Annotated in this window: 50 protein-coding genes and 1 riboswitch (1 of these 51 only partly in view); of the genes, 20 read left to right on the forward strand and 30 right to left on the reverse strand. The window is 59.7% G+C overall.

Annotation, left to right across the window (positions count from 1 at the left end; translation table 11 throughout):
* Positions 1-241: 241 nt before the first annotated feature.
* Positions 242-2,431 (reverse strand): ExeM/NucH family extracellular endonuclease, encoded by a 2,190-nt coding sequence (locus NOM06_RS02650; RefSeq protein WP_255909798.1) that lies wholly within the window; start codon positions 2,429-2,431, stop codon positions 242-244.
* A gap of 293 nt (positions 2,432-2,724) precedes the next feature.
* Positions 2,725-2,807, forward strand: a riboswitch (cyclic di-GMP riboswitch).
* Between the two features lie 115 nt (positions 2,808-2,922).
* Here NOM06_RS02650 and NOM06_RS02655 point away from each other — a divergent pair.
* Positions 2,923-5,952, forward strand: a complete 3,030-nt coding sequence (locus tag NOM06_RS02655) for a glycosyl hydrolase family 18 protein (RefSeq protein WP_370688898.1) — start codon at positions 2,923-2,925, stop codon at positions 5,950-5,952.
* A 139-nt stretch (positions 5,953-6,091) separates the two neighbouring features.
* The gene (locus NOM06_RS02660) at positions 6,092-7,036 is read left to right on the forward strand and encodes a chemotaxis protein CheV (protein WP_005335238.1); all 945 of its coding nucleotides are present in this window, start codon (positions 6,092-6,094) and stop codon (positions 7,034-7,036) included.
* A gap of 182 nt (positions 7,037-7,218) precedes the next feature.
* On the opposite strand, the gene NOM06_RS02665 is transcribed toward NOM06_RS02660, so the two are convergent.
* Positions 7,219-7,830 (reverse strand): arylesterase, encoded by a 612-nt coding sequence (locus tag NOM06_RS02665; RefSeq protein ID WP_255909800.1) that lies wholly within the window; start codon positions 7,828-7,830, stop codon positions 7,219-7,221.
* 56 nt (positions 7,831-7,886) lie between these two features.
* Here NOM06_RS02665 and NOM06_RS02670 point away from each other — a divergent pair, with 56 nt between their 5' ends.
* Entirely contained in the window at positions 7,887-8,582 is a 696-nt protein-coding gene (locus NOM06_RS02670) for an ABC transporter ATP-binding protein (RefSeq protein ID WP_255909802.1), read from the forward strand.
* 36 nt (positions 8,583-8,618) lie between these two features.
* Positions 8,619-11,066 carry an ABC transporter permease gene (locus tag NOM06_RS02675; protein ID WP_255909932.1) on the forward strand — a complete coding sequence of 816 codons (2,448 nt, stop codon included), beginning with the start codon at positions 8,619-8,621 and terminating at the stop codon, positions 11,064-11,066.
* 127 nt (positions 11,067-11,193) lie between these two features.
* Here NOM06_RS02675 and NOM06_RS02680 read toward each other — a convergent pair whose 3' ends face one another.
* Positions 11,194-12,099, reverse strand: a complete 906-nt coding sequence (locus NOM06_RS02680) for a TIGR01777 family oxidoreductase (protein ID WP_255909804.1) — start codon at positions 12,097-12,099, stop codon at positions 11,194-11,196.
* A 253-nt stretch (positions 12,100-12,352) separates the two neighbouring features.
* Here NOM06_RS02680 and NOM06_RS02685 point away from each other — a divergent pair, with 253 nt between their 5' ends.
* Entirely contained in the window at positions 12,353-13,882 is a 1,530-nt protein-coding gene (locus tag NOM06_RS02685; RefSeq protein ID WP_255909806.1) for an EAL domain-containing protein, read from the forward strand.
* A 71-nt stretch (positions 13,883-13,953) separates the two neighbouring features.
* Here NOM06_RS02685 and NOM06_RS02690 read toward each other — a convergent pair whose 3' ends face one another.
* Together NOM06_RS02690 and NOM06_RS02695 are read right to left on the reverse strand one after the other, a co-directional pair.
* On the reverse strand, positions 13,954-15,135 hold the full coding sequence (locus NOM06_RS02690) for a PLP-dependent aminotransferase family protein (RefSeq protein WP_101529569.1): 1,182 nt from the start codon (positions 15,133-15,135) through the stop codon (positions 13,954-13,956).
* Positions 15,136-15,346: 211 nt separating this feature from the next.
* Entirely contained in the window at positions 15,347-16,414 is a 1,068-nt protein-coding gene (locus NOM06_RS02695) for a M28 family metallopeptidase (RefSeq protein WP_255909808.1), read from the reverse strand.
* A gap of 274 nt (positions 16,415-16,688) precedes the next feature.
* On the opposite strand from NOM06_RS02695, the gene trmB reads away from it, so the two are divergent.
* The 6 genes from trmB (at position 16,689) to NOM06_RS02725 (ending at position 21,131) form a co-directional block, all read left to right on the forward strand.
* A complete protein-coding gene (gene trmB / locus NOM06_RS02700; protein ID WP_005335228.1) occupies positions 16,689-17,402 on the forward strand; it encodes a tRNA (guanosine(46)-N7)-methyltransferase TrmB in 714 nt (237 codons plus the stop codon).
* A gap of 48 nt (positions 17,403-17,450) precedes the next feature.
* A complete protein-coding gene (locus tag NOM06_RS02705; RefSeq protein WP_005348158.1) occupies positions 17,451-17,783 on the forward strand; it encodes a YggL family protein in 333 nt (110 codons plus the stop codon).
* A gap of 122 nt (positions 17,784-17,905) precedes the next feature.
* Positions 17,906-18,826, forward strand: coding sequence for a glutaminase B (gene glsB, locus NOM06_RS02710; protein ID WP_005348151.1), 921 nt, complete (start codon positions 17,906-17,908; stop codon positions 18,824-18,826).
* 29 nt (positions 18,827-18,855) lie between these two features.
* Complete coding sequence (locus NOM06_RS02715; RefSeq protein WP_058057126.1) at positions 18,856-20,151, forward strand: sulfurtransferase; 1,296 nt, start codon at positions 18,856-18,858, stop codon at positions 20,149-20,151.
* A gap of 201 nt (positions 20,152-20,352) precedes the next feature.
* Positions 20,353-20,562, forward strand: coding sequence for a YgdI/YgdR family lipoprotein (locus NOM06_RS02720; protein ID WP_005335219.1), 210 nt, complete (start codon positions 20,353-20,355; stop codon positions 20,560-20,562).
* Positions 20,563-20,729: 167 nt separating this feature from the next.
* Entirely contained in the window at positions 20,730-21,131 is a 402-nt protein-coding gene (locus NOM06_RS02725) for a DUF2541 family protein (RefSeq protein WP_005335217.1), read from the forward strand.
* A gap of 83 nt (positions 21,132-21,214) precedes the next feature.
* Here the strand turns inward: NOM06_RS02725 and mog are convergent, their stop codons facing one another.
* The gene (gene mog, locus NOM06_RS02730; RefSeq protein WP_255909810.1) at positions 21,215-21,745 is read right to left on the reverse strand and encodes a molybdopterin adenylyltransferase; all 531 of its coding nucleotides are present in this window, start codon (positions 21,743-21,745) and stop codon (positions 21,215-21,217) included.
* Positions 21,746-22,138: 393 nt separating this feature from the next.
* Here mog and NOM06_RS02735 point away from each other — a divergent pair, with 393 nt between their 5' ends.
* The 4 genes from NOM06_RS02735 to folA all read left to right on the forward strand — a co-directional run bounded on the left by NOM06_RS02735 (position 22,139) and on the right by folA (position 24,487).
* On the forward strand, positions 22,139-22,474 hold the full coding sequence (locus NOM06_RS02735; protein ID WP_005348142.1) for a DUF3135 domain-containing protein: 336 nt from the start codon (positions 22,139-22,141) through the stop codon (positions 22,472-22,474).
* 235 nt (positions 22,475-22,709) lie between these two features.
* Positions 22,710-23,507: a threonine/serine exporter family protein gene (locus tag NOM06_RS02740; RefSeq protein ID WP_005348133.1), complete on the forward strand. Its 798-nt coding sequence runs from the start codon at positions 22,710-22,712 to the stop codon at positions 23,505-23,507.
* Positions 23,504-23,971 carry a threonine/serine exporter family protein gene (locus tag NOM06_RS02745; protein WP_026035076.1) on the forward strand — a complete coding sequence of 156 codons (468 nt, stop codon included), beginning with the start codon at positions 23,504-23,506 and terminating at the stop codon, positions 23,969-23,971. The genes NOM06_RS02740 and NOM06_RS02745 overlap by 4 nt, the downstream gene beginning before the upstream one ends.
* 24 nt (positions 23,972-23,995) lie before the next feature.
* Positions 23,996-24,487, forward strand: coding sequence for a type 3 dihydrofolate reductase (gene folA / locus NOM06_RS02750; RefSeq protein WP_255909812.1), 492 nt, complete (start codon positions 23,996-23,998; stop codon positions 24,485-24,487).
* 78 nt (positions 24,488-24,565) lie between these two features.
* Here folA and NOM06_RS02755 read toward each other — a convergent pair whose 3' ends face one another.
* The 5 genes from NOM06_RS02755 to prfB form a co-directional block, all read right to left on the reverse strand.
* The gene (locus NOM06_RS02755; RefSeq protein WP_005335204.1) at positions 24,566-25,360 is read right to left on the reverse strand and encodes a phosphoadenylyl-sulfate reductase; all 795 of its coding nucleotides are present in this window, start codon (positions 25,358-25,360) and stop codon (positions 24,566-24,568) included.
* The gene (gene cysI, locus NOM06_RS02760) at positions 25,350-27,074 is read right to left on the reverse strand and encodes an assimilatory sulfite reductase (NADPH) hemoprotein subunit (protein WP_255909814.1); all 1,725 of its coding nucleotides are present in this window, start codon (positions 27,072-27,074) and stop codon (positions 25,350-25,352) included. The genes NOM06_RS02755 and cysI overlap by 11 nt, the downstream gene beginning before the upstream one ends.
* Positions 27,074-28,864 (reverse strand): assimilatory sulfite reductase (NADPH) flavoprotein subunit, encoded by a 1,791-nt coding sequence (locus NOM06_RS02765; protein WP_255909816.1) that lies wholly within the window; start codon positions 28,862-28,864, stop codon positions 27,074-27,076. Before NOM06_RS02765 ends, cysI begins: the two co-directional genes overlap by 1 nt.
* Positions 28,865-29,063: 199 nt before the next feature.
* Positions 29,064-30,599 (reverse strand): lysine--tRNA ligase, encoded by a 1,536-nt coding sequence (lysS, locus tag NOM06_RS02770; protein ID WP_255909818.1) that lies wholly within the window; start codon positions 30,597-30,599, stop codon positions 29,064-29,066.
* Between the two features lie 16 nt (positions 30,600-30,615).
* A protein-coding gene (gene prfB, locus NOM06_RS02775; RefSeq protein ID WP_100645262.1) for a peptide chain release factor 2 occupies positions 30,616-31,714 on the reverse strand; the annotation gives its coding sequence in 2 pieces (ribosomal slippage) (positions 30,616-31,638 and positions 31,640-31,714; 1,098 coding nt in all).
* A gap of 256 nt (positions 31,715-31,970) precedes the next feature.
* On the opposite strand from prfB, the gene NOM06_RS02780 reads away from it, so the two are divergent.
* Complete coding sequence (locus NOM06_RS02780) at positions 31,971-33,842, forward strand: methyl-accepting chemotaxis protein (protein WP_139460595.1); 1,872 nt, start codon at positions 31,971-31,973, stop codon at positions 33,840-33,842.
* A 240-nt stretch (positions 33,843-34,082) separates the two neighbouring features.
* Here NOM06_RS02780 and gltS read toward each other — a convergent pair whose 3' ends face one another.
* Entirely contained in the window at positions 34,083-35,282 is a 1,200-nt protein-coding gene (gene gltS, locus NOM06_RS02785) for a sodium/glutamate symporter (protein WP_110302620.1), read from the reverse strand.
* Positions 35,283-35,728: 446 nt separating this feature from the next.
* Here gltS and ansA point away from each other — a divergent pair, with 446 nt between their 5' ends.
* On the forward strand, positions 35,729-36,736 hold the full coding sequence (gene ansA, locus NOM06_RS02790) for an asparaginase (RefSeq protein WP_005354141.1): 1,008 nt from the start codon (positions 35,729-35,731) through the stop codon (positions 36,734-36,736).
* Positions 36,737-36,999: 263 nt separating this feature from the next.
* Here ansA and NOM06_RS02795 read toward each other — a convergent pair whose 3' ends face one another.
* Together NOM06_RS02795 and NOM06_RS02800 are read right to left on the reverse strand one after the other, a co-directional pair.
* A complete protein-coding gene (locus NOM06_RS02795) occupies positions 37,000-37,293 on the reverse strand; it encodes a YeaC family protein (protein ID WP_005335194.1) in 294 nt (97 codons plus the stop codon).
* Between the two features lie 87 nt (positions 37,294-37,380).
* Complete coding sequence (locus tag NOM06_RS02800) at positions 37,381-38,814, reverse strand: glyceraldehyde-3-phosphate dehydrogenase (RefSeq protein WP_255909820.1); 1,434 nt, start codon at positions 38,812-38,814, stop codon at positions 37,381-37,383.
* A gap of 211 nt (positions 38,815-39,025) precedes the next feature.
* Here NOM06_RS02800 and NOM06_RS02805 point away from each other — a divergent pair, with 211 nt between their 5' ends.
* Both NOM06_RS02805 and NOM06_RS02810 read left to right on the forward strand, forming a co-directional pair.
* Complete coding sequence (locus tag NOM06_RS02805; RefSeq protein ID WP_005335192.1) at positions 39,026-39,826, forward strand: DUF2989 domain-containing protein; 801 nt, start codon at positions 39,026-39,028, stop codon at positions 39,824-39,826.
* Positions 39,827-39,833: 7 nt separating this feature from the next.
* Positions 39,834-40,397 (forward strand): NUDIX domain-containing protein, encoded by a 564-nt coding sequence (locus tag NOM06_RS02810; RefSeq protein WP_069554127.1) that lies wholly within the window; start codon positions 39,834-39,836, stop codon positions 40,395-40,397.
* A gap of 105 nt (positions 40,398-40,502) precedes the next feature.
* Here NOM06_RS02810 and lipA read toward each other — a convergent pair whose 3' ends face one another.
* From lipA to leuS, 14 genes are all read right to left on the reverse strand, one after another.
* Complete coding sequence (gene lipA, locus NOM06_RS02815; RefSeq protein ID WP_005335190.1) at positions 40,503-41,468, reverse strand: lipoyl synthase; 966 nt, start codon at positions 41,466-41,468, stop codon at positions 40,503-40,505.
* 85 nt (positions 41,469-41,553) lie between these two features.
* Positions 41,554-42,231 carry a lipoyl(octanoyl) transferase LipB gene (gene lipB / locus NOM06_RS02820; RefSeq protein ID WP_255909822.1) on the reverse strand — a complete coding sequence of 226 codons (678 nt, stop codon included), beginning with the start codon at positions 42,229-42,231 and terminating at the stop codon, positions 41,554-41,556.
* 62 nt (positions 42,232-42,293) lie between these two features.
* Positions 42,294-42,557, reverse strand: coding sequence for a DUF493 family protein YbeD (gene ybeD / locus NOM06_RS02825; RefSeq protein WP_005335178.1), 264 nt, complete (start codon positions 42,555-42,557; stop codon positions 42,294-42,296).
* 292 nt (positions 42,558-42,849) lie between these two features.
* Positions 42,850-44,046, reverse strand: a complete 1,197-nt coding sequence (locus tag NOM06_RS02830) for a D-alanyl-D-alanine carboxypeptidase family protein (RefSeq protein ID WP_005335176.1) — start codon at positions 44,044-44,046, stop codon at positions 42,850-42,852.
* Positions 44,047-44,232: 186 nt separating this feature from the next.
* On the reverse strand, positions 44,233-45,213 hold the full coding sequence (locus tag NOM06_RS02835; RefSeq protein ID WP_255909824.1) for a septal ring lytic transglycosylase RlpA family protein: 981 nt from the start codon (positions 45,211-45,213) through the stop codon (positions 44,233-44,235).
* Entirely contained in the window at positions 45,155-46,153 is a 999-nt protein-coding gene (mltB, locus tag NOM06_RS02840; protein WP_201994425.1) for a lytic murein transglycosylase B, read from the reverse strand. Before mltB ends, NOM06_RS02835 begins: the two co-directional genes overlap by 59 nt.
* Positions 46,153-47,256, reverse strand: a complete 1,104-nt coding sequence (rodA, locus tag NOM06_RS02845; RefSeq protein WP_005335170.1) for a rod shape-determining protein RodA — start codon at positions 47,254-47,256, stop codon at positions 46,153-46,155. Before rodA ends, mltB begins: the two co-directional genes overlap by 1 nt.
* On the reverse strand, positions 47,249-49,171 hold the full coding sequence (mrdA, locus tag NOM06_RS02850) for a penicillin-binding protein 2 (protein WP_255909826.1): 1,923 nt from the start codon (positions 49,169-49,171) through the stop codon (positions 47,249-47,251). Before mrdA ends, rodA begins: the two co-directional genes overlap by 8 nt.
* 103 nt (positions 49,172-49,274) lie before the next feature.
* Positions 49,275-49,742: a 23S rRNA (pseudouridine(1915)-N(3))-methyltransferase RlmH gene (gene rlmH, locus NOM06_RS02855; RefSeq protein WP_005335166.1), complete on the reverse strand. Its 468-nt coding sequence runs from the start codon at positions 49,740-49,742 to the stop codon at positions 49,275-49,277.
* 19 nt (positions 49,743-49,761) lie between these two features.
* Positions 49,762-50,103 (reverse strand): ribosome silencing factor, encoded by a 342-nt coding sequence (rsfS, locus tag NOM06_RS02860; protein ID WP_005335165.1) that lies wholly within the window; start codon positions 50,101-50,103, stop codon positions 49,762-49,764.
* A 103-nt stretch (positions 50,104-50,206) separates the two neighbouring features.
* On the reverse strand, positions 50,207-50,857 hold the full coding sequence (nadD, locus tag NOM06_RS02865; protein ID WP_064335654.1) for a nicotinate-nucleotide adenylyltransferase: 651 nt from the start codon (positions 50,855-50,857) through the stop codon (positions 50,207-50,209).
* Positions 50,851-51,888 carry a DNA polymerase III subunit delta gene (gene holA / locus NOM06_RS02870; RefSeq protein WP_064335655.1) on the reverse strand — a complete coding sequence of 346 codons (1,038 nt, stop codon included), beginning with the start codon at positions 51,886-51,888 and terminating at the stop codon, positions 50,851-50,853. The genes nadD and holA overlap by 7 nt, the downstream gene beginning before the upstream one ends.
* Positions 51,888-52,370: an LPS assembly lipoprotein LptE gene (lptE, locus tag NOM06_RS02875; RefSeq protein ID WP_005335160.1), complete on the reverse strand. Its 483-nt coding sequence runs from the start codon at positions 52,368-52,370 to the stop codon at positions 51,888-51,890. The genes holA and lptE overlap by 1 nt, the downstream gene beginning before the upstream one ends.
* A gap of 113 nt (positions 52,371-52,483) precedes the next feature.
* Positions 52,484-55,060, reverse strand: a complete 2,577-nt coding sequence (leuS, locus tag NOM06_RS02880) for a leucine--tRNA ligase (RefSeq protein WP_255909829.1) — start codon at positions 55,058-55,060, stop codon at positions 52,484-52,486.
* Positions 55,061-55,205: 145 nt separating this feature from the next.
* Here leuS and NOM06_RS02885 point away from each other — a divergent pair, with 145 nt between their 5' ends.
* Positions 55,206-55,700 carry a zinc ribbon-containing protein gene (locus tag NOM06_RS02885; protein WP_005335155.1) on the forward strand — a complete coding sequence of 165 codons (495 nt, stop codon included), beginning with the start codon at positions 55,206-55,208 and terminating at the stop codon, positions 55,698-55,700.
* Positions 55,701-55,782: 82 nt separating this feature from the next.
* On the opposite strand, the gene NOM06_RS02890 is transcribed toward NOM06_RS02885, so the two are convergent.
* Positions 55,783-57,123 (reverse strand): TldD/PmbA family protein, encoded by a 1,341-nt coding sequence (locus NOM06_RS02890; RefSeq protein ID WP_255909830.1) that lies wholly within the window; start codon positions 57,121-57,123, stop codon positions 55,783-55,785.
* Positions 57,123-57,401: the final stretch of a TldD/PmbA family protein gene (locus NOM06_RS02895; protein ID WP_255909832.1), read on the reverse strand. 1,122 nt of this gene lie beyond the right edge of the window; the window shows 279 of its 1,401 coding nt (coding positions 1,123-1,401); its start codon lies off the right edge, out of view — the gene reads right to left on this strand; it ends in the stop codon at positions 57,123-57,125. Before NOM06_RS02895 ends, NOM06_RS02890 begins: the two co-directional genes overlap by 1 nt.

Genomic DNA, 57,401 nt, shown 5'->3' on the forward strand with positions numbered 1-57,401 from the left:
TATAGCTCAGCTGGGAGAGCGCTTGCATGGCATGCAAGAGGTCCGCGGTTCGATCCCGCGTAGCTCCACCAAATTCTTGTTACAAGAAGCAAAAGGCCACCGCATCGCGGTGGCCTTTTTGTTTTCTCCATCATTTATTTTCTCCATACGCCCGCGCCTTTCATTTGTAAATCCAATGACCTGAATGAAAAAGCCCGCGAGACTCGCGGGCTTTGCTTGCACTATTCAGATGCGCTTGTGGTTAACGGCGACGTCGCCAGGCCAGCGGTAACAGGGCCAGCAGGCCGAGTCCCAGTGCACCACCGCCTGAGGAGGTGTCCGGTTTGGTGGCATCGCTCTCCAGTCTCAGGTCGACGATGATGGGATCATGGTCGGAGGCACTGAAGGGGTTGTCAGACTTGAACAGGGTGCCGGTGTACTGGCTGCCGTATTCGAACAGGGAGCTTTCGAAGGAGTTGATGTGCCAGTCTGCGACACCTGCCACCTTGCTGGCCAGCGCCGGGTTGGCGAGGGCATAGTCAAGGGTGCCCAGCTCCCCGTCGTAGCTGTAGGAGATGGCTTTCTCCTTGTTGAATTTGACGTTGAGATCGATCAGGCCGTAGCTGCGAGTCACTTCGCGACCGAGCTGTTCATAGGACTGATCACCGATAAAGGTGTGGGAGGCCGATACGATCTTCCGTTCGCTGGTGGCCGGGTTGTAGTCGGTCAGCACCCGGATCGGATCTTCCTTGGCGTAGGAGTTGAAGTCGCCCACCAGCAGCACCTGGCCCGGCAGTTTGCTGACCGCCTCACCCAGCACCTTGGCGGCAGAGACCCGGAACTCGGTGCACTTGCCCTGCAGGTCGGCCGGTTCTGTCTTGCCATCGCCATTTTCGTAGCAGCCTGACCCCTTGGATTTGAGGTGGTTGACCACCAGCGTCAGTGGCTCCTTGCTCTTGGCGAGGGTGAAGGTCTGAACCAGAGAATCGCGCTGACCGGCTGTCTTGGCCACACCACCAGTGGTGTAGCGCTGCTCCGGCAGCTTGATGACGCTGGCATCTCCGCTGGGGGTAAGCAGGGCAGGGCGGTAGATCATCGCCACCATGATGGCGTCACCGCCGAAGAACTTGCCATCGGTAAGGGCAGTGACCGGCAGACGCACATAGGCGTAGTGTTTGCTCGCATCCTTCTGCTGTTCGTTGAGGCGGGTCACCAGATTGTGGAGGGCTGAGTTATCCTCGAAGCCGTTGTTCTCCATCTCCATCAGGCCGAGCAGATCGGCATCCATTGCGGTAATGGCATTGACGATCTTGGTGCGCTGTTTCTCGAACTCGGGCTGGCTCTTGGCACCCCGGTTGCAACCTTTGGCGTTGTCGGCATCCGCCTGATCCTTGCACAGGATATTGAGTGCACCGCCGATGCTGGAGTGACTGGTGAAGTAGTTGAGCACGTTGAAGCTGCCGATCCGCAGATCGCTGCCAGCGAGGCGAGCCGGCGCGTCTTGACGATCCTCTTCAGGGCTGCGCAGCAGGGCGCCGGCAGTCAGGGTGACATCGCTCGGTACCACCAGACGGAAGGCATCCTTGTTATAGACGATCACCCCCTCCAGCCCGGTCAGTTGATCGCCGATACGCAGATAACCCTGATCGGCATCCCAGCTCGGGAACCAGGGTAGTACGCCATCCGGCGCTTTGTAATCAGACTCGACTACCAGACGGTTGCTGCCATTTTTGGTGGCCAGTGCAACAGCGTCCGCACTGTTGGCAACATGGAGCTGGGTCGGCTTGAGCAGAGGCGCCTTGTGGGAGAGTTCGACGTTGTTGCGATATACCTTGTAGTCGAAGCCGTAGTTGCGGGTCAGGTGCAGGTCACTGCTGCTGTCGAGCCGTATCCGCATCCCTTCGTGGCGATTGAGCGCTTGCGCCAGCGTCTCCCCTTCATTGACCTGCAATACGCTGGTCGGCACATTCAGCCCTTGTGCGGTGACTTGCAAGTGGGCTTTTTTGGTGGCCTTGTCGACTAACGGGGTCAGCTGGGTGCCGCCGTAAAATTCTTGCACCTGTGCTTCCAGACAGACTTCGCTCCCCGGTTTGACGTCTTTATATTTGGTCGCGAAGTCCTTGTCGTTCAGATAGACAAAGATGCCATCAGAGGTGGCCGGATTGCCATCGCCCACCGGGTCGGTCAGATAGAACCCCTTGGTCAGGCTTTGGCCCAGTGTCGTCACGATACCGCGAACGTTGAAAGTGCCCGGGCTGATTTTGCCGGTCACGTTACCGTTCTTGTCGGTCACGGTCTGGGTGGCCAGCGCGCTGGCGGAGCCTGTGCCCTGAATGGTCGGGATGGGAGTGAGTTGAGCCGGATCGGACGGGCAGACAAATGCCGCATGGGCGCCTGAGGATGCAAGTGCCAGCCCCACGGCCAGCGACAGCAGGGTACGAGTACCTTTCATAGGTGTTCCTTTTTTATTTTTGCCAGTGATTCCATAGCCTTGGCTCGTTGACCAAGGGCGCGCATTGTCACATTTCTGGCATGTCATACCAGTGAGCCAACGCACATTAAATGAATCTGGGAAGGTGCGGGAAAGCGTTTTTATGATCCCAGTAACGATATGATTTTTTTGATAATTCAATCAATTTTAACCCTGAGATCATGATGCTTTCGTGGCAGGGGATAATTCTCTTTGAGAATAAAGATTGAGGGGATCTTGTCGCCTTCCTATACTGGGTTCGTTCCTCACGGAACCCAGGTAAAGGGCAAACCGGCAGTGATGTCGGGGCGCAATGCTTCCGGTCTCGATCGTGGATCCAGATAGCGGGGTTTCCCTGGGTGAGGGGTGGTTTTTGTGGCAGGTCCATTGCCAGTTGTCTGCGCCCATCATGCAGGTTGCGATTGTTCTTTGCCTTGGTGACCAAGCCAAGACAAAACAAGGAAGATAACAATATGCAACAGCTTTTCAGACCCAGCAGGCTTGCCATGCTGGTCGCCCTTGCGGCTGCGCCCACCTGGGCTCAGGCCGCTTATCCCGCCTATAAATCCGGTACTGCCTACAAGGCTGGCGATATCGTCAGCAACGTCGGTGCCCTCTACGAGTGCAAAGAATTTCCCTATTCAGGCTGGTGCGGGGCATCCCCCTATCACTATGAGCCGGGGGTAGGTGTGGTCTGGGCAGATGCCTGGAAGCCCTATGGTGGCGAGGTGCCCCCTCCTGCGCTCGGTGTGGCAGTCAGCTCACCGGCTGCCGGTGCCAGCTTCAACGAAGGAGCCAGCGTGGAGCTGGCAGTGACCCTGAGCGGCCCGGTAACGGCCTTGGCCCGGGTGGAATACCTTGTCGACGGCAAGCTGGTCGCCACGGCGAGCGCCTCGCCCTGGAGTGCCAGCTGGAGCGCCGCCGGAGTGGGGGCCCATACCCTCAAAGCTCGCGCGCTGGACAAAGATGGCAAGGTGCTGAGCGAGGCGGATTCCAGCTTCAACGTCGCCGCCGTGGTGGCGCCAGAGGCGCCCAAGGTGAGCATCAGCAGCCCGGCCAATGGGGCCAAGGTGACGCTGGGTCGCAGTGTGGCGGTGAGTGGCAACGTCACAGATGCCAACAACGATGTGGCCAAAGTCGAGCTCTATGTCGACGGCAAGAAGGTGGGCGAAGATACCACTGCCCCCTGGCAGGTGAACTGGACGCCGGATGCCAAAGGCAGTGCCGCCCTCAAGCTGGTGGCCACTGACAAGACCAATCTGAGCGGCGAGTCGGCGGCGGTGACCGTCAATGTCGAGGAGGCCGCGCTGCCGCCCACCGGTGGCAACCTCTCTTGTGACATTCGCCAGATCTATCGTCCAGATGGTTACGAGTGCATGGGGGATGACCATGCCCGCCGGGTCATCGGCTACTTCACCTCCTGGCGCACCGGCAAGAACGGCCTGCCCGCCTATCTGGTGAGCGACATCCCCTGGAACAAGATCACCCACATCAACTACGCCTTCGCGGCGGTGGATGAGCAGAGCCACACCATCAAGGTGGACGATGCAGCCACCAAGATGACCTGGGATGGCGTGCCGGGTGCCGAGATGGATCCTGAATTCGCCTACAAGGGCCACTTCAACCTGCTGTCGAAGTACAAGAAGCAGTATCCGGACGTGAAGACCCTCATCTCGGTCGGCGGCTGGGCCGATACCCGCGGCTTCTACACCGCCACTACCAAGGGGGACTGCTCGGTCAATACTGCCGGTATCAACACCCTGGCTGACTCGGCGGTGAGTTTTATCCGCCAGTACGGTTTTGACGGGGTCGATATCGACTACGAATACCCCACCTCGATGAAGGATGCGGGCAACCCCAACGACTTCCCGCTCTCCAACCAGTGCCGGGCCAAGCTGTTTGCCAATTACGAGGTGCTGATGAAGACCTTGCGGGCGCGGCTCGACAACGCCGGTAACGAAGATGGCCGCAAGTATATGCTGACCATCGCCTCACCGGCCTCGGCCTATCTGCTGCGCGGGATGGAGAACTTCCAGGTCACCCAGTACCTCGACTACGTCAACCTGATGACCTATGACTTCCACGGTGCCTGGAACCACTTTGTCGGTCACAATGCGGCCCTGTTCGACAACAATGCCGACCCCGAGCTCTCCCACTGGGGCGTCTATACCCAGACCCAGTTTGGCGGTATCGGTTACCTCAACGCGGCCTGGTCTGCCCACTACTTCCGCGGTGCGCTGGCGGCTGGCAAGATCAACGTTGGCGTGCCCTATTACACCCGCGGTTGGCAGGGGGTGAGCGGTGGCAGTCATGGGCTGGGTGGCAAGGCAGCCCTGCCGAGCCAGAACGAGTGCCAGCCGGGCACAGGTGGCAGCACCATTCCGTGCGGCAACGGGGCGGTCGGCATCGACAACATCTGGCATGATCTCGACAAGAACGGCAAAGAGATCGGCGGTGGCGCTGTGCCCATGTGGCATGCCAAAAACCTGGAGCATGCAGCCAGCCTCGGCATCACCACGCTGCCAAGTTACGGCACTGCCTGGGGTCTGGATCCCAATAATCCGGCTCACGTGATGCAGGGCAAGTATGTGCGTTACTACGATGAGAAGGCCCACGCGCCCTGGCTGTGGAACGAAGAGAAGAAGGTGTTCCTCTCAACCGAAGATGAAGAGTCCATGGGCCACAAGCTGGACTACATCATCAAGCGCGGTCTGGGTGGCGTGATGTTCTGGGAGATGGCGGGTGATTACGCTTTCGATCCGGCCAAGAACGAGTACGGCATGGGCAGTACCCTGACCACCCTGGCTTATGAGAAGTTTGCCAAGGCAACTCCGTACAACACCAAGCAAAACGATCTGGCCGCGCCGAGCGCCCAGCTCGACATCCAGGTCAGCCTCTCCGGCTTCAAGGAAGGGGACTCCAACTATCCGATCAACCCGAAACTCAAGCTGATCAACAAGTCGACCCAGACCATTCCGGGCGGCGCGCGCATCGAGTTTCTGGTGCCCACCTCCACCTCTGACACCATCACGGATCAGAGTGGCATGGGCCTGAAAGTGGTGGAGAGCGGTGGCAACGACAATTCGGAAGGCATTGCGGGCGAGAAGGACTTCCACAAGGTCGCCATGAACCTGCCGGGCTGGCAGACTCTGGCTCCGGGGGCCGAGATTGAAGTCGCCATGACCTACTACCTGCCCGCCGCTGGCGTGCCAAGCGGCATGCGCATCATCAGTGGCAGCCAGACCATTGGTCTCAAGGCCGAGTTCCCGACTTTGCCGGAGGCCGTGCTGGGCTCGGGTGGCGGCGAGAATCCGGGCACCAGCTGCAGCAGCCAGAACGTCAATCCGGCGGCCTACAAGGCCTATCCGAACTGGCCGCAGGGGGATCATGCCAATGGCGGTGATCGCATTACCCATAACAAGGTGGTGTGGCAGGCGAACTGGTGGACCAGCAGCGAACCCAAGGCAACCGATGGCAGCTGGAAGTCTGTCTGTAGCTATTGATTTTAAAATCAATGAGATAAGTGAGGCTTCGGCCTCACTTTTTTTGTCTGGTTGGTCGCTCTGGTTGAAAATGCGCCTGCCTTTCCTAGCGGGCAGCCTCTATAATAGAGTCGATTAATAATCAGATGGATATCAGCGTATGGCGAGTATATTGGATTCCGTTGATCAACGAACTCAACTGGTGGGTGAAAACCGCCTCGAGTTGTTGATGTTTCGTCTCGGCACCCGTCAGATGTTCGCCATCAACGTCTTCAAGGTACGGGAAGTGGTCAAGTTGCCCCATCTGAGCAAGATGCCGGGCTCCCATCACAATATCAGTGGGGTGGCCAATATCCGCGGTACCTCGATCCCGGTGATCAACCTGCGTAGCGCCATCGGCATGCGTCCCATGCCCATCGACAGTGAATCCAATCTCATCATCACCGAGTACAACCGTACCATTCAGGGCTTTCTGGTGGGGCAGGTGGCCAATATCGTCAACATGACCTGGAAGGATATACTGCCGCCGCCGCGATCTGCCGGGCGTGCCAACTACCTCACTGCCATCACCCGCATTCCCGAAGATGGAGTAGATCAGATCGTCGAGATCATCGATGTAGAGAAGGTGTTGGCGGAGATCATCACCTATGACATCCGCATCTCCGAAGAGGTACTGGATCGGGAGATCCTGCCCGAGATGCATGGCCGCAAAGTGCTGATCGTCGATGACTCCAGCACCGCTCGCAATCTGGTGCGGGAGACCCTGGGCCAGCTTGGGCTTGAGGTGATCGAGTGTCAGGATGGTTTGCAGGCGCTGACCCTGCTCAAGGGGTGGTGCGATGCTGGCAAGAAGGTGACCGACGAGATCCTGCTGATGATCACCGATGCCGAAATGCCGGAGATGGACGGCTACCGCCTGACCCACGAGGTGCGCAGCGATCCGCGCATGTCTGACCTCTTTATCACCCTCAACACCTCCCTGAGCGGCAACTTCAACGAAGCCATGGTCAAGAAGGTGGGGTGTGACCGCTTTATCTCCAAATTTCAGCCCGACTTGCTGGTCGGCGTGGCCCAGGAGCGGTTGCGTCAGGTGCTGGAAAGCTGAGAAGTTGCCTGCCGGTTATGCTAAATCAATAACAACACATCCCGCTTCGGCGGGATGTGTTGTTATTGGGTATTGGCGATGGATTGGTTGAATCAAGGTGCCACGCAGAGATCGTCGACCATTCAAAACATCCGATTTTGGCGGGATATTTTGTTATGGGATATTGGTGATAGACGGTGGGCTTATTGGCTGAGCAGCGGCTCCATAAAGCGGGCGACTTTATCGCGGATTTGGGGCTGGGCCGCCGGGGTGGGATGAATACCATCGTTCATCATAAGTTCAGGGCGCAGCGCAATATCATCCATAAAGAAGGGCAGCAGCGGCAGATCGTTAGTCTGGGCCAACTCGGGAAAGATCTGTTCGAACTGGCGCAGATAGCGGGCACCGTAGTTGCGGGGCAGCTGGATTTGGGTCAACACCACACGGGTCTGCTGCTCCTTGGCGAGCGCGATCATGCTGGCCAGATTTTGGCGGGTAATGGTCGGTGCGAAGCCACGCAGGCCATCGTTGCCCCCCAGTTCGATCAGCAGCCAATCCGGCTTGTGCTCCTTCAGCAGAGCGGGCAGACGGGCCAGCGCCCCCTGGGTCGTTTCACCGCTGATGCTGGCATTGAGCAGAGTGTGTTTGCCCCCCTCCTCCTGCCATTTCTGGTTGAGCAGGGCGGGCCAGCTCTGCTCAACCTGCATTTGATAGCCGGCGCTCAGGCTGTCTCCCAGCACCAGCAGGGTCTGGGCCTGAGCCGACGAGAGCAGGCTGCCGAGGCCAACCAACAAGGCAAACAGAATACGCACCATCAATTCAACTCCCGCTATGGATTGTCATCAAGGGATTGGAACAAAGGATACAGAGCATGAGTTCAACCCCCATTATTGTCGTCAAGGGCCTCGGCAAATCGGTTCGCCTCGGCCAGGAAAGCCTCACCATCCTTGAAGGGATCGATCTGCAAGTCAATAGCGGCGAGACGGTGGCCCTGGTCGGCGCCTCCGGCTCCGGCAAGTCCACCCTGCTGGGGCTGCTGGCCGGGCTCGATCTGCCGAGCCAGGGGGATATCGAGATCCTCGGCAAATCCCTTGGCGAGCTGGATGAAGAGGGGAGGGCCAGATTGCGTGCCGAGCAGATCGGTTTTGTGTTCCAGTCGTTCCTGCTGCTCCCGACCATGACTGCGCTGGAGAATGTGATGCTGCCCGCCGAGCTGCGCGGCGAGCGGGATTGCGAACCAAGAGCCCGCGACCTGCTGGCTGCGGTCGGACTTGGCGAGCGGTTGCACCATCTGCCGCCACGGCTCTCCGGCGGTGAGCAGCAGCGGGTGGCCATTGCCCGCGCCTTTATGACTCGTCCCAGCCTGCTGTTGGCGGACGAGCCGACCGGCAACCTCGACAGCAAGACCGGCGAGAAAGTGATCGAGCTGCTGTTTGAACTCAATCGCAAGCACGGCACCACGCTAGTTGTCGTGACTCATGACCATCAGTTGGCCGAGCGTTGCCAGCGGCAACTGGTCATGACTGCGGGTCGGCTGGATCGCGAGGTGGCCCATGATGTGGTGTAACGGAGTGAGCTGCGGGTCAGGTGGGAGATGCAAGGGATGATGCTGTGGCGATTGGGATGGCGACTGCTTCGCCGGGAAGGTTTTAGCGGCGAGCTGCGCTGGTTTGTGCTGGCGCTGGCCCTGAGCGTGGCGTGCGTCTTGAGTGTGGCGCTGGTAGCGGATCGGCTCGATGCCGGACTCAAGGCGTCTGGCCGCGACTTTATCGGAGCGGATCGGGTGCTGCGCACCGCCGCCGCCCTGCCGGATGGTTGGCTGGAACGAGCGAAACAGGATGGCTTGGCGGTGCAGATCACCGTCAGCTTCAACAGCATGCTGTTTCATGGCGATGCGTTGCAGCTCGCCTCCATTCGGGCGGTGCCCGATGGTTTTCCCTTCTATGGCAAGCTCACTCTGGAACCTGCCCGCGCCCCGGCTCCCGGCGAGATTTGGCTCTCCGCCCGGGTGATGCAGCTGCTTAAGGCGAAAACGGGGGATGAGCTGGAGGTGGGCAATACGGTGCTCAAGGTGGCAGGCCTGCTTGGTGAGGAGCCGGATCAGGGCTTCAGCCCCTTCCTGCTGGCGCCGCGGGCGCTGATCCACAGTGCCGATATCGAGGCGACCGGTGCCCTGCTACCCGGCAGCCGCCAGCAGTGGCGCTATCTGTTCAAGGGGCCGCGAGAGTCGCTGGCCCGTTACGAGCAATGGTTGTTGCCGCAATTGCAGGCCGGACAGAAGTGGATCAAACCGGATGACAGCGAATCCCAAGTGGGCCGATCGCTGGCCAATGCCGAGCGTTTCTTCCGGCTTGCCTCGCTAAGCGGGGTGTTGCTGGGGGCGTTGGCGATGGGGATTGCGGTGCGCCACTTTGCCGAGCGCCAGACCAATATGGTGGCGCTGCTCAAGACGCTGGGGGCATCACGTCGCTCGCTCTGGCAACTGATGGGAACCCTGCTGCTGTCGCTGACGCTGATCGGTGCGCTGCTGGGTCTGGTAGCGGGCACCGTCATGCAGTGGATCACCTTGCAACTGCTGGGGGACCTGCTGCCGCCGGATCTGCCCCCCCCCTCCTGGCGCCCCTTTGCGCTGGGGGTGGCGGTGGCGCTCTTTATCACCCTGCTGCTCGCTTTTGTGCCCTTCTTGCGGCTGCTGAAGGTGCCGCCGCTGCGGGTATTGCGCCGGGAGCTGGAGGCGGGTATTCCCCCCTGGCTGGCCCTGCCGGTCGGCCTGTTCGGGCTGTTTGCGCTGGTCTGGGGCTTTACCGCCGATGTGCGGCTGGCGCTGGGTCTGGTGGGTGGCATGGGCTTGCTGATGGGGCTGCTGGCCCTGCTGGCGGCGCTGATGTTGCGGCTGGGAGCGAGAGTGAGCGGGCCTCATGCCTTGCGGCTGGCGCTGGCCCACCTGTCGCGCGAGCGCAGCAGCGGCCTGTTTCAGCTGGCGGGCTTTGCGCTGGCGCTGATGCTGTTTGGCTTGCTCTGGGCGGCCCGGGTCGATCTGCTGGATGAGTTTTCGGCCCGTCTCCCCGTCGATGCGCCCAACCGTTTTCTGGTCAATGTGGCCGAGAACGAGCGGGAGGGGATCCTGAGCGAGCTGGCGGCAGCCGGGGCCACCACTTCCGATTTCTATCCCATGGTGCGTGGCAGGCTGACCCATATCGCCGGTGAGGCGGTGGGCGAGGGGGCCAGCAGTGGCCGCGAGGGGGTCGATCGGGAGCTCAACTTCACTACCACCGCAACTCTGCCAATCGACAACAAGCTGGTGGCCGGGAAGTGGCTTGCCGGACCCGGCGAGGTGTCGGTGGATAGCGAACTGGCCAAGCGGCTCGATATCAAGCTGGGGGACATGCTCGCCTTTACCATCGAGGGGCGCAGCTTTGGCGCCAGGGTCACCAGTCTGCGCAGCATCAAGTGGGACAACATGCGCCCCAACTTCTACATGATCTTCTCCGAGGATCTGCTGGCACCCTTCTCCCGAACCTGGCTTGGCAGCTACCGGCTGCCCGAGGCGGGGCGCACTGCCGAGGTGGAGTTGATCCGCCGCCACCCCACGGTGAGTCTTATCGATGTGGATGACCTGATTGCGCGGCTCACTCAGGTATCGGAGCAGGTGAGTCGGGCGCTGGCGCTGATGCTGGGGCTGGTGACGGTGGCGGCGCTGCTGGTGCTCCTGACCCAGACCCAGGCCAGCATGGCTCAGCGTCGGCGCGAGCTGTTGCTGATGCGTACTCTGGGTGCCAGCAGCGACCTGCTGAAAAAGATGCTGCGTTGGGAGCTGGTGGCCAGTGGTGCGCTGGCGGGGCTCTGTGCCGCCATGGTGGTGGAGCTCTGCTCCTTTGGCCTGCAGTGGTGGTGGTTCGAGGGGCAGTGGCAGTTCCACTGGGCTATCTGGCTCGGCCTGCCGACGCTGGGGGCACTGCTGGTGACGCTGGCGGGGCAGGGGATGCAGCGCCAGCTGCTGGCTGGCACCCTGAGCGATCGGCTGCGGGGTCTGGGCCAGGGGTTGTTGTAATCCCGCCAGCGCGAGCCGATGCACACAAGGCGCAATAGCGCAGCCACAATAAACAAGCAGCCCGGCCATTGGCCGGGCTGCTTGTTATGCGAGGTGCTGACGAGCGGACGCCGCGAGCGGGTGTGAGTTAGCGGGGCTCACGCAGCAGATTGGTGAGGGCGCTCGGCAGCTCAGGATAGCTGAAGTGAAAACCGGCCTGTTGCAGCCGTGCTGGTATCACCTTTTGTCCGGTCAGCAGCAGATCTGCCGCTTCCCCCATCACCAGTTGCAACAGCGGCGCCGGGACTAAGAAGAGGTGTGGACGGTGCAGCGTGGTGGCAAGGGTTTGGCTGAACTCCCGGTTGCTGACCGGATGGGGCGCAGTGCCGTTGAAGATGCCGCTACACTCCTCATGCTCCAGCAGGAACAGCATGGCGCGCACCAGATCCTGCACATGGATCCAGCTCATCATCTGGCTGCCTGACCCCATGGGGCCGCCGAGCCCGAGTCGGTAGGGAGGGAGCATTTTGGGCAGGGCGCCGCCATCCATGCCAAGCACCAGCCCGATCCGCACGATACAGACCCGTGTCTGGCGGCTCTGGGCCTCCTGCGCCAGGGTCTCCCACTGCTGGCAGAGCTGGTGGGTGAATTCGTCGTTGGGAGAGCGGCACTGCTCGTCGAGGGTTTCGGTGCCCTGTCTGCCATACCAGCCGATGGCGGAGGCGTTGATCAGCACCTTGGGCGGCGTGCTGGATAGCTTGATGAGATCTACCAGTTGCTCGGTCAGTAGCCAGCGGCTATCGCAGAGCAGCTGTTTGCGCGACTCGCTCCAGCGTCCGGCGGCGATAGGTTCACCGGCCAGATTGATCACCGCATCCACGTCATTGAGGTCATCAAGCCGGTCGAGGTTATCCAATACCTTGATATCGTGGCCGAGCAGGGTGTAAGCGCGGCTCCCCTGTCTGCTCAATACCACGACCTCGTTATTGACCTTGAGATGGGCAACCAGCTTGCGGCCGATAAAGCCGGTCCCTCCGGTAATAAGAATCTTCATCGCTGCACGCTCCTGCTGCCGTTTGCTCTACTCTAATGGCGTCGTCCTCCTGCAACAAGTGGACGAGCTTGGCATGTGTTGTTCACTAGACTGGTTTTAACTCTATCTTTTTCTTACCAGATATTGTTCAACAATAGTTTGAATTGATTGATTTTTGTTGGGTGGAGATTTGTTGAACAATCGCTATTATGGCGACCCTTTTCGCCTGTCCAACGAGGCTGTCACCCATCATCCGAGCATCAAAGAGGCCGCCATGCCATTTCGTCGTTTGAAACTTCGCCAGCTTTACTCGAGGATTCTGTTGGCGCTGCTGATGGGGGGCGGGATCCTGCTGCTGGGGGTTGTTGCCGTTATCTGGCAGACGGTGACGGAGATAGAGCGTGATGCCGATTCACGGTTGCAGCATGCCCGTATGATGTTTGATCGCTCCATCGGCCATGCCCGGCAGGCGGCCATCAATGTGGAGGGGATGCTTGGTCACTCCTGCAAGGAGGCGGCACAACTGCTGCGCGAACAGGTGGCCACTGTGCCTGATGTCCGTTCCGCCAATCTGGCTGTCGGCAGCCACATCTACTGCACCTCGCTCTATGGTGACTACGATGGCCCCTTCAATCCTGACAGTTATGTGGATGGCAGGCTGCAACTGCTGCCTGGCAATGAGGTCACACCGGATCGCCCCTTGATCGTGCTGCGTCATGAAACGGACAAGGGGAGTGTGCTGATCGGTGTAGATGGCTACTACCTGCGCAATACCCTGGAGATCTCCAGCAAGAACTCCCCGATGGCTCTGGTGGTGGGGCAGAGGGCTCTGTTTGGCTCAGGTCAGGTCGGGGCGGCGCCCTCTCCGACAGAAGAGGGCTATATTGCCCTCGCTTCGGCTGATTTCCCCTATCAGGTCGTCACCCGGGTCACGGTGCATGACTACTGGAGTCACGCATGGCGCTACTCCAGATATACCTTGTTCCTCTCTCCGCTGCTGGCGCTGCTGATTGGATTCGGCACCTTCAGGCTGATGGGGCGTAGCAGCTCACCAGCGGAAGAGCTCAAGCGGGCGTTGATCGAGGAGGAGTTTATCCCCTATCTGCAGCCGGTGGTCTCCGGTGAGGATGAGCAGTGGCGTGGCTGTGAGGTGCTGATGCGCTGGCAGCATCCCAAGCAGGGGATGATCTCGCCGGATCGCTTTATTCCGTTGGCGGAAGATAGCGGGTTGATTGTGCCCATGACCAGCCTGTTGATGGCTCAGGTGCGCGACCACTTCTCCCCTTATGCCCGCAAGCTGCCGGCAAAGTTTCACTTTTGCTTCAATATCAGCGCCAAGCACTTTCAGGATCTCGACCTGTTGGCTGACTGCAAGGCCTTTCTCCACGCGTTTCAGGACAATCCCGTTGATTTGGGGCTGGAGCTGACTGAGCGGGAGCTGCTGGTGGCTGATGAGACAACTGCCCGGATGTTTGCCGAACTGCGCAAACTGGGCGTGTTGATCTCTATCGATGACTTTGGCACCGGTCACTCCAGTCTCACCTATCTGCAACAGTTTCAGGTCGATGCACTCAAGATTGATCGGAGCTTTGTAGAGATGATCGGCACGGATGCACTCTCCAGCCATATCGTTGAAAACGTGATTGATCTGGCGAAGCGACTTGAATTGATCCTGATCGCGGAGGGGGTTGAGAAGCAGTCGCAGGCGGACTACCTGCGGGCTCGCCACGTTGACTATCTGCAAGGGTATCTCTACGGCCGCCCCATTCCGATGAAGCAGTTTTGCAAGACCCTGTTTGGCTGATCGGTTGAATAGGGAGCATAAAAAACCAGCGATAGCCGCTGGTTTTTTTGTTGGTACCGTTTGTCTGACGATCAGAGCATGCGCTGGAGGGCGCGGGCCAAGCGTTTGACCCCCTCTTCAATGGTCGCTTCATCGACGCAGGAGAAGCTCAGGCGCAGGGTATTCTTGATCTCGGGGCGCACGTAGAAGGGGGCACCGGGCACGAAGGCTACCTTCTCCTTGATCGCCTCATCAAACAGCGCCATGGCGCTGATGTGGGCTGGCAGAGTCAGCCAGAGGAACATGCCCCCTTCCGGTCTGGTGTAGCTGACGCCGGGCGGGCAGTGACGGGCCAGTGCAGCCTCCATGGCGGCACGCTGGCGGCCATAGACCTCCTTGATCTTCTCCAGATGGGCATCCAGTGAATTGTCTGTCAGGAAGCGGTGCAGTACCTGCTGGCTGAAGGCGTTGCTGTGCAGATCGGTCGCCTGCTTGGCGATGGTCACCTTCTTGCGCAGCCAGTCCGGCATTACCATCCAGCCCAGCCGGAAGGCGGGCACCACGGTCTTGGAGAATGAGCCGAGCAGCACGGTATTGTTTGGCGCCAGCTTGGCAATGGGGGGCAGATGCTCGCCCTCGAAGCGCAGCTCGCCGTAGGGATCATCTTCCACCATCAACAGCTCGTGGCGCACCAGTCGCTCGGCCAGTGCCTCGCGGTTGGCACGGCTGTAGGAGACACCGCTCGGGTTCTGGAAGTTGGGCACGCCGTAGAGCAGCTTGGCATTGGATCCGCTTGCCAGCAGCGCATCCAGCGCCGCCAGATCCAGTCCCTCTTCTTCAAGGGTGATCGGCTTGAAGGTGGGCTGGTAGACAGAAAAGGCCTGAATGGCGCCAAGGTAACCCGGCTCTTCGATGATGAGATCCTGACCCTCGTCGATCAGCACCTTGCCCAGCAGATCCAGCGCCTGCTGGGAGCCGCTGGTGATCAGGATGTTGTCCGGATTGACCTGCATGCCGTGGCGGGTCAGATAGCGGTCAGCAATATACTGGCGCAGCGGGGCGAAGCCCTCGGTCGCCGCATATTGCAGGGCGGCAGCCCCCTGTTCGCGAAGTACATCTTGACAGGCCTGATCGATCGCCTTGACCGGAAACAGGTGGGGATTGGGCAGGCCACCGGCGAAGGAGATGATCTCCGGATTGGCGGCAACTTTGAGGATTTCACGGATAAAGGAAGGTTCAACCTTCTCGAAGCGCTGGGCAAAAAACGGCTGCATAGACAATTCTCTCGGCATGTGGGCGGTCGCTCCATTCGACCGCCAGGTTATCCGTTTGTATCAGATTTCAGAAATGAGGCAATGATTGTCACAAAAATCGCCAAAAAAGGGCAGGTTTGGCACCTGCCCGAATTTTACCTGCCCGTGTGGCGCCCATGCATTGAATTGAAATGAGTTAGGGCGATCTTGTTTTGTGGACAAGCAACTGACTTTACAAACCCGGTTCCTTGAGGAAGCGGATCATCAGGTCGGTGTTGGCGCCAAGTTGGCTTTCTACTCTGCCAGGGAATAGTTCCTCCATCTTGTCGAGGCGGTCGTACTGGGTGTGCCAAATTTTTCCCCACTGGGTTTCGCTGTCACGATCGCAGGCGCTCTTGGTGGTGGCGTCATAGCAGTCCCACAGCGCTGGATTGGTGCTTTGGGAGTAGCCGTCATAGCCATCAGCGCCGTTGATGGTGAAGTTGGTCGCTTCAACGTAGGCGATCGGCACCCCCAGGCAGGCAAAGGGTGCGTGATCTGACCAGCTGCCAGTCTCTCCTTCCGGATAACCGCTGTAGCTGGGATGAATGGCAAACGGGGTTGCAGTCTGTTTGGAGAGGGCAAGCAGGCGATCCCGCACCTTGGGATCGAAGCTGTAGCGGCTCGGATCTGTGCAGTTGTATTCGGCGACGTCCGAGTGGGCTGAGTGGACGTAGACGATGTCGCCCCCGGCGATGGTGTCGTAGTTCACCATCGCCAGCAGCTTGGCGACGGCGGCGCTGTCGAGGCTGGCGGCATAGGCTTTGGAACCGTTGAGACCGTTCTCCTCCGCGCCGAAGAATGCAAAGCGAACCGTGTAGGGCAAGGTTTGTCCTTTAAGCGCTTCAGCCACTGCCAGCAGGGCTGCGACGCCAGCGCCGTTGTCGGTGGCTCCTTCAGAACCTTTCTTGTCGCCCGTACTGTCGTAGTGGGCGCCGATCAGGATCACCTTGTCACTTGTGCCCTTGAGCTCAGCGATCAGGTTTTGGGAGTTTTTACTGGCGCCGCTTTTGGTGTAGGTGAAGGGTTGGCGTTGCACATCGTAGCCCCAACCGGTCAGATGGTCCTGGATCCATGCCGCGGCACGAGTTTCTGCCTCTGTCCCCGTGGGGCGTGCGCCAATCCCTTCTGCGGTTGAGCTCAACTGCACCAGATACTCATAGGCCTGCTCGGCGGCGGCAGGGGCTTGTGAGTCATTTGTTGATGTGTCGCATCCCGCAAGCAAAGTGGTGATGGCAAACGCCAATGCTCTGTATTTCATACTGCAATCCTTTGTTGTGTATGGTTTTATTTGCGCAGGCAGCATGTACTCGACGCGTGACCAATTCTGTGAACGGGTCGGCATTTGTCAACTGTTGTCAATGAAATGGTGAGAGATGAGGGATTTGTTGCGCGAAACACTTGCGCCTTGGGCCTATCTTGGGATAATTCGCTCCCCTGTTTTCGCGGGTCGATGAAATGACGAACCGCGAGCGGTCCCGCTCGGGATCGGACACAAGATGTATTACCCGGATTGATGAAATAACGAGACCATTATGCCTGTGACCCAAGATGTATTTAACGAAGACGGCAAGTTCATGCGCAAGATCCGCAGCTTTGTCCGTCGCGAAGGCCGCCTGACCAAAGGGCAGGAGAAGGCCCTGGAAGAGCTCTGGCCGGTCATGGGCATCGATTTCGAGCCAAAGCAGCTCGATCTGGTCGCACTGTTTGGCCGCGAGGCACCTGTGGTGCTGGAGATCGGTTTTGGCATGGGTGCCTCTCTGGTGGAGATGGCCAAAAATGCCCCTGAGAAGAACTTCATCGGCATCGAAGTGCACTCCCCGGGCGTGGGTGCCTGTCTGGGTACCGCTCAGGAAGCGGGTGTCACCAATCTGAAAGTGATCTGCCACGATGCGGTGGAAGTGCTGGAGCACATGATCCCGAACGGTTCACTCTCCTGCCTGCAGCTCTTCTTCCCGGATCCCTGGCACAAGAGCCGTCACCACAAGCGCCGCATCGTACAGCCTGCGTTTGCCCAGGATATTCGCCAGAAGCTGGCCATCGGTGGCGTGTTCCACATGGCGACCGACTGGGAAAACTATGCCGAGCACATGCTGGAAGTGATGAGCGCCGCCGAGGGTTACGAGAACACCTCCGCCACCGGCAACTGGGTGCCCCGTCCGGACTGGCGTCCGCTGACCAAATTTGAACAACGTGGCCACCGTCTCGGTCACGGGGTTTGGGACCTGATTTTCAAGCGTGTCAGCTAAGCTGGCACGTCAACACACCTAGCGTATCAACTAACTTGAGGAGCTATCATGGCCAATCGTAGCCGCCGCCTGCGCAAGAAACTGCGCGTCGATGAATTCCAGGAAATGGGTTTCGACATCAGTTTCAACTTCCCGGTCGGCACTGCCGAAGAGACCATCGATGCGGTAGTCGATGCGATGATCGATGAGGTTGTTGAACCCCGTAAACTGGCTTTTGCCGGCTCCGGTCACCTGGCCTGGGAAGGGATGATCTGCACCCAGCAACTGGGCAAGTGTACCGAAGAAGACCGCGCTGCCGTCAAATCCTGGCTGGAAGGCAAGGGGATGGAAGCCGTGGTCGTTACCGAGCTGTTCGACCTCTGGTACGGTGAACCGGCCTGATACAAGGCTGCCGCATCTGGCGCCTTGTTGTGGGTAACTGAAAAATCCCGCCGCTGGCGGGATTTTTGTCAGTGAGGATGGGATCTCCACCGCTGTTTTAGTCATGGAATCGCTTATTGCTTATGGTGTTGTCATCCGAATTACTGGCCAGCATCCTTGAAGAGGTGCGCCCGTTGCTGGGACAAGGCAAGGTGGCCGACTACATTCCGGCACTGGCTCAGGTACCGGCCGATCGGCTGGGTATCGCAGTCTGTACCGTCGAGGGGGAGCTGTTCACCGCCGGTGACGCTTTTGAACCCTTCTCCATCCAGAGTATCTCCAAGGCCCTGAGCCTGACCCTGGCGCTCACCCTCTATCAGGAGGAGGAGATCTGGGCCAGGGTTGGCAAGGAGCCCTCCGGCCAGCCCTTCAACTCGCTGGTGCAGCTCGAGTTCGAGCAGGGGATCCCCCGCAACCCCTTTATCAATGCCGGGGCGCTGGTGGTGAGCGATCTGCTGGAGACCCGCCTCACTGCGCCCCGTCAGCGTACCCTCGAGCTGGTGCGCCGCCTTTCCGGCAATCCGGCCATCATGGCGGATCAGGTCGTCGCCCGCTCCGAATATCAGCACTCTGCCCGCAATGCCGCCATCGCCTATCTGATGAAGGCCTATGGCAACTTCGAAAACGAAGTGGACAAGGTGCTGCAAAGCTACTTCAATGCCTGTGCCATCCGCATGAGCTGCGTCGATCTGGCGCGGGCATTCATCTATCTGGCCAACCGTGGTGTGCCACTGGGCGAGAGCGTACCGCTGCTGCCCGCCCGCACCACCAAACAGGTCAACGCCCTGCTCGCCACCTGCGGTCTCTATGATGAGGCGGGCGATTTTGCCTATCGGGTCGGCATGCCGGGCAAATCGGGTGTCGGCGGCGGTATCATCGCCCTGATCCCGGGTGAGCTCTGCGTCTGTGTCTGGTCGCCCGAGCTCAACAAAGCCGGCAACTCGCTGGCGGGCACGGCGGCGCTGGAGCTGCTGGCCGAGCGGCTGGGTCGCTCCATTTTTTAACCTTGTTCACTATGAATCGAGAAATCACCATGAAACGACATCTTCGCTTCCTGCAGGCCGCGCTGGCGACCTTACTGCTCTGGTGTGCCCTGCCCGCCGTGGCAGGGGAGTTGCCACCGCTCTCGCTGGCCGATGCCAAGGCCAAACAGGCTGTCATCCTGGATACCCGCGCCAGCTACTTCTATCAGGGGTGGCCGATGGAAGGGGAGAAGCAGGGCGGCCATGTGGCGGGTGCCGAGAACCTCTCAGCCGAGTGGAAATACAGCGATGAAGAGTGGCCAAAAGCGCTCGAGATCAAGGGGCTGAAGGCCGATCGTCCGGTTGCCCTCTACGGTGCGTCCCGCGAAGTGGCCGAGGTGGCCCGTCTGCTGCGCAAGCAGGGGATCAAGCAGCTGTTCGAGCTGCAAGGGTGGCAAGCCGCACCGCGCGAGTCGCTGGCACGCTGGCAGCAGCTGGTCTATCCGCGCTGGTTGGCGGATCTGCAAGAGGGCAAGCCAGTTGCCGCGGCGCCCAAGGGGGACTGGAAGCTGTTTGAAGTGGATTGGGGTTCACCCAAGGCCTACCTCATCAGCCACATCCCGGGGGCCGGTTATATCGATACCAACAGCCTCGAAGAGGAGCCGCTGTGGAACAAGGTCTCTGACGAAGCGCTCAAGAAGCTGCTGCTGGATAACGGCATCCGTCACGACACCACAGTGATCCTTTACGGTCGCAACACCATGGCGGCCGCCCGTGCCGCGCACCTGATGATGTATGCGGGGGTGGAAGATGTACGCCTGCTGGACGGTGGTCTGGATGCCTGGTTTATCCAGCACCTGCGCACCGAAACCGGTCTGCCCAACAAATATGAGCCGGTGAAGGAGTTTGGCGTGGCCATTCCCGCTCACCCCGAGTACTACACCACGTTAAGTCAGGCAAAAGAGCTGCTCAAGAAGCCCGATAGCGCACTGGTCAGCGTGCGTACCTGGGACGAGTTTGTCGGCAACACCTCAGGTTACAGCTACATCAAGCCGAAGGGCGATATTCCGGGGGCCAAGTGGGGTCACGGCGGGGTGGATGCCAACAGCATGAGCGATTTCCACAACCCGGACGGCACCATGAAGCCGGCCCGCGAGATCCTCGCCATGTGGGAGCAGTGGAATATCGAGCCAACTCAGCAGGCTGCGTTCTACTGCGGTACCGGCTGGCGCGCCTCCGAGGCCTTCTTCTACGCGTGGCTGATGGACTGGAAACAGATCAGCGTCTACGACGGCGGTTGGTACGAGTGGAGTTCCGATCCCAAGAACCCGACCGTGACCGGTGAGCGTCAGCCTGCCAAGTCATGATTGCGCTCTTGCGCTGAAAAGAAGAGGCCGGACAGATGTCCGGCCTTTTTCATTGCGCTCGCCACCCGGCCAGATAACTAGGCTAAGTCGCTGATTATTGACGGCGATCCCGCTTTGCTCATCCCGTCATCCCGTGCCGTGCGATTGAACTAGGCTTCAAGAAACATCCTCGTGGTGAGGATGATCGCAGAAGAGGCCGCAATGAAAAAACTGATGATGATCCTAGTGTGTGCCCTGGGGCTGGTGGCATGCAGCTCCCAATACATCATGAGCACCAAGGATGGCAAGATGATCACCACAGAGAGCAAACCCAAGCTGGACGAGAGCACCGGCATGTATCGCTATTACGATCATGAAGGGCGTGAGGTGATGATCAAGAAAGATGACGTGACCCAAATCATGGAGCGCTAAGCGCTCTCTTGCCGCAAGGGCCGCTATCTGCGGCTCTTCTCTTTTTGCCGAAAAGTCGCGCTGTTTTCTCTGTTGATCCCCGCACATTCGCAGCAAATTCAGCTTTGATACAGCTTCCGTTATGGTTTAACCCTTATCATCACACTCCATTTTTTATTGGAGGTGTTATGTCCTTGATGTCTATCTGGAATTCCCGTTTTTCTGCACGCAGCTTGCTGGGTGGTGCCTTGCTGGTGGTGGCGTCAGCCAGCCATGCCGGTGACGATCAGTTCACGCTGGGACGGACTATTTTGCTGGGAGCCGGTGATCATGGTGCGACAATTCCTTTGGTGGTTTGCCGTCAGACCAAATATATCAAGGTGAAGGCAGAGCGTGATTTGACCCTGGATCGGGTGGTGGTGACCTATGGTGGTGATCGTACCAAGACCATTCGTTTCGATCGGGAAATGAGCAGTGATAAAGAGACCGAGTGGAAATCACTGGGCTCGCGCCGTTGTGTGAAAAAAATCGAAGTGTACGGTAATTCAGAGCGCAGCAAAGCGGGCGTAAAAGTATTCGGCCGCAAATAATTGATGTGGTTTTTCTGCGCAGACAGATGAGTTAAAAATAATGGCGAGCCGTGGCTCGCCATTATTTTTTATGGTCGGGTTCGCTATTTTTTCGGCCGAAACGGCTTGATGACAATTTCATCGCACTCGAGATACGGCCCTTCCATCAAATCGATACAGTAGGGGATGGCGGGGAAGACTGCATCCAGACATTCGCGGATTGATTTGGGCTTGCCCGGCAGATTGACGATCAGGGTATCGTCGCGCAGCCCGGCAGTCTGGCGCGACAGAATGGCGGTTGGCACAAATTTGAGGGATTCGGCCCGCATCAGCTCGCCAAAGCCCGGCATCATGCGATCACATACCGCCTCGGTCGCTTCCGGCGTGACATCCCGCTTGGCCGGACCGGTGCCGCCTGTGGTGACGATGAGACAACACTGCTCCTCATCCGCCAGCCGGATCAGGGTCGCTTCAATCAGCTCCTGCTCATCGGGGATCACCTGATAGACAGGTTCCCACTCCGAGGTCAGATAGGCGTTCAGGGTGTCGATGATGGCCTTGCCGGAGAGGTCTTCATAGATGCCCGCGCTGGCGCGATCGCTGACGGTGACGATACCGATTTTTGCCTTGCTCATGGTCTGCTCTTGAATGTCCGATAAAAGTGGCAATTAAAATAACATAATCAGTGAGATATGTTAAACCGTCAGGAGATGACGCGGGTCGGTGAGGGAAGAATAAAGTGTCGAATGAAGCAAAATAAGGCCACCCGGATTTTTATTTGCAATAAAAAACAGAAAATCACAACCTAAAATGTATAAGTGTTTTATCTCGCCTGAATTAAAAACAATCGCTTGTTTCCAAACACAATTAAAATAGATAGACATCCTCGTAGTGACCATTGTCCGGTTTAGTCGCCAGTGGATGGATTGAACCCTTTTTAGCCGCGTCGTATATACAGATTTATATGGCTGGGACGTGATGGTGTGGTACCGCAGTGTGTTGCCAGCAATAGTCGCCAAGGAGGGCATATGGAGTTGCCTGATTTTGACACCCTGAAGGAGTTGGCTGCGAGTGAGCCCTCTCGGCTGGATGCGATTCTGGAGCAGCAGATCGACCAGTTGATGGCCCGAGCGAGCCCCGATCAGCAGCGCCGTCTGCGCGGGTTGCAGTTCAAGATTGATGGTCAGCGCCGTCTGGCGAAAAACAATCTTGATAGCTGTATCCGGATTACCAACATGATGCGGGAATCTTTTTATTTGATGCGCAGCGAAATGAGCCAGTTCAGGGAAGAGGGGGACCCTCCACCTGAAAGCGATGGCAGTGGTAAAATAATCCGTCTGGCGGACTATCGACGTCGCAAATAATCTGAAATAACCCCCTTGGTTGATATTTCAGCCAAATCGGTGAGGCCATAATAAAGGGAATTGCTGGCGACCTGATTGTTATGGTTTTTAATGTTAGTCGTAATGTATTTGTGATGTAACCTCTTTTATCCTTCTTGTAATAACTAATTAGTCAGGTTGTGATAGGGGTGGATGAATAACAGTAAAAGTTAGGCTAATATGGCCGAAATTTTTATTGCTACGACTCGAAGGGATTATGAGAAGTATCACACCAAGACGGGTGTTGTCGCGGGAGCAACAGACAGAGATCACCCGCATTATCGTCAAGGTGGGTCAGATGTTGGCCCAGTTCGGGGCGGAGAGCCGGATCATTGAGCAGACCACGGTGCGGTTGGGGATGGCGCTGGGGCTGGAGAGTGTCGAGATGGCCATCTCTTCCAGTGCCATCGTGCTCACCAGCCTCTATCAGGGGGGCTGTGTTACCACTACTCGGCGGGTGCGCGAACATGGCATCAACATGCAGGTGGTGTGCGAGATCCAGCGGATCTGCATCATGGCGGAGAAAGAGCTGATCGGTGCCCGTGAAGTGCGCCAGCGGCTCGAAGCCATCGTCCCCTTTCACTATCACCCTTGGCTGGTGGTCCCCATGGTGGGGCTCTCCTGTGGTGCCTTTAGCCTGCTGTTTGGCGGTGACTGGCCCATCTTCCTGGTGACCTGCTTCTCATCTGCCGTGGCGATGCGGGTGCGCCAGCTGATGGCTCGCCATCACCACAGCCCGCTCATCAATTTTGCCGCCACCGGCTTTATTGCCACCCTGCTCTCCTCCAGCGCCACCTTCTTCAACTGGGGTGACCAGCCCTATCTCGCCATGGCGGCCAGCGTGCTGCTGCTGGTGCCGGGCTTTCCGCTGATCAATGCGGTCTCCGATATGGTGAAGGGCTACTTCAACATGGGGCTGGCCCGCTGGGGGACTGCGACCCTGCTGACCATCAGCGCCGCCATAGGTATCATTTTGGCCATGTCGGTCACCGGTATCTGGGGGTGGAAAGTATGATGGATTTGCTCTGGCTACTGGCCAAGGATGCCTTCTGGTCCTCCATTCCGGCGGTGGGGTTTGCCATGCTGTTCAACGTGCCGCCACGGATGCTGAAGTATTGCGCCATGGGCGGCGCGCTGGCCCACAGCTTGCGTACCCTGCTGATCCACTACGGCATGCCCATCGAGTGGGCGACGCTGGCGGCGGCTACCACGGTCGGCTTTGTCTGCGTCTACTGGTCGCGCCGTCTGCTGGCGCCGCGTCCGGTGTTCAGCGTTGCCTCCATTATTCCGATGATCCCGGGCAGCTATGCGTTCAAGACTATGATTGCGGTAGTGGAGCTCAACATCAATGGCGTGACCATGGAGTTAATCCAGAGTGCGGTGGAGAACGGCCTCAAGGCGCTCTTTATCGTCGGTGCCCTCAGTTTCGGTTTGGCTATTCCGTCTCTGGTCGTGTATCGTAACCGCCCCATTATATGAATGGTGAAGTGAGATACTGATACCGTGAAGATTTCTATGATTGCTGCCCTCGCGAAAAAGCAGGTGATCGGCAAGAATAACCTGATGCCTTGGCATATGCCTGCTGACTTGGCCCACTTCAAGCGTGTCACCCTCGGTAAACCGGTATTGATGGGGCGCAAGACCTTCGAATCCATCGGTCGACCGCTGCCCGGACGGCGCAATCTGGTGATCAGCCGCAATCCCGACTATCAGGCCGAGGGCATTGAGGTGGTAGGCTCCGTCGAGGCGGCGCTGGCGCTGTTGGCAGGCAGCTCGGTGGAGGAGTTGATGGTGATCGGTGGTGGTCATCTCTATGCCGAGATGTTGCCGAGCGCGGATTGTCTCTACCTGACCCGCATCGATCTGGTGGTGGAGGGGGATACCCGCTTCCCTGCTTTTGACGATGGTCAGTGGCAACGCGTTGATTGCGAGAGCCACCCTGCCGATGAGAAGAACCCGCACCCCTATAGCTTCGAGACCTGGCTGCGCCGCTGACGGGCGAATGCTAATGGGCAAATAACAACAAGGGCATCTTCGGATGCCCTTGTTGTTCTGTTGGATTTCAAGGCGGGATTAGATGCCTGAGCCGTCGTTCTCGCCATTTTCCTCGTGCAAACCGCACTCGCGCTTGAGGCCGAAGAAGCGGGTCTGCTCCTCGCTCATACCCGGTTCCCACTTGGCGGTGGTGTGGACATCGCCCACCGACAGGTAGCCCTGCTCCCACAGCGGATGGTAGGGGAGGTCGAACTCCTTGAAGTAGTAGAAGACGTCCTTGTTGCTCCAGTCGATCACCGGCAGGAACTTGAAGCGGCCGCGCTGGATGCCCAGCACCGGCAGCTTGCCACGGCTGCCGGACTGCTCCCGGCGCAGGCCGGAGAACCAGGTCTGGGCCCCCAGCTCACGCAGGGCGCGGTCCATCGGCTCTACCTTGTTGAGCTGGTTGTAGCGGGTGATCCCCTCCACCCCCTGCTCCCACAGGAGACCGAAGCGCGCCTCCTGCCAGGCAGGGCTGAGCTCGGCCCGATAGATCTTCAGGTTGAGCGCGAGGCGCTCGGTCAGCTCGTCGATGAAACGGTAGGTCTCCGGGAACAGATAACCGGTATCGGTAAGCACCACGGGCACGTCGGCCCGTTCGCGACTTACCAGATGGAGCATCAGCGCCGCCTGAATACCGAAACTGGAGGAAAGCACATGCTCCCCCGGCAGATTGGCCAGGGCCCAGCGCACCCGCTCGGGGGCACTCATGGTATCCAGCTCCCGGTTGAGGGGCGCGAGTGCCTCGACTTGCTCCTCACGGCCGAGGGCCAGCAGTGCCTGCAGGTCAAGGCGGCCATCTTCAGTGACATTAAGCGGCAGATTAAGCGGCATAGAAGTCCCTCGCAGAGTCGATAACGGGGGCAATTACCCCAACCCGGATCACGAAGTCGCCGAAGCACTCACCCTGATTGCGCTCGGTGGCCCAGCGGCCGATCAGCGCGTCCAGTTCGGCCAGGATCTGCGGCTCGGTGATGTTCTCGAGGTGCAGGCGCGGAATGCGGGTGCCCTCCAGGTTGCCCCCCAGATGGAGGTTGTAGCGCCCCGGCGCCTTGCCCACCAGACCCACTTCCGCCAGCATGGCGCGGCCGCAGCCGTTGGGGCAACCGGTGACCCGGAAGATGATGGCGTCATCCGCCAGCCCATGTTTGGTGAGCAAGCCCTCGATGTCGGTGACAAACGCCGGCAGCATGCGCTCGGCCTCGGCCATCGCCAGCGGGCAGGTGGGCAGGGCCACGCAGGCCATGGACTGCTTGCGCTGCTCGCTCACGCCGTCATCCAGCAGGCCGTATTGGCGCGCCAGCCCTTCGATGCGGGCTTTCTCGCTGGCAGGTACCCCGGCGATGATCAGGTTCTGGTTGGCGGTCAGGCGAAAATCCCCCTGATGCACCTTGGCGATCTCCAGCATGCCGGTTTTGAGCGGCTTGCCAGGGAAGTCCAGCAGGCGGCCATTCTCGATAAACAGAGTGAGGTGGTGCTTGCCGTCGATCCCCTCGACCCAACCGAAGCGATCGCCACGGCTGGTGAACTCATAGGGGCGAACCGGCCCGAACTGGATGCCGGCGCGGCTCTCCACCTCGGCCTTGAAGGCTTCGACGCCAACCCGTTCAAGGGTGTACTTGGTCTTGGCGTTCTTGCGGTTTACCCGGTTGCCCCAGTCGCGCTGGGTGCTGACCACGGCGGCTGCCACCTCCAGCACGTGGGAGAGCGGAATAAAGCCAAAATCGCTCGCCTTGCGCGGATAGGTGCTGGTGTCGCCGTGGGTCATGGCGAGCCCGCCGCCCACCAGCACGTTGAAGCCCACCAGCTTGCCGTTCTCGGCAATCGCCACGAAGTTGAGATCGTTGGCGTGGATATCCACGTCGTTGTGGGGTGGGATCACCACTGTGGTCTTGAATTTGCGCGGCAGATAGTTGGAACCCAGGATCGGCTCCTCGTCCTGCCCCAGTTTTTCACCGTCCAGCCAGATCTCCACGTAGGCGCGGGTCTTGGGCAGCAGGTGCTCGGAGATCTTCTTGGCCCACTCGTAGGCCTCCTGATGCAGCTCGGACTCCACCGGGTTGCTGGTGCAGAGCACGTTGCGGTTCACATCGCCGGCGGTGGCGATGGAGTCGATGCCGGTGCTGTTGAGGGTCTGGTGCATCAGCTTGATGTCGCGCTTCAATACCCCGTGGAACTGGAAGGTCTGACGGGTGGTCAGGCGGATGCTGCCGTAGAGGCTGTGCTCTTCGGCGAACTTGTCGATGATCTGCCACTGGGCCGGGGTGATGATCCCACCCGGTAGGCGGGCACGCAGCATGACGTTGTGCAGCGGCTCCAGCTTCTGGGCGGCGCGCTCCGGGCGGATGTCGCGGTCATCCTGCTGGTACATGCCGTGAAAGCGGATCAGCTGGAAGTTGTCGCCGTTGAAGCCGCCGGTGAGTGGATCCTGCAGATCTTGCTCAATGGTGCCGCGCAGGAAGTTGCTCTCGCGCTTGAGGCGTTCGTTGTCGGCCAGCGGCCCTTCGACCGGTCCCGCTTTTGGGTGAGAAAGAGGTTGTTTGCTCATCAATAGACATCCCTTTGATAACGTTTGGCACGACGCAATTCGCTCAAATACTCTTCTGCTTCCTCACGGCTCTTGTGACCGTGTTTGGCAATTACATCCAGCAGGGCCTCCTGTACATCCTTGGCCATCTTGTTGGCGTCGCCACACACATAGAAGTGAGCGCCTGCTTCCAGCCACTGGTAGAGCTCCTGGCCCGCTTCACGCAGACGGTCCTGAACATAGATCTTGTTGGCCTGATCCCGGCTGAAGGCTAGCGAGATCTTCGACAGCAGCCCAGATTTCACATAACGCTGCCACTCCACCTGATAGAGGAAATCCTGGGTAAAGTGGGGGTTGCCGAAGAAGAGCCAGTTCTTGCCCTCGGCCCCCTGCGCTTCCCGTTCCTGCATAAAGGCGCGGAACGGGGCGATGCCGGTGCCCGGGCCCACCATGATGACGGGGGTATCTGGGTTGGCAGGCAGGCGGAAGTTGTCGTTGTGCTCCACGAATGCCCGCACCTCGCCATCCTCAATCAGCCGATCCGCCAGATAGGAGGAGGCGGCGCCAGAGCGCACAGTGCCATCTTCCTGCGGGTAACGCACCACGCCGACGGTCAGGTGTACCTCCTCTTCCACTTCGCTTTGGGCGGAGGCGATGGAGTAGAGGCGCGGGGTGAGCGGGCGCAGCAGGTCAAGCAGCTGTTCGGCTGTGAGGGCGGTCGGGAAGCGTTTCAGTACATCCACTACCTGGGCAGAGGCCACCAGCGCGTTGACCTGGGCCTTGTCGCCAGCCAGATCTTTCAGCGCCGCGTTGTCCGATATATCAGCGAGCCCTGTGATAAAGCCGCCGTGCAGCCGGGTCAGTTCGAAGTGACCGGTCAGGGCAGCGCGCAAGGTGCCGTGAGCCGTGGCTTCATCGCCAGAGAGGCCGGTCAGGGCCAGCACTTCATTAACCAGTTCTGAATCGTTGTCGAACCAGACACCGAGGGCATCCCCCGGCTGATAGGTGATGCCGGAGTCGGCCAGATTGATCTCGATATGGCGGATATCCTTGGTGGAATCCCGGCCGGTGATCTTCTGATTGACCGACAGGCGGGCAGGGAAGGGATTCTCCTTGCTGTACTGGCTGTGGCCAACCGCCTGCTGTACCGCGCTGGCTACGCTGCTGCCAGCAGGGCTGGCAGAGAGGGTGGCGGCGATGGCGTTGAGTGCCTGCTCGCCCCAACTCTTGGCCGCATCCTGATAATCCACATCGAGGCTGGCGAGTTCATAAATGCGCTCGGCCCCAGCTTTGGCGAGGAAGTCGTCAAAATCTTTGCCGGTCTGGCAGAAAAATTCGTAGGAGCTGTCACCCAGCCCCAGTACCGCGAACTTGAGCCCGTCCAGCTTGCCAATCTTGCCTTTTTTAAGCTGCTCGAACAGATCGACGGCGCTCTCCGGCGGTTCACCCTCCCCGTAAGTGCTCACTACCACCAGCAGGTGGCTCTCTTTCTTGAGCTGCTTGGGTTTGTAGTCGGCCATCGATGCTAGGGTGACGGGGAGGCCGCGGGCCTCTGCCTGCGCCTTGATGGCAGTGGCGACCCCTTTGGCGTTGCCTGTCTGGGAGCCGTAGAGAATGGTCAGGCTGCCGCTGGGCGCAGCCACGGCGGCGCTGGCAGCAACGTTCTGGTGACCGCTCTGGGAGAGGCCGTAGAGATATCCGCTCACCCAGGCCAGTTGCTGGGTATTGAGGGTCGAGAGTACCTGACCCAGCTGACGTTGTTGCTCGTCAGAGAGGGGGGAGAGGTTGAATGGGGAATCCTTCAATTGCATCACACGCGTCTTCCATGGTCTGATTTTTGGCCAGATTAAAGGGCGTGTTGGATAACAACAAAGAATAAAAATATCTTCTTTATTCCATTATTGAATTTATAAAGTGATTTAGCGGTAAGGAAGATAGAAAAACGCCCCGCAGTCGCGGGACGTTTTTATTGGCTATCACGCTCGGGGTGGATCCCGGCGGGCATGAACCTTACTTCTGCGGACGCAAGGCCGGGAACAGAATGACGTCACGGATAGTGTGGCTGTTGGTGAACAGCATCACCAGACGATCGATACCGATACCCTGACCGGCAGTCGGCGGCAGGCCGTGTTCCAGCGCGGTGACGAAGTCGGCGTCGTAGAACATGGCTTCGTCGTCGCCAGCTTCTTTCTGATCAACCTGATCCTGGAAGCGCTTGGCCTGGTCTTCTGCATCGTTCAGCTCGGAGAAGCCGTTGGCCAGCTCGCGGCCACCGATGAAGAATTCGAAGCGGTCAGTCACGTCCGGGTTCACGTCGTTGCGGCGAGCCAGCGGAGAAACGGCTGCCGGGTACTCGGTAATGAAGGTCGGTTGCAGCAGCATGTGCTCCACGGTCTCTTCGAAGATCGCGGTGATCACGTGGCCCAGCTCCCAACCCTTCATCAGCTCGATTTGCAGACGCTTGGCAACGGCCTTGGCGCTCTCGAGGGTAGCCAAATCGTCCAGAGTTACATCCGGGTTGAACTTCAGGATGGACTCGACCATGGTGAGGCGCTGGAACGGCTGACCGAAATCGATGGTCAGGCCCTCTTCGCCCTCTTTGGCGTAACGGATCTTGGTGTCGCCCAGAATGTCCTGTGCCAGGGTACGCAGCAGCTCTTCGGTCAGGTCCATCAGATCGATGTAGTCGGCGTAGGCCATGTAGAACTCGATCATGGTGAACTCGGGGTTGTGACGAACCGAGATACCTTCGTTACGGAAGTTGCGGTTGATCTCGTAGACACGCTCGAAACCACCGACCACCAGACGCTTCAGATAGAGCTCCGGAGCGATACGCAGGTACATATCGATGTCCAGCGCATTGTGGTGAGTGACGAACGGACGCGCGGAGGCACCACCCGGGATGACTTGCATCATCGGGGTTTCCACTTCCATGAAGCGCTTTTCATTGAAGAATTTACGGATACCGGCAACCACCTGGGTGCGGATCATGAAGGTCTTGCGGGACTCTTCGTTGGCGATCAGATCCAGGTAGCGCTGGCGGCAGCGAGCTTCCTGGTCGGTCAGGCCTTTGTGCTTCTCGGGCAGCGGACGCAGCGCCTTGGTCAGCAGGCGGATATCGGAAACGTGAACGGAGAGCTCACCGGTCTGGGTCTTGAACAGGGTACCTTCGACACCCACGATGTCGCCCAGATCCCACTTCTTGAACTGCTCGTTGTAGAAACCTTCCGGCAGGTCGTCACGGGTAACGTAGACCTGGATCTTGCCGGCCATGTCCTGCAGGGTGGCGAAAGAAGCCTTGCCCATGATCCGGCGGGTCATGATGCGACCGGCAATCTTCACCCGTTTACCCAGGCTCGTCAGCTCCTCGGCGCTTTTGTCGTCGAACTCTGCGTGCAGATCGCCAGAGAGGCTGTCGCGACGGAAGTCGTTGGGGAAAGGATTACCCTGGGCGCGCAGGGCGGCCAGCTTGGAACGACGCTCGGTCATCTCGTTGTTGAGTTCGAGAGTTTGGTCGACTTCCGGAGTGATGGTTTGTTCAGACATGGTGATTCCTGCTTGTTTACAGACCTGATTTCAGGCTGGCTTCGATAAACTTGTCCAAGTCACCGTCGAGCACCGATTGGGTATTACGGGTTTCGACGCCGGTGCGCAGATCCTTGATACGGGAGTCATCCAGCACATAGGAACGGATCTGGCTGCCCCAACCGATATCAGACTTGGTCTCTTCCAGGGCTTGTTTCTCAGCGTTCTGCTTCTGAATTTCCAGCTCGTAGAGCTTGGCTTTCAGCTGCTTCATACACTGGTCTTTGTTTTTGTGCTGGGAACGGTCGTTCTGGCACTGTACCACGACACCGGTCGGAACGTGGGTAATACGCACCGCGGATTCGGTTCGGTTAACGTGCTGACCACCGGCACCGGAGGCACGGTAGACGTCGATCCGCAGATCCGCCGGGTTGATCTCGATATCGATATCGTCGTCGATCTCGGGGTAGACGAACACAGAACAGAAGGAGGTGTGACGACGGCCACCGGAATCGAACGGGGACTTGCGAACCAGACGGTGTACGCCGGTTTCGGTACGCAGCCAGCCGAACGCATATTCGCCGGTGAACTTGATGGTGGCGGATTTGATACCAGCCACGTCGCCTTCGGAGCATTCAATCAGCTCGGGCTTGTAGCCGTGGGCATCGCCCCAGCGCAGGTACATGCGCAGTACCATGTTGGCCCAATCCTGTGCTTCGGTACCACCGGAGCCGGACTGGATGTCGATATAGCAGTCGGAGCCGTCGTGCTGACCGGAGAACATGCGGCGGAATTCGAGATCCACCAGCTTGGCTTCCAGCTGTTCGGATTCGGCTATGGCTTCGTTGAAGGTCTCTTCGTCTTCCCCTTCCACGGCCAGGCTCACCAGCATCTCGACGTCATCCACGCCCTGGGTCAGGGTGTCGATGGTGCCGACCACGTTTTCCAGCGCAACGCGCTCTTTGCCCAGCGCTTGTGCGCGCTCGGGTTCATTCCATACGTCCGGCTGTTCCAGCTCGGCGTTGACCTCTTCTAGACGCTCTTTCTTGGCGTCATAGTCAAAGGTACCCCCTAAGAAGCTCGGTCCGCTCAGACAGCTCCTTAAGTTTATTTAATACGGGATTAACTTCGAACATCGTGAAAACTCTCAGGGTCGATGTGATTTAAAAACGGGATATTCTAGCCAATTGTGGAAGGAATAAACAGGGTTGCCTTGGCTTGTGCGGCTCATGCCGTCAATTTCTGGTGCACTTTTCTCCACCTCGGTAGAAAATATCGCCCGCAGACCCATTTTCAGGTTCAGTTTTGGCCATTCGGGTCGCTAATGACTACGTGTAGTGTTGTGCAATTTAGGGAAAAACCCGCTCCTCACCTCAATAAGAAGAACACATGATGAAAAACCTGTCACTCAAGCAGAAGATACTGTTGTCAGTGGTGATCGCCCTTTCGTTGGTGATTTTGTTGCTCTCCTGGCAGAGCTATAGCAGCCAGAAGTCCCTGTTGCTGCAAGGCAGCCAGGAGCAGTTGCAACGGCTGGGTACCCAGCAGGCCGAGCGTGTCAGCGACTGGCTCGCCGCCCGTCGCGACGTGATCCAGGCGCTCGGCAACAAGGCCGGTGCCGAACCCCTCAATGCCTTGCAACAGGCACAAGTTTCCGGCCGTTTCCAGCTCACCTATTTCGGTGAGAGCAGCGGCAAGATGAATGACTCCGATCCCTCCATCAACCGCGATGGCTACGACCCGCGCTCTCGTGGCTGGTATCAGGAGGCGATGAGCAAAGGTGGTCTGATTGTCACCAAACCCTATCTCGATGTGGCTTACAACATCATGGTGGTGACCCTGGCCCAGCCGGTTTCTGGCGGGGTAGTCGGTGGTGACCTCTCCATCGCCTCGCTGGTGGAAGACGTGACCAAGATGCAGCTGCCTGCCGACGGTTTCGCCATCATGATGCACAAGGATGGCACCATCATCGCCTACAAGGATGCCGCCAAGGCGATGAAACCGGCCAGCGAGATCGACAATGATCTGACCAACGCGCTGATCGAGCAGAGCAAGTCGAGCAAGGAGCTGGTGCCAGCTTATTTTGACAATGAAGGTCGCGACAAGCTGCTGTGGGCGGCTGATATCCCCGACACGGATTGGGAACTGGTGCTGGTGCTTGACAAGGCCGCGCTGGAAGCGCCGCTCTCCTCCCTGCTGATGACCCAGCTGGGGATGGCGCTGCTGGTGCTGGTGGGTAGCATCCTCGCTATCTCCTGGCTGGTCAGCATGCTGCTTGGCCCGCTCACCAAGGTATCCCAGGCACTGGCCCGCATTGCCGATGGTAACGGCGATCTGACCCAGCGCATCAAGATCGACGCCAACGACGAAGTGGGCCAACTGGCCAACAGCTTCAACCGTTTCGTCGGCAGCCAGCATCAGCTGATCGGCAATATCCGTCAGCTGGCCAACGAGTTGAACGCCGATGCCGAGCGCAGTCTGGTGACCAACCAGGCCGCGGTGGACGAGTTGCAGCGTCAGCAGCAGGAGGTGACCATGGTCGCCACGGCGGTTACCGAGATGGCGAGCGCCACCATGGAGATCGCCGGCAACGCCGAGAATACCGCCGCCGCTGCCCAGCAATCTGCCCAGAGCAGTGAGCAGGGCAAGATGCTGGTCAACAAGACCCGCCAGTCCATCAATGGTCTGGCTGAAGAGGTAGGGCAGGCGACCGAGGTGATCGGGGAGCTGAGCCGCCATGCGCAGGCCATCACCAGCATTCTCTCCACCATTCAGGGGATTGCCGAGCAGACCAACCTGCTGGCGCTGAACGCAGCCATAGAAGCGGCTCGCGCCGGTGAGCAGGGGCGTGGTTTTGCGGTGGTGGCGGACGAGGTGCGGGTGCTGTCGCGCCGTACTCAGGACTCCACCCAGCAGATCCAGTCCACCATCGAGACACTGCAACAGACCACTGCCCGCGCGGTGAGCCTGATGCAGACCAGTCAGGGGCTGGCGGACAACAGCGTGCAGGATGCGGATCAGGCGGTGCGCGCGCTGGAAGAGATCACCAGCGCCATCTCCCTCATCTCCGACATGGCGGGTCAGATCGCCACTGCCGCCGAGGAGCAGACCCAGGTGACCGGCGAGATCACCCAGAACACAACCGCCATCAAGGATGTGAGTGACGAGATCACTGCATCTGCCATGCGCGATCTGGATCAGGCCCACAGCCTCAAAGGGCGTGCTGCTGACCTTAACCAGCAGGTGTCGACCTTTATCCTGTAAGGTGCAACTCACGGCCTGTTCCGGCTGAGATAAACAAGCCCCGCACTCTGTCGAGTGCGGGGCTTTTTGTTGTTCGGGGGAGTGCGGGATGTGGGGATTCCGGGTTTTCTGAGTTGCTCGCGGGCCACCTTGGTGGCGGATACGAGCCCCGGCTCTGCCTGCGTCAGCTGGCGAGTAGAGAACAAACAAAGAGCCCACCGAAAGGTGGGCTCTGATCATATACGTCTGACGGAAAGGGAATTACAGGAATGGCATCGCCATAAACAGCTTGATCACCATGGCGTTGATGATGTCGATAAAGAAGGCCCCCACCATGGGCACTACCAGAAACGCCAGGTGGGAGGGACCGAAGCGCTGGGTGATGGCCTGCATGTTGGCAATCGCGGTCGGGGTGGCCCCCAAGCCAAAGCCGCAGTGACCTGCCGCCAGTACGGCCGCATCGTAATTTTTGCCCATCACCCGGAAGGTGACGAAGATGGCGTAGAGCGCCATCGCCACGGTCTGGGCGGCCAGCAGGATGAAGATGGGCAGCGCCAGGCTGGCCAGATCCCACAATTTCAGGCTCATCAGTGCCATGGCGAGGAACAGCGACAGGCTGACGTTACCCAGCAGGGAGACTTCTCGATCGCTCACCTCATGCCAGTTCAGCAGGGTCAGGACGTTGCGCAGCAGCACGCCGACAAACAGCACGCAGACAAAGATCGGCAGCTCGAAGGCACCCCCTTTGAGCGAGGCGGAGAGCAGCTCGCCGCCCTTGAGGCTGATGGCGATCAGCGCCAGCGTTTCGATAACGCTGAAAGTGGTGAGGGGGCGCTCCATATCCGGCATTTCGAAGCCCTGGGGGGCCTCATCCTGATTGTGCTCCTCACCGGGCACCTGCACTTTCTTCACCAGATAGCGAGCCACCGGGCCACCGATCAGGCCGCCCAGCACCAGACCGAAGGTGGCACAGGCGATGGCGAGTTCGGCGGCGGATTGCACGCCATACTTCTCGGAGAAGGTGGCACTCCAGGCCGCCCCGGTGCCGTGGCCGCCGGAGAGAGTGATGGAGCCTGCCAGCAGCCCCATGTGGGGATCCAGACCGAGCAGGGTCGCCAGACCGACGCCCAGACTGTTTTGTACCAGCAGCAGGCCGGTGACCACCATCAGGAAGGTAACCACCGCCTTGCCGCCGCGTTTCAGGCTGGCGAGATCGGCGGAGAGACCGATGGAGGCGAAGAAGGCCAGCATCAGCGGGGTTTGCAGGCTGGTATCAAATTGCAGCTCTATCTGCAGGGTGGAGCGCAGCAGCAGCAGTACCAGCGCGACCACCAGGCCGCCGGCTACCGGTTTGGGGATGTTGAAGGTACGCAGCAGCCCGACTCGGGTAACCAACACCCGGCCAAGCAGCAATACCAGAGTGGCAGCGACCAGCGTTGCGTAGGAATCAAGTTGTAACATTCAGTACTCCCATGTTGATTGGCTGTGTCTTTCATAGCAAAAGACTTACAGATTCAGCCGGGATGAAAACAGTGTGGCTTATGTGCCAGCAAAGAAGGGGAAACATCTCCCCGCCCCAGGAAAGATGGGGCTTGTGCGGGCCTGAAATGCTCAGGCATCCAGATGAGATTTTAGTAAAATCCGGCGGATTGTAGCAAAAAGCATCGTTTAATTCCATCTTTGTCGTATTAATGCTCGTTTTAGTGGTTTATTGTGACATTTAACACTATGTGGGTAGAGGGCAGAAAAGCCGAAAAGGGGGCATGGAACGGCTGTCATTTGGGGCGCCAGTCTCTATAATTCGCCGGTTTCCGCTGCACACAGAGGCGCTGGCGGGCGTTGACATTGTGGTTCACCCCGACATGGTTCATGCTCCGGCGGTGTTCACTTCATCAAGAGGAGAGGGTGTGAAGAAGTCTATCTACATTGCCTACACAGGCGGCACCATTGGGATGCAGCGTTCCGATCACGGCTACGTGCCGATGGCTGGCTTTATGGAAGACTGTCTGGCGCGGATGCCCGAGTTCCACCGCCCCGAGATGCCGGATTACCATATCCACGAATATGCCCCTCTCATCGACTCCTCCGACATGACCCCGGCGGATTGGCAGCGCATCGCCGAGGATATTCGCGACAACTACGACAAGTACGACGGTTTTGTCATTTTGCACGGTACCGACACCATGTCGTTCACCGCCTCGGCGCTCTCCTTCATGCTGGAAGATCTGCACAAGCCGGTCATCATCACCGGCTCCCAGATCCCGCTGGCCGAGCTGCGCTCCGACGGTCAGCAGAACCTGCTCAACGCCCTCTACATCGCGGCCAACTACCCGATCCACGAGGTGACGCTGTTCTTCAACAACCAGCTCTATCGCGGCAACCGTAGCAAGAAGGTGCACGCCGATGGCTTCCACGCCTTCGACTCCCCCAACTATCCGCCGCTGCTCAATGCCGGGATCGCCATCTCGCTGGAAGCGGGCGAGTTGGGCGTGCCGTCCGAGCGGCCGCTGGTGCTGCACGACATTACCCCCCAGCCCATCGGCGTGGTAACCCTCTATCCGGGTATCTCCAGCGAGGTGATCGCCAATATCCTGCAACAGCCGGTGAAGGCGCTGATCCTGCTCTCGTTCGGGGTGGGCAATGCACCGCAAAACCCGGCCATGCTGGCGCTGCTCTCCGAGGCTTCGGCCCGCGGCGTCATCATCGTCAACCTGAGCCAGTGCCTGCACGGCAAGGTCAATATGGGGGGCTATGCCACCGGCAACGCCCTGTCGCGGGCCGGGGTGATCTCGGGCTTTGACATGACCGCCGAAGCGGCGCTCACCAAGCTCCACTTCCTGCTGAGTCAGGACTTGCCATCCCACCGCATTCGCGAGTTGATGCAGCAGTCGCTGCGCGGGGAGCTGACTCCCTAAGCGATGCGGCCCTCACCCTAACCCTCTCCCGGCGGGAGAGGGGATAGAGCGAGGTGCTGTTGGCCACGAGGCTTGCCATGAAGAGCGTTGATAGGTGGCCCGTTCACTGTTCGCAGGTGCGAGCCTGCTCCCTTCTCCCCCTAGCGGGAGAAGGGTTGGGGATGAGGGGGATGAGTCACCCGGCATCGATAGGAAAAAAAGAGGGGAGCCATCATGGCTCCCCTCTCTGTTGTGGCCGCCGCAAGCAGCCTGCCGGGTCAGGTTCAATGGTTAAGATCGACCCGCACTATCTCTTCCTCGTCGCGATACTGACGCTTGAGCTCGCTCTTGCTCTTCATCACGATCTCGCCGTCGCGACCGATGTTCATGTGCTCGGGGTTGTCGAGATGCATCGCCTGCCAGGCCATCACGGCTTGCAGGGAGGTGGCCTTCTGCTCGTCGGTGAGGGGCTTGCCATCGGGCCACTTGCCAAGCTCGACTGCGGTCTTGAGCCGCTCGTACACCTCTTCGGGCATCTGCCTGATTGCTTGTAAAAACTCACCCTGTTGAAACGACATCCGGCCTCTCCTTGAACTATTGAGCCATAAACTTCGGGGTCGGCCCGGCAGATCCTGGCGGGCTGTGCAGGTAGACCCTATCGGGGTCTATGCAGGTAGATCCTGGCGGACTACGCCAGCCATCTGCTCCATCACCCGCACTACCTGACAACTGTACCCGAACTCGTTGTCATACCATACGTAGAGCACACAATGATCCCCTTCGGCGATGGTCGCCTGGGAGTCGACGATGCCCGCATAACGGGAACCTACCATGTCGGAGGAGACCAGCTCGGTACTAGCGCTGAAGTCGATCTGGCGGTGCAGGGCCGAGCTTAACGCCATCTGTTGCAGATAGGCGTTGAGGCTCTCCCGATCGGTGGCCTGTTCCAGCGACAGATTGATGATGGCCAACGAGACGTTGGGGGTCGGTACCCGGATGGCGTTGCCGGTCAGCTTGCCCTTGAGTTCGGGCAGTGCCTTGGCCACCGCCTTGGCGGCACCTGTGCTGGTCATCACCATGTTGAGGGCCGCGCTGCGGCCGCGGCGCTCGCCTTTGTGATAGTTGTCGATGAGGTTCTGATCGTTGGTGTAGGAGTGGACCGTCTCCACGTGGCCATGGCGGATGCCGAACCGCTCCTGCATCACCTTGAGCACCGGAGTGATGGCGTTGGTGGTGCAGGAGGCGGCGGAGATGATCCTGTCATCCGGGCCTATCACCTCATGGTTGACCCCGAACACCACGTTCTTCATCTCCCCCTTGCCGGGAGCAGTCAGCAGCACCTTGCCGGCACCGCGCGCTTTCAGGTGCTCGGAGAGGCCAGCCTCGTCACGCCAGGCGCCGGTGTTGTCGACGATCAGCGCATCGTGAATGCCGTAGGCGGTGTAGTCGATGTCGGCCGGGCTATTGGCGTAGATCACCTGAATGAAGGTGCCGTTGGCGATGATGGCGCTGCGCTCCACATCCACCTCGATGGAGCCGTTGAAGGGGCCGTGCACCGAGTCGCGGCGCAGCAGGCTGGCGCGTTTCTCCAGATCCCCGTCGCGACCACCGCGTACCACGATGGCGCGCAGGCGCAGCGGATTGGCTGCGCCGGTACGCTCGATCAGCAGGCGGGCCAGCAGGCGACCGATACGGCCAAAGCCGTAGAGCACCACGTCGGTCGGCTGCGGCATCTGGCTGCGGCCAAGGGCCGGTGCCAGTCGCGCTTGCAGATAGTCCTCGATCCCCGCCTCATCCTGATGATCCTGCCAGTAGCCGACTGCCAGCTTGCCAAGGTCAACCTCGGCGGCGGTGGGTTTGAGGGCAACGATGGCCTGAAGCAGGGGGAAGCTTTGCTGGATGGGGAGGGGGGCGCTCTGGTGGCGGCGGACGACCCGGTGGGCCTTGAGAATATCGATGGTGGAGGCGTTTTGCAGCGGGCGGCCGTAGAGGGTGATCTCGACCCCTTGTTGTCGGTAGAGGCGACCAATCAAGGGTTGCATGGCTTCGGCGAGCTCCTGGCTCTCCTGCCACGCTTGCAAGTAGTGCTCGTGGGTCATTGACCAGATCCTTTATTTCACGTTGTTGGTGTAAATAGAAAATTCGTCGAATGCAGATCAGTGTAGGGGTGTATATTTCGTTATATTATTCTGCAATCGCGGCCTTATATGGCGCGCGCATTGTAATGGATATGTAACCGGTTTGCTAGCCGGAGGTGGCCCGTAAAGGCGCCAGTTGTTACCAACCCGCGTTACCAACAAGATGTGAACCATGGCCAATTTCCCCCTGCGACAGACCTTCATCATGCTTTCAGTCGGCCTTGCCGTGGCTGGCTGCAATGACGATCGGATCCACAACATCTGTGGCAATCATCCCGAGCTCTGCCAGGATCTGGTGGACGATGGCTGGTGTCGCTACGAGCGTACCGATGTGATCCGCAGTCGCTTCTATCTCAAGGAGGAGGGGACGGATCGGCGCAAGTACGAGCTGATGCGTAACCTTGAGCGCTATCTCAAGTGTGCCGAGCGTTCCACCAGCATTGAGTACAAGAATGCCCGCGAGCAGAAGAGTCCACGGGTCGAGGGCATGCTGGCGGCCGGGGATCAGTTGGCCCAGCTCGATGCGGCGACCCGCAATTCACAAGATCCCTACCTGCTGCTTTGGCACTGGACCAACAACACCAACGAGCTGGCTCGCCAGCAGTTTATGGCGCTGGAAGGCACCAAGGCGCTGGATGAACCCGAGCTGCAACTGGCACTCGGTGGTATCTACGCCAAGAGTGACCCGGAAAAGGCCATTGCCACCTTGCAGCACGGCCTCTCCCTCTATCAGGAGGGAGATAAGGTCAACAGCCGCATATTCACCTCCCTCAGTACCCTCTATATGGGCCAGAAACAGTACGGGTTGGCCTATCTGTGGGGCAAGGTGAGCGAATCGTTTCAGGATAGCCCCGAGGTCTCAGCCAAGCGTTTTGGCATCTACCACACCCTGAGCAAGACAGAGCAGGATGGCTACGATGTTCGGGCTGCCGAAATTGTCGAGCAGCTCAAGCATGGCAACTACCGGCCCTGAGGCAGTGATGACGACGCTCTCCCCGGCCAGCTGCTGGCCCAATCCGTTCGATCTCTCTTTCGTTCATGGCGAGGTACGTACCGATGGCCGCACGCTTGAGCGCCTCACGGTGCGTGCCGTGGTGCCCCGTGGCGACGAGCTGCTGCTGGTGCACTCCCGGGTCAACGGCGATCTGATGTTCCCCGGGGGCGGCATTGAAGCGGGGGAGAGCCACCATGTGGCGCTCGCTCGCGAGCTGCTGGAGGAGTGCGGTGCCGAGCTGCGGGAAGTGGGGGGCCTGCTTGGCGAGACCCGTGAATATCGCGCCGCCCGCGAGCCGGGGTTTGATGCCTACTGCATCCGCTCGCTCTACTACTTGTGCCGGATTGGCGATCAGCTGGTGGCCCCGCAGCCGCAGCCCTACGAGATCCGCCTTGGCTTCGTGCCAGGCTGGTTTGCCCTCGACGAAGCGTTGCAGACCAACAAGACCCAGCTGGCGGGGCCCTGTCCCCAGTGGACGGCGCGGGAGACCCGGGTGCTGGCCCAGCTGCAACGCTGGCATCAGCAGGGGAGCTTCGACCACGGCTACTGAAGTAGATCAAGCCGCAACGGTCAGTGACACCAACAAAAAGAGCGCCAATAGGCGCTCTTTTTTATTGCGAGGGTGGCGGTTACTTGGCCACTCTGTCGTGCGAGATCATTTGACCTCTTCGCCCTTGGCTTGCAGATCAGCATGGTAGGAAGAGCGAACGAAAGGACCACAGGCGGCGTGGGTAAAGCCCAGCTCCATGGCGACATCTTTCAGCTCGTCAAACTCTGCTGGCGGCACGTAGCGTTTCACCGGCAGGTGGTGGCGGCTCGGCTGCAGATATTGACCCAGGGTCAGCATGTTGACGCCGTGAGCGCGCAGATCCTTGAGCACCTCGACGATCTCTTCGTTGGTCTCGCCAAGGCCCATCATCAGACCGGATTTGGTTGGTACATGGGGGTGCATCTCCTTGATGCGGCGCAGCAGCTCCAGCGACCACTTGTAGTCGGCGCCCGGGCGGGCGACGCGATACATGCGCGGCGCGGTTTCCAGGTTGTGGTTGAAGACATCCGGCGGGGTTTCGCGGAACACCTCCAGCGCCTGCTCCATCCGGCCACGGAAATCCGGAGTCAGGATCTCGATGCGGGTCTGCGGGCTGTGCTCGCGGATCTCGCGGATGCAGTCGGCGAAGTGCTGGGCACCGCCGTCACGCAGATCGTCGCGGTCCACTGAGGTGATCACCACATACTTGAGGTTCATCTCCTTGATGGTCAGCGCCAGCTTCTTCGGCTCTTCCGGATCGAGTGCCAGCGGGCGGCCGTGGGCAACGTCGCAGAAGGGGCAGCGACGGGTGCAGATGGCGCCCATGATCATGAAGGTGGCGGTGCCGTGGTTGAAGCACTCCGCCAGGTTGGGGCAGGAGGCCTCTTCACAGACCGAGTGCAGCTTGTTCTTGCGCAAGGTGCTCTTGATGTGTTCGATCTTCTGGCTGGAGGGGGGCAGCTTGATCCGCATCCAGTCCGGCTTGCGAAGGAGTTCTTCGTTGGGATCCGGCATGAATTTCACCGGGATCAGGGCCATCTTGTCGCCATCGCGCAGCTTGACGCCCGGCTCCATACGAACGGGTTTGCTCATGATTCACTCTCGGTGTTTGTTATTGTCTGGTTGGTAGCCATCAGGGTCTGCTCGGAGCCCTCATGGTTGCACGGCATGGGGTTGCTCATGCTGCTTCTTCGGTATTGATGATTGTTTGATAGCCAATCAGGCGGGCCAGCTCGGCCACCAGAATGGATTGCGCCTCGGCCACGCTTTGCGGGCCGCCCAGAGCGCTGGTCTGGGTCATGGCCATGCCCGCATAGCCGCACGGATTGATGTGCAGGAAGGGGGTCATGTCCATGTTGATATTGAGGGCCAGCCCGTGGAACGAGCACCCCTTGCGGATGCGCAGACCGAGCGAGGCCAGTTTGGCCTCCATGCCGAGATCATTTTTCACATAGACCCCGGGGGCATCGGCCTTGGCATAGGCCTGGATATCGCTTTTGGCGAGGGTATTGATGATGGCTGTCTCCAGCGCGGTCACCAGCTCGCGAACCGAGAATTTGCAGCGGCGGACATCCACCAGTACGTAGAGCACCAGCTGGCCCGGGCCGTGATAGGTCACCTGACCGCCGCGATCGCTCTGCACCACCGGGATATTGCCCGGATTGAGCAGGTGTTCGGCCTTGCCGGCCTGGCCCTGGGTGTAGACGGGATCGTGCTCGACCACCCAGAACTCGTCCGGGGTGTCGCTGGTGCGGTTGTCGGTGAAGGCTTTCATGGCGTCCCATACCGGCTGGTAGGGGCGGCGACCCAGCTGCCTGACAATCAGGCTGGACTGGGCGGGGATCTGGGATGACATGGCGTCCTCGCGGCGTGCTGCGGCCAAAAACAGTCGCCCCGCAGAACGGGGCGAGAGAGAAATTACAGTACGTATTTCACCAGCTCGATCTTGCCAAGGGCGTGGTACATCGCTTCGATGTGCTCCTTGCTCTGGGCTGTCACGGTCACGCGGACCGAGTGGTAGTTGCCCTTGGAGCTGGGCTGGACTGTCGGGCTGTAGGTGCCGGGGGCGTGCTGCTGCAGCACTTCAACCACCATTTCCGGCAGTGCCGGGTCGGCAACGCCGAGTACCTTGAACGGGAATTTGCAGGGAAACTCCAGCAGTTCATCAAACTTGGTATTCATTTACTCACCTTTTGCGTCATCACCGGGATGACTTCATCTTGGATGGCTAGTGGCCGATGGCCCGTGGAGGCCGCCATTTCAAGTCTATATGGGCACGGCTCATAACTATATGGGCGCGGCCCGGACCGGGATCAAGGCCAGGATCGGTCAGACAAGGATGGAAGTGCTGCTTTTTACCACAAATCAGGGTAAGGCGGAACCTGCAGTTTACAGGGTTATTCACTGCCTTTGTCCGTCACAGACAGCAGCGGCGCCTGTTGGCGCCGCTGTTTGGTGAGGATTGTGTGTTGGATTACTTGAACCAGCTGGTGACCAGCAGTACCAGGTAGTCCCACAGACGGCTCATCAAACCACCTTCCTGCACCTCTTCCAGGGCGACCAGGGGTACCTGCTTGATCTCTTTGTCACCCTGTTTCAGGAACACGGTACCGACGCGCTGACCCTTGGCCAGCGGCGCTTTCAGTTCGCTGTCGAGCTGGAAGTCAGCCTTCAGGTTGTTGCCCTGACCGCGGGTGACCAGCACGGAGACATCTTTGTCGACGCCCAGTTTCACTTCCGGTTTGTCGCCCATCCAGATCTTCTGGGTGACCAGCTCGGTGCCCGCCTTGTACGGGGTCAGGCTCTGGAAGAAGCGGAAGCCGTAGGTGAGCAGTTTTTTGCTCTCGGCGGCGCGGGAGGCTTCGCTGCTGGCGCCCAGTACCACGGCGATCAGGCGCATGCCTTCGTTGTTGGTGGCAGAGGAGACCAAGTTATAGCCGACCTGGCTGACGTGGCCGGTCTTGATGCCATCCACCTGCAGGGATTGATCCCACAGCAGGCGGTTGCGGTTGTGCTGGGTGATGCCGTTGAAGACGAAGGATTTCTGGGAGTAGATCTTGTACTCCTCCGGCAGGTCGCGGATCAGCGCCTGACCCAGACGGGCCATATCGTGAGCGGTACTGTAGTGACCTTCCGCATCCAGACCGTGCGGGTTCATGAAGTGGCTGTCATTCATGCCAAGCTTGGCGGCCCAGCTGTTCATCAGGCTGGCGAAGGAGTCGGTGCTGCCCGCCAGGAACTCGGCCATGGCGACGCAGGCGTCGTTGCCGGACTGGATGATGATGCCCTTGTTGAGGTCATCGACGGAGACCTGCTTGCCCACCTCGATAAACATCTTGGAGGAGTCGGAGTAGTTCTTGGACCAGGCGTTCTGGCTGATGGTCACCATGTCGGTGCGCTTGATGTTCCCCTTCAGCAGCTCCTGGCCGATGATGTAGGAGGTCATCATCTTGGTCAGACTGGCGGGCGGCAGACGCTCTTCGGCGTTCTGCTCGGCCAGCACCTGACCGGAGTAGTAGTCGATCAGAATATGGGCCTTGGCGGAGATCTCCGGCGCGGCGGGAACCACCATGGGCATGGCATTAGGGGTCGGTGTCGGCACCGGCGTATTGGCCTGGGCGGTTACGCTGATCAGTGAGGCCAGAAGAACTGAACGGGCAAATTTGGACATCTTGAAATTCCTGCGAGCCAGATGGGGATAAAATGCGGGCCTAACTATACCAGATGCGCCCGCAGGTTATAGCCCGACATGGCGATCAGAACTGGTTTTTTATCCATCACTCCCTGTCATCACGCCATAAAACGACGTGATGACAGTGAGTAAGCGGTTAGTCACATCCGCAGCAAAAGGGGGTGATCAGGGCACGATAAAGGCCTGTTCCAGCCCGCCCTGACGTACTTTTTCCAGCACGCTTGCCTGCTGGTCGGCGGCGATCGGGCCAATCAGCACCCGGAAAATGGCGCCATGGGCATCGATTCGGTAGGGCACGCCGTAACGCTGGGTCATCACCTTGCCCATCGCCTCGGCCCGATCCCGGGAGCCGCTGGCCAGTACCTGGATCATCTTGCCATCCCCACTGCTGGCAGGCGCTGCAGCCTTGGCTGGTGCTGGCTTGACAGGTGCCGCTTTGGCGGGCTTGGCGGCGGGTGCCTTGACAGGAGCCGGATCGGCGGCGGGAGTGGCCATCGCCAGTGCGGTTGGTTCACCCAGGAAGCCAGCTTGCGACAGCCTGCTGGAGGCCGCAGCCGGAGTGGTCGGAGTCATTTCGATGGGCTTCATTGGCTCCATGATCACCATCTGATCCGGGGTGTCGCTGATCAGCTCCAGCCGTACTCGGGCCTCACCGTTGTCGACCATCTCCAGCTGCTTGGCCGCTGCGTAGGAGAGGTCGATCAGGCGCGGGCTGTTGAATGGACCGCGGTCATTGACCCGCACTATGGTCTCCAGCCCGTTGTCCAGATTGGTGACCCGCACATAGCTCGGGATGGGCAGGTTGCGGTGGGCGGCACTGAACAGCTTGCTGTCCAGCACATCGCCGTTGGCGGTCTTCTGGCCGTCCAGATCCGGCGACAACCAGCTGGCGGTGCCCTCTTCGCTGTAGTGTTTGATGTCGCGCCACACCTCGTGCTTCTGCTTGCCGATCCAGTAGTCCCGGTTGCCGCTGGCACTCAGGGGCTCGGGGCGCGGAATGGCGCCGGTGGCTTGCGGGATCTCGATAACGGGTGGCTTGCTGACCGGTGCTTGCGGCTCGACGGGGGCGCTCTGTTCCGGCTGGCTGCTACAGGCGGCCAGCAACAAGCTCAGGCTGAGCGGGAGGAGTTTGTGACGAAGATGCATACGCTTCCTGAATGGCTTGGCTAAGTTGATACACCGCCATCGCATAGAGTGGGCTGCGATTGTAACGGGTGATCACATAAAAGTTATGCCGTGCGACCCAGTATTCCGGTCCATCGGCTTGGGCAAACGCCAGCAACTTGACCGGCGTCTGTGGGGCCAGCGGCGTGGCGAGCTCAATCCCTGCCGCCGCCAGTTCTGACCACTGTTGTGTTAACTCGGGCTCAGGCCTGAGTAGAGGTTCGACTGCCATCAACCCGATCTGGGCCGGTTCCACCACGGATTCGCCCCAGCGCCACTGGTGGCTGGCAAAATAGTTGGCCACGCTGCCGATGGCATCGACCGGGTTGGCAAACAGATCGCGCTTGCCATCCCCGTCAAAGTCGACGGCGTAGTGGCGATAGCTGGAGGGCATGAACTGCCCCATCCCCATGGCGCCGGCATAGGAGCCCTTGAGGGTATCGAGTTGCCACCCTTCCTCTTTGGCCAGCACCACCAGCTGGGCAAACTCCTTGGCAAAGAAGTCGGCCCGCTCGGGGTAGTGAAACCCCAGGGTGTAGAGGCTATCGAGCACCGGATGACGGCCCATCTGGCGACCGTAGAAGGTTTCTACCCCTATGATGGCCACGATGAGCGAGGCGGGCACCCGATAGGTCTGCTCCGCGCGAGCCAGCGTCTCGGCATGTTGTTGCCAGAACTGCTGGCCATCACGGATGCGATCCGGGGTAACGAACAGCGGTCGGTAGCGATGCCAGGGTTTGGCTTCCCACGGCTTGCTGATGGTGTCGAGCACCTCCTGCCGTAACTGGGCGCGGGCGACGGCAGCCTGCAACTCCGCCAGCGGCACCTGCTGCTGGTCGGCGAGCAGGGCCAACCGATCCGGCGCCACGGCGGCGGTCGCCATCGTGGTGGCGAGCGAGAGCAGCAATCCAACCCGTCTCATCAGGCGAGCAGTCTTCTATGAGTCTGGATGGACATCAGGATACCGAATCCGGCCATCAGGGTCACCATGGAGGTGCCGCCATAGCTCACCAGCGGCAGGGGCACCCCTACCACCGGCAAGATGCCGCTCACCATGCCCATGTTGACGAACACATAGACGAAGAAGGTGAGGGTGATGGCGCCACCCAGCAGTCGCTCGAAGCTGTTCTGGGCCTGCATCGAGATAAACAGGCAGCGGCTGATGACGTAGAGGTAGAGCACCAGCAGCAGGGCAACCCCTACCAGACCGAACTCCTCGCTGAATACTGCGAAGATGAAGTCGGTATGGCGCTCGGGCAGGAACTCCAGCTGGGACTGGGTCCCTTGCAGCCAACCCTTGCCAAAGACGCCACCGGAGCCGATGGCAATCTTGGACTGGATGATGTGATAGCCGCGACCGAGCGGGTCTTTCTCCGGGTCGAGCAGCATCAGCACCCGCTGGCGCTGGTAGTCGTGCATCAGGAAGAACCAGAGCACTGGCATAAAGGCCAGCATCAGCAGGACCGCCAAGCCGATCAGCCACCAGCTGAGCCCCGCCAGGAAGATGACGAAGAAGCCGGAGGCGGCCACCAGAATGGAGGTGCCAAGGTCAGGCTGGGCGGCGATCAGCAGGGTGGGCAGCAGCACCATGATGAGGGCGATCACCACATGGCTGAACTTGGGGGGCAGCGAGTGGCGACTGAGCCAGGCGGCCACCATGATCGGCATGGAAAGCTTCATCACCTCGGAGGGCTGGAACTTCATAAAGCCCAGATCGAGCCAGCGCTGGGCCCCCTTGCCGATGTGGCCGAACACGTCCACCGCAATCAGCATCAGCACCACCACGGCGAACAGCGGCACGGACCAGCGAGCGTAGAGGGAGGGGGGCAGCTGGGCCAGGCCGATCATCAGGGCAAAGGCGAGACCGCCGCGCACCAGCTGGCGCACGATGGAGTCCATATCCTGACCGGAGGCGGAGTAGAGCACCACCATGGAGAGGGTCATCACGGCCAGCAGACCGAGCAGCAGGGGCAAGTCGATATGCAGCTTGTACCAGATGCTCTGCTGGCGGGCAGAATTACTCATTGGGAGCGACCTCACTCGGTTGGGACGGCTTTTCCGGTGCCGGTGGCAGTTGCGGATCAGGGGGCAGCAGATAGGCATCCAGCATCTGGCGTGCAATGGGCGATGCAGCTCGACCACCACCACCTCCGATGGAGTTTTCCAGTACCAGAGCTACCACCGCTTTGGGTGCCTCGAAGGGGGCATAAGCAACGAACAAAGCGTTATCGCGATGCTCCGCCTTGACCGTCTTGATGTTGTAAACCTGATTTTCCTTCAAACCGACTACCTGGGCTGTGCCCGATTTGCCGCCTGAGGAGTAAGGCGCCTTGGCAAACGAGTGACGGCCACTGCCTTCACTACCATGGTTGACTCGCCACATCCCATCCTGCGCCACTTTCCAGAAGCTGTCGTTCTTGAGCTTGAGGGCGATATTGGGGTTGATGGGGGCATCGACCACCCCCGCCTGGGAGGCTGTGCTCTTGAGCAGGTGCGGGGTGACGTCGTGACCATTCTGGGTCAGGATGCTGATCGCCTTGGCCAGTTGGAGCGGGGTGGCGCTCCAGTAGCCCTGACCGATACCGACAGAGATGGTGTCCCCCTGATACCAGGGCTGGCGCCAACGGGCCATCTTCCAGTCACGGGACGGCATGACCCCCTTGGTCTCTTCATAAAGATCGACCCCGGTGTACTGACCGAAGCCAAATTTGGTCATGTAGCTGTGGATCTTGTCGATGCCGACCCGATAGGCGAGATCGTAGAAATAGGTATCTGCCGAGACCTCGATGGCGCGATAGACATCGAGCCAGCCGTGACCCCAGCGGCGCCAGTCGCGAAACTTCTTGGTGGTACCGGGAATAGAGAAGCTCGGGCCGCCGAAATAGCGGTAGCCCGGGGTAATGGCCCCCTCGTTGAGCCCCATTACCGACATCATGGGTTTGACCGTGGAGGCAGGGGCATAAATGCCCTGAGTGGTGCGATTCACCAGTGGCCGCGCCGGATCGTTGAGCAGCGCCGAGTAGTTGGCGCTGGAGATACCGGTCACGAACAGGTTGGGGTCGTAGCTGGGGCTCGACTCCAGGGCCAGGATGGCGCCGGTTTTCGGGTCCATCATCACGATGGCTCCGCGCTGGCCAGCCAGCAGTTGCTGGGCCTTGAGCTGCATCCGGACGTCGATATTGAGGTAGATATCCTTGCCCGGAATAGGTGGCTGGAACTTGAGGGTGCGGACAATCCGGCCGCGGTTGTTCACCTCGACCTCCTGATAGCCCGCCACACCGTGCAGCTCATCTTCGTAATACTTCTCCACCCCCTGCTTGCCGATATCCTTGGTGGCCGCGTAGTTGGCGAGTTTTTCTTCCTTCTCGAGGCGCTCCACGTCACGGGTGTTGATCTTGGCCACATAGCCCAAAGCATGGGTGAGGGTGTCACCAAACGGGTAGTAGCGCTTGAGGTAGGCCTCGATGCTGGCGCCCGGGTAGTTATGCTGGTTGACCGAGAAGAGGGCTACCTGATATTCGGTCAGTTTCTCGTAGAGGGGGACCGGCTTGAAGCGGCGCTGGCGCTTCACTTCGGCGAGGAACTTCTCCTTGGTGCCCTCCGGCAGACCCAGCAGGGTGATCAGCTGGTCGGCGGTTTTTTCGAGATCCTTGGTCTCTTCCGGCACGATTTCCAGACTGTAGACCGGGCGGTTTTCCGCCAGCAGCACACCGTTGGTGTCATAGATGAGGCCCCGTGGTGGCGCCACCGGTACCACGCGGATACGGTTGGAGTTGGAGCGAGTCTGGTAGGTGTCGTAGGACTCGACCTGCAGATAATAGAGATTGCCCAGCAGCACCAGCATCAGCACGACGATGCCGATGTAGGCTACCAGGGTGCGCCGGAAGAACAGATTGCCCTCGGCACTGTGATCGCGCATTTCGATGCGTTGTTTCAGCATGCCTTTACCTCAAGACCCTTGGGGGCAATAAGAGCAGGAACTGCATTGTTCACTCTCTGTGATAGGGGTGAATATGAGCGGTGAGACTCCAGAGACGCATGGCTCACTCTCTATGATACGGATGATTGGTGGTGATGCTCCAGGCCCGATAGAGGCTCTCGGCCACCAGTACCCGTACCAGCGGATGGGGCAGGGTGAGCGGTGACAGTGACCAGCTCTGTTCAGCGGCAGCCTTGCACTCGGGGGACAAGCCTTCCGGCCCGCCTACCAGCAGGGCAACATCGCGGCCATCGAGTTTCCACGCCTCCAGCTGGGTCGCCAACTGCTCCGTGGTCCAGGGCTTGCCCGGAATATCGAGGGTGACGATGCGCGAGCGCCCCGCAGCCGCCAGCATGGCTTCCCCTTCCTTCTGCAGGATGCGCGGAATGTCGGCATTTTTGCCCCGTTTGCCTGCGCCGATCTCGACGAGTTCAAACGGCATGTCTTTGGGGAAGCGGCGACGATACTCTTCGAAGCCATGCTCTACCCAGGCGGGCATCTTGGTGCCCACCGCAATCAACTGGATCTTCATGGTCGTTACACTTGTGCTCTTATTGCGTATTCATTTGAGCGGCACCGCTCCACAGCTTTTCCAGTTGGTAGAAGTCACGATGTTCATCCTGCATCACATGCACGATCACCGAGCCCATATCTACCAGCACCCATTCACCGCTCAGTTGCCCTTCCACGCTCAGCAGATCCAGACCCGCGTGGCGGGCCTCGCTGGCCAGATGGTGGGCAATGGCGCTGACGTGACGACTGGAGTTGCCGGAACAGATGATCATGGTGTCAGTAATGCTGGATTTGCCGCGTACATCGAGGGTGATGATGTCGCGGCCTTTCATGTCATCGATCTTGTCGATGATAAAGGCATGCAATTCTTGGCCTTGCAATGAGTCTCTCCTGTATTCCGGCGCGCAGCGTTTGCGTCAGGGCGGCGGATTATATCATGGTCACTCCCGTTTCCCATCGGGTGGGGCGGGATTACGACAGGGGCTAGCGGCGGTTGGCGCGGTAGAGCCCCTGTTGATCAATATAGTGCGCAACCGACTCGGGCAAGAGGTAGCGGGTGTCTTGTCCCGCATCCAGCAAGGCTCGCAGTCGGGTGGCTGACAGTTCGATGGGCTGGTTGTCCGCCAGCCAGATATGACCGGCCAGACGCTGATGCAGCGCGTTGGCATCTGTGGTGTGATGGTGCGCCAGCAGCTGCGCCACCTCGGCCGGATAATCCGGTTGCCAGCCCGGCCGTACGCTCACCACCAGATGGGCATGGTCGAGCAGCTCCTGCCAGCGGTGCCAGCTTGGCAGGCTCAGCAGTGAATCCATCCCCATCAGAAAACAGAGCGGCGTATCGGGCAGTTCATGACGCAGCTCGATGAGGGTATCGATGGTGTAAGAGGGCTTGTCCCGTCTCAGCTCCCGCTCATCCACCACAAAGTGGTGGTTCTCTGCCGCCGCCAGTTTGACCATGGCAAGGCGCTGTTCGCTCGAGCAGAACGGATTGGCGCGGTGGGGCGGGATATGGTTCGGGATCAGCCGCATCTCGGCCAACCCGAGGGCATCGCGCGCCTCGATGGCCGGGCGCAGATGGCCGATATGGATAGGATCGAACGTGCCCCCCAGCAGGCCAATGGGCGCCTTCAGCACGGGCTGTTCTCCATCACCAGCGGCAGCGGGGTGCCATCACGAAAGCCGAGGGCAATGGTCTGCAGCATCAGCCAGGCCTGCTCGCTATCGAAGCGGCGCTGGGCATCGTCCAGCTGGGCCATCAGTTGCCACAGTTGCTGCAACTTGGCAAACGGCAGTCGGGTCAGCGCTTGCTGAATGAGCTGCTGGCGGCTCTGCCAGATGCGCAGGCGGCTGAAGTGCTCACCCAGCGGCTGGCCGTTGCGCATCGCCAACGACAGCTCGGTCAGCTGCTCCAGCTCGCGGCAGAGGGTCCAGGCCAGCATCCCCGGCTCGGTGCCTTCGGCCCGCAGGGCGGCCAGAATGCGCTGGGCCCGGTTCACCTTGCCCTCCAGCAGGGTATCGACCAGCTGGAACGGGGTGAAGTGGGCGTGGCGGATAATGGTCTCTTGCAGATAGGTGACGCTGATGGGCTGGGGTGGCGAGAGCAGGGTCAGCTTCTCGATCTCCTGGCTGGCGGCCAGCAGGTTGCCCTCGTAGGAGTGGCACATGAAGTTGATGGCATCCGGCAGCGCCTTGAGGCCGAAACGCGCAAAACGGGCGCTCATCCAGCGCGGGAAGAACTTGGGCTCCGGATGGTTGACCGGCACATAGGTGCCAATCTGGTAGAGCTTGTCGAACCAGGCTGATTTCATCTGGGTCTGGTTGAGACGACCGCCACTCAGCACCAGCAGCAGGTCGGGATGAAGCTGCTTGCCAATTTCGCTGATGCGGGCAGCGAGATCCTTGTCCACCTTGGCGGGCAGCTCCAGCTCGATGATCTGGCGGGCGGAGAAGAGGCTCATGGCCTGACAGGCATCGTAGACCTGATTCCAGTCCAGCCCCTGTTCCACCACGAAGGTGTGGCGCTCATCGAAACCCTGCTTGCGGGCGACCTGACGGATGGCATCGATGGCCTCCAGTCGCAACAGGGGCTCGTCGCCAAAAACGAGATAGCAGGGCCGAAGCCCTGCTTTGAGGTGGTCACCAAATTGTTCCGGGTAAATCCGCATCAGAAGCTGACCTGACTCAACTGCCGGATCACCTGATTGGCCGCCTGCTCCTGCATCTCGCGGTTGAGCTGCTCCTGCTCACGGGAGGAGGCGAGCGCTGCATCCGGCTTGTTGAGGAAGCTGCGGTTGAAGTTGATGGGGAAGACCTGAGTCGGCTTGCCCGGTACCGAGATGGTGAACTGGGTACCAAAGCCCAGCACATATTCGGTGTCCGTCCCCAGCGCGTTGACCGAGGCGACCTGACTGGTGCTGCCTACGCCGCCCAGAGTGAGCACCGGAATGCCCTCCTTGTCGGCCAGGGTCACGCCAGAGGCCTTCAGGCGGGTGGTAACCATCCGGTAGAAGTCGCTCTTGTTGTCGCCCACGACCTTCATGGTCATCAGCTCGCTCGGAATGCCGTTGCCGCGCATGTGAAAGCCGCAGCCTTGCAGCAGCAGACCAGCCAGCACGATGGCCATCCAGCGGGTGAAGATGGTGCCCATAGAAAATCCTCTTTGCATTAAGGGAAAGCGGCGGGCGCAGGGCCCGCCGTTATCATCCGTTTGCTGTTACAGATTGGCAATGATCAGTTGGTAACCAATCAGTTGGCAGCCAATTAGTTAGCGACAATATTGAGCAGCTTGCCAGGTACATAGATCACCTTGCGCACGGTCAGCCCGTCGGTGAACTTCTGTACCGAGGCATCGGCCATCGCCAGCTTCTCTACGTCGGCCTGGCTGATCTCGGCCGGCACGGTCAGTTTGCCGCGCATCTTGCCGTTGATCTGCACCACCACCAGCTTCTCGGTCTCGACCATGGCCGCTTCATCGGCCATCGGCCAGGCTGCGTGATCGATGTCGTCGCCCTTGCCCAGCATCTTCCACAGCTCGAAGCCGATGTGCGGGGTGATGGGGTAGAGCATGACTACCACGGCTTCCAGCGCTTCCTGCATCAGGGCGCGGTCCTGTTCGTCGTTGCCGAGCTTGGCCAGATTGTTCATCAGCTCCATGATGGCGGCGATGGCGGTGTTGAAGGTCTGACGGCGACCCACGTCATCACTCACCTTGGCGATGGTCTTGTGCAGTTCACGGCGTACCGCTTTCTGCTCGTTGGTGAGAGCAGCTACATCGAGTGCGGCAACGGCGCCACCGGAGACGTGCTCGAAGGTGACGCGCCACAGGCGACGCAGGAAGCGCTGGGCACCCTCTACACCGGAGTCGGACCACTCCAGAGTCATTTCGGCCGGAGAGGCGAACATCATGAACAGACGGACGGTATCGGCGCCGTAACGCTCGACCATCAGCTGCGGGTCGATGCCGTTGTTCTTGGACTTGGACATCTTGGTCATGCCGGAGTGCATTACCTCACGACCTTCGTTGTCGATGGCCTTGGTGATGCGACCCTTCTCGTCACGCTCTACCTTGACGTCGGTCGGGCTGACCCAGACGTTGCCGCCCTTCTCGTCTTTGTAGTAGAAGGCGTCGGCCAGCACCATGCCCTGGCAGAGCAGGCGCTTGAACGGCTCGTCGCTGTTCACGAGGCCTGCATCACGCAGCAGCTTGTGGAAGAAGCGGGCATAGAGCAGGTGCATACAGGCGTGCTCGATGCCGCCGATGTACTGATCCACCGGCAGCCAGTGGTTGGCAGCAGCCGGATCCAGCATGCCCTTGTCGTAGTCCGGAGAGCAGTAGCGCGCGTAGTACCAGGAGGACTCCATAAAGGTGTCGAAGGTATCGGTCTCGCGGAACGCTTCCTGACCGTTGTAAGTGGTCTTGGCCCACTCGGCATCGGCTTTGATCGGGCTCTGGATACCATCCATCACCACATCTTCCGGCAGCAGTACCGGCAGCTGGTCTTCCGGCGTCGGCACCACGGAGCCGTCAGCCAGGGTCAGCATCGGGATGGGGGCACCCCAGTAACGCTGACGGGAGACACCCCAGTCACGCAGACGGTAGTTAACGGTACGCTTGCCCTTGCCGAGCCCTTCCAGCTTGCTGGCGATGGCATCGAAGGCGCCCTGGAAGTCGAGACCGTCAAACTCGCCGGAGTTGAACAGCACGCCCTTCTCGGTATAAGCGGCTTCGCTCACGTCGACGTCGCCATCAACTGGCTTGATCACCGCCTTGATGTCGAGGCCATATTTGGTGGCGAATTCGAAGTCACGCTGATCGTGGGCTGGTACTGCCATGACGGCGCCGGTGCCGTAGTTCATCAGCACGAAGTTGGCGACCCAGACCGGTACCTTGCGGCCATCCAGCGGGTGAATGGCATAGAGGCCGGTGGCCATGCCCTTCTTCTCCATGGTGGCCAGTTCTGCTTCGGCTACCTTGGTGTTCTTGCACTCTTCGATAAAGGCGGCCAGCTCCGGATTGTTCTGGGCTGCTTGCTGCGCCAGCGGGTGACCGGCAGCGATACCGACATAAGTCACGCCCATGAAGGTGTCCGGACGGGTGGTGTAGACCTCCAGCTGCTCAGCCTGACCCTCGATATTGAAGCTGATGTTGACCCCTTCGGAGCGGCCAATCCAGTTGCGCTGCATGGTCTTGACCATCTCCGGCCAGCCTTCCAGATTGTCGATGTCGTTCAGCAGCTCTTCGGCGTAGTCGGTGATTTTGATGAACCACTGGGGGATCTCTTTTTGCTCCACCGGGGTGTCACAGCGCCAGCAGCAGTTGTCGACCACCTGCTCGTTGGCCAGTACGGTCATGTCGTTCGGGCACCAGTTGACGGAGGAGGTCTTCTTGTAGACCAGACCCTTCTCGTAGAGCTTGGTGAAGAACCACTGCTCCCAGCGGTAGTAGTCCGGCTTGCAGGTGGCGACTTCACGATCCCAGTCATAACCCAGACCCAGCATCTTCAGCTGGTTCTTCATGTATTCGATGTTTTCGTAGGTCCAGGGCGCCGGTGCGGTATTGTTTTTGATCGCGGCGTTCTCGGCCGGCAGACCGAATGCATCCCAACCTATGGGTTGCAGCACGTTCTTGCCATTGAGGCGTTGATAACGGGAGATCACATCACCTATGGTGTAGTTACGAACGTGCCCCATGTGTAGTCGACCAGACGGATAGGGGAACATGGACAGGCAGTAGAACTTCTCCTTGTCTACCTTCTCCACGGCCTTGAAGGTTTTCTTGGCATCCCAGTGCTTTTGCACTGCTGGTTCGATTGATTGGGGAACGTATTGCTCTTGCATTGGTGACATCCGGATCTGTGAAATGAATAGATAAATCAGCTGGGAAATCGCAATAGAATACCCATATCCTGCGGCGGCAACAACCGCCAGCGTCCCTTGGGCCTTAAGCCGGGCCAGATCAGGGTTTAGTAGAGGAGTTAGAGCCATGGACAAACGTCAAAAAGGGTACGAAGCCTTCATTGCCGAGCTGCAAAAACAGTGGCAAGAGACTGAAGAGTTCCAGGGGGAGCGCCTCAACCGGATGATTGCCAAGGTGCAGGCCTATCTGGAGGCTGCCAGCGACCTGACCCAAGACGAACTGGCGCTCATCGCCGAGTACGTGAAGCGGGATCTGGGCAACTATGACGAGGGGCGCCATGACGATAGTGCGCAGGTGGAAGAGTCAGCCTTTATGCTGGCCCTCAAAGACACCGCCTGGTCCTGGCTGGCGGATGTGACCGACCGCGCCCAGGTGGAGTGGCGGGAGCTGGCCGACGAGCTCGAGCACAAGGGGGTTTACGAAGCGGGTGATTGGGTAGGGCTCGGGGTCATGGTGTGCGACCAGTGCGGCTGGCGCCATACCGTGCTACACCCACAACAGCTCGATACCTGCCCCGAATGCGGCTGCGCCGAGTATCATCGCGAGCCGCTCTCGCCCTGAGTCAGGCCTCAAGGTGGACGAGATAACGAGAAAAAGGCGCCATCAGGCGCCTTTTTCTTGCTTGCTGGTTTCGTCGGGGCGTTTACTTGCCGGCGACGGATAGGCCGCCAAAACGGATCTGCGGGGTGTAGAAGCCCTTGCCATCGTTGTGGTGCAGGGTGTCACCGACCGCTTCCAGCTCGCCCAGCAGGCGATAGAAGTTGCCCGCTACCGTGATGCCGCGCACCGGCTGCAGGCGAACGCCATCGCGACAGAGGAAGCCCGACGCGCCAAAGGAGAAGTCGCCGCTCACCGCATCGGCACCCGAATGCAGGCCATCCAGCTTGACCAGCTCCAGATAGTCACCGCTCTGCACCTCCGCTTCGCTATGGGGGCCCGCGCCGAACACCAGATGGCGAGCGGTCACATCGAGGGCGCTGCGAGCACCGCGGGCGGCCGAGCCGTTGCTGGCGACGCCAAAGTGGTGGGCGGTGGCGCTGTTGTGGAGCAGGGTTTTCAGCTCCCCTTCGCCAATCAGCAGCAGATCCGAGCTGGCCGCTCCCTCGCCATCAAACGCCTTGATGTTCATGCCGCCAGGCATATAGACCCGGCTTTCCAGAGTGAGCCAGCGTGACGCCACGCTTTGGCCGACCTTGCTGCGCCAGGGGTTGATCCCCTGCTGGGCCCACTTGCCCGACAGCACGCCCTGAAAGCAGCCAAACAGGCTGGCGAAGCAGTTGGTGCTAAAGATGACGCTGTAGCGGCCGCTCGGCACCGCTTCACCGGGCAGCAGACCATCGGCGATGGCGTAGATCTGCTCGATCAGGGCCTGACTGTCCAGCTCGTCGAAGCGACGGCCATATTGCCCCTGCGAGTGCATCGACTGGCGGCCATCCCGCTCGACCAGCGCCGAGGTGTAGCAGCCGACGCTGAACTCGCCGTGCTGGCAGAGGGTGCCCTGACTGTTGGCGAGCCAGAGCTGGCTCTCCCCTTCGAAGAAGCTGTTATAGGGGGCGCCGCTCACATCGGGCATGGCCAGCATGTCGGACTCCAGGCGCAGGGCCAGGGCGATCTTCTCCTCAGCCGGCGTGGTATCGGGCTGGTTGATCTCGGCACAATCTGTGGTGATCCGGCTATTGGCCACCGAGATGCGCTGATCCGGGTCCACCTTGGCAAAGCGGCTGGCATCGAGGGCATCTTGCAACATGGCATCGAGCGCCGCCTCATCGAGCGATTCCGAGTAGGCGATGCCGACCCGGCCCTCTTTTATCAGGCGAATGCCGAGCTGCTGGCTGCTGGTCACCTTGTATTCGCCGAGTTCGCCCTTGTCAGCCTTGAGTGAGAAGGCTCTCTCCTGATTGGTGATGATGTCCGCTTCTGCGTTGAGATTGGCCACCTTGTCCAGCAGGCGGGTGAGCAGTTGGTTCATGTCGATGGTGCTCATCAGGCGTTCCCTCCCACCAGAATATTGTCCACTTTCAGCGCCGGCTGGCCCACCGAGGTGGGGACCGAGCCCGAGACCGAGCCGCACATACCGGCGGCCAGTGCCAGGTTGCGGCCCACCATGGAGATCTCTTTCAGCACCTGCGGGCCGGTGCCGATCAGGGTGGCCGACTTGAGCGGTTTGGTGATCTTGCCGTGCTCGATGAGGTAGGCCTCCTGCACGTTGAAGTTGAATTCACCGGTGCCGGGCTGTACCGAGCCGCCCCCCATCTTCTTGGC

Source organism: Aeromonas sp. JL9 (assembly GCF_024436075.1).
Lineage (GTDB): Bacteria > Pseudomonadota > Gammaproteobacteria > Enterobacterales > Aeromonadaceae > Aeromonas > Aeromonas veronii.

Bases quoted from the DNA above. Each gene is read 5' to 3' on its own strand.
- gltS (WP_110302620.1), bottom strand. From the start codon at position 35,282: ATGTTACAACTTGATTCCTACGCAACGCTGGTCGCTGCCACTCTGGTA.
- NOM06_RS02680 (WP_255909804.1), bottom strand. From the start codon at position 12,099: ATGAAGATTCTTATTACCGGAGGGACCGGCTTTATCGGCCGCAAGCTG.
- leuS (WP_255909829.1), bottom strand. From the start codon at position 55,060: ATGCAAGAGCAATACGTTCCCCAATCAATCGAACCAGCAGTGCAAAAG.
- NOM06_RS02650 (WP_255909798.1), bottom strand. From the start codon at position 2,431: ATGAAAGGTACTCGTACCCTGCTGTCGCTGGCCGTGGGGCTGGCACTT.
- NOM06_RS02695 (WP_255909808.1), bottom strand. From the start codon at position 16,414: ATGAAATACAGAGCATTGGCGTTTGCCATCACCACTTTGCTTGCGGGA.
- NOM06_RS02670 (WP_255909802.1), top strand. From the start codon at position 7,887: ATGAGTTCAACCCCCATTATTGTCGTCAAGGGCCTCGGCAAATCGGTT.
- lipB (WP_255909822.1), bottom strand. From the start codon at position 42,231: ATGTCATCCCAGATCCCCGCCCAGTCCAGCCTGATTGTCAGGCAGCTG.
- mog (WP_255909810.1), bottom strand. From the start codon at position 21,745: ATGAGCAAGGCAAAAATCGGTATCGTCACCGTCAGCGATCGCGCCAGC.
- NOM06_RS02885 (WP_005335155.1), top strand. From the start codon at position 55,206: ATGGACAAACGTCAAAAAGGGTACGAAGCCTTCATTGCCGAGCTGCAA.
- mrdA (WP_255909826.1), bottom strand. From the start codon at position 49,171: ATGCTGAAACAACGCATCGAAATGCGCGATCACAGTGCCGAGGGCAAT.
- NOM06_RS02705 (WP_005348158.1), top strand. From the start codon at position 17,451: ATGGCCAATCGTAGCCGCCGCCTGCGCAAGAAACTGCGCGTCGATGAA.
- NOM06_RS02765 (WP_255909816.1), bottom strand. From the start codon at position 28,864: ATGCAATTGAAGGATTCCCCATTCAACCTCTCCCCCCTCTCTGACGAG.
- NOM06_RS02805 (WP_005335192.1), top strand. From the start codon at position 39,026: ATGGCCAATTTCCCCCTGCGACAGACCTTCATCATGCTTTCAGTCGGC.
- rodA (WP_005335170.1), bottom strand. From the start codon at position 47,256: ATGAGTAATTCTGCCCGCCAGCAGAGCATCTGGTACAAGCTGCATATC.
- NOM06_RS02655 (WP_370688898.1), top strand. From the start codon at position 2,923: ATGCAACAGCTTTTCAGACCCAGCAGGCTTGCCATGCTGGTCGCCCTT.
- cysI (WP_255909814.1), bottom strand. From the start codon at position 27,074: ATGAGCAAACAACCTCTTTCTCACCCAAAAGCGGGACCGGTCGAAGGG.
- lipA (WP_005335190.1), bottom strand. From the start codon at position 41,468: ATGAGCAAACCCGTTCGTATGGAGCCGGGCGTCAAGCTGCGCGATGGC.
- trmB (WP_005335228.1), top strand. From the start codon at position 16,689: ATGCCTGTGACCCAAGATGTATTTAACGAAGACGGCAAGTTCATGCGC.
- holA (WP_064335655.1), bottom strand. From the start codon at position 51,888: ATGCGGATTTACCCGGAACAATTTGGTGACCACCTCAAAGCAGGGCTT.
- NOM06_RS02780 (WP_139460595.1), top strand. From the start codon at position 31,971: ATGAAAAACCTGTCACTCAAGCAGAAGATACTGTTGTCAGTGGTGATC.
- NOM06_RS02715 (WP_058057126.1), top strand. From the start codon at position 18,856: ATGAAACGACATCTTCGCTTCCTGCAGGCCGCGCTGGCGACCTTACTG.
- lysS (WP_255909818.1), bottom strand. From the start codon at position 30,599: ATGTCTGAACAAACCATCACTCCGGAAGTCGACCAAACTCTCGAACTC.
- NOM06_RS02890 (WP_255909830.1), bottom strand. From the start codon at position 57,123: ATGAGCACCATCGACATGAACCAACTGCTCACCCGCCTGCTGGACAAG.
- NOM06_RS02665 (WP_255909800.1), bottom strand. From the start codon at position 7,830: ATGGTGCGTATTCTGTTTGCCTTGTTGGTTGGCCTCGGCAGCCTGCTC.
- NOM06_RS02690 (WP_101529569.1), bottom strand. From the start codon at position 15,135: ATGCAGCCGTTTTTTGCCCAGCGCTTCGAGAAGGTTGAACCTTCCTTT.
- NOM06_RS02735 (WP_005348142.1), top strand. From the start codon at position 22,139: ATGGAGTTGCCTGATTTTGACACCCTGAAGGAGTTGGCTGCGAGTGAG.
- lptE (WP_005335160.1), bottom strand. From the start codon at position 52,370: ATGGGCACCATCTTCACCCGCTGGATGGCCATCGTGCTGGCTGGTCTG.
- NOM06_RS02740 (WP_005348133.1), top strand. From the start codon at position 22,710: ATGAGAAGTATCACACCAAGACGGGTGTTGTCGCGGGAGCAACAGACA.
- NOM06_RS02660 (WP_005335238.1), top strand. From the start codon at position 6,092: ATGGCGAGTATATTGGATTCCGTTGATCAACGAACTCAACTGGTGGGT.
- NOM06_RS02725 (WP_005335217.1), top strand. From the start codon at position 20,730: ATGTCCTTGATGTCTATCTGGAATTCCCGTTTTTCTGCACGCAGCTTG.
- NOM06_RS02755 (WP_005335204.1), bottom strand. From the start codon at position 25,360: ATGCCGCTTAATCTGCCGCTTAATGTCACTGAAGATGGCCGCCTTGAC.
- NOM06_RS02720 (WP_005335219.1), top strand. From the start codon at position 20,353: ATGAAAAAACTGATGATGATCCTAGTGTGTGCCCTGGGGCTGGTGGCA.
- mltB (WP_201994425.1), bottom strand. From the start codon at position 46,153: ATGAGACGGGTTGGATTGCTGCTCTCGCTCGCCACCACGATGGCGACC.
- NOM06_RS02835 (WP_255909824.1), bottom strand. From the start codon at position 45,213: ATGCATCTTCGTCACAAACTCCTCCCGCTCAGCCTGAGCTTGTTGCTG.
- NOM06_RS02675 (WP_255909932.1), top strand. From the start codon at position 8,619: ATGATGCTGTGGCGATTGGGATGGCGACTGCTTCGCCGGGAAGGTTTT.
- ybeD (WP_005335178.1), bottom strand. From the start codon at position 42,557: ATGAATACCAAGTTTGATGAACTGCTGGAGTTTCCCTGCAAATTCCCG.
- NOM06_RS02810 (WP_069554127.1), top strand. From the start codon at position 39,834: ATGACGACGCTCTCCCCGGCCAGCTGCTGGCCCAATCCGTTCGATCTC.
- NOM06_RS02830 (WP_005335176.1), bottom strand. From the start codon at position 44,046: ATGTCCAAATTTGCCCGTTCAGTTCTTCTGGCCTCACTGATCAGCGTA.
- NOM06_RS02795 (WP_005335194.1), bottom strand. From the start codon at position 37,293: ATGTCGTTTCAACAGGGTGAGTTTTTACAAGCAATCAGGCAGATGCCC.
- glsB (WP_005348151.1), top strand. From the start codon at position 17,906: ATGGTGTTGTCATCCGAATTACTGGCCAGCATCCTTGAAGAGGTGCGC.
- rlmH (WP_005335166.1), bottom strand. From the start codon at position 49,742: ATGAAGATCCAGTTGATTGCGGTGGGCACCAAGATGCCCGCCTGGGTA.
- NOM06_RS02800 (WP_255909820.1), bottom strand. From the start codon at position 38,814: ATGACCCACGAGCACTACTTGCAAGCGTGGCAGGAGAGCCAGGAGCTC.
- NOM06_RS02745 (WP_026035076.1), top strand. From the start codon at position 23,504: ATGATGGATTTGCTCTGGCTACTGGCCAAGGATGCCTTCTGGTCCTCC.
- NOM06_RS02685 (WP_255909806.1), top strand. From the start codon at position 12,353: ATGCCATTTCGTCGTTTGAAACTTCGCCAGCTTTACTCGAGGATTCTG.